Annotated in this window: 49 protein-coding genes (1 of these 49 cut by a window edge); 21 read left to right on the top strand and 28 right to left on the bottom strand. The window is 73.0% G+C overall.

The features are described 5' to 3' along the window. Positions 1-1,125, top strand: a 1,125-nt coding sequence (locus tag ACTWLT_RS26415) for a polysaccharide biosynthesis C-terminal domain-containing protein (RefSeq protein WP_445320661.1), incomplete at its 5' end; no start/stop codon positions are given. Between the two features lie 58 nt (positions 1,126-1,183). Continuing rightward, positions 1,184-2,308 carry a non-hydrolyzing UDP-N-acetylglucosamine 2-epimerase gene (gene wecB / locus ACTWLT_RS26420; protein ID WP_445320662.1) on the top strand — a complete coding sequence of 375 codons (1,125 nt, stop codon included), beginning with the start codon at positions 1,184-1,186 and terminating at the stop codon, positions 2,306-2,308. 75 nt (positions 2,309-2,383) lie between these two features. Here the strand turns inward: wecB and ACTWLT_RS26425 are convergent, their stop codons facing one another. The 4 genes from ACTWLT_RS26425 to ACTWLT_RS26440 all read right to left on the bottom strand — a co-directional run bounded on the left by ACTWLT_RS26425 (position 2,384) and on the right by ACTWLT_RS26440 (position 6,906). After that, the gene (locus ACTWLT_RS26425) at positions 2,384-4,255 is read right to left on the bottom strand and encodes a polysaccharide biosynthesis protein (protein WP_445320663.1); all 1,872 of its coding nucleotides are present in this window, start codon (positions 4,253-4,255) and stop codon (positions 2,384-2,386) included. A gap of 146 nt (positions 4,256-4,401) precedes the next feature. After that, positions 4,402-5,046: an acetyltransferase gene (locus tag ACTWLT_RS26430; protein ID WP_445320664.1), complete on the bottom strand. Its 645-nt coding sequence runs from the start codon at positions 5,044-5,046 to the stop codon at positions 4,402-4,404. Then, positions 5,043-6,191 (bottom strand): DegT/DnrJ/EryC1/StrS family aminotransferase, encoded by a 1,149-nt coding sequence (locus tag ACTWLT_RS26435; RefSeq protein ID WP_445320665.1) that lies wholly within the window; start codon positions 6,189-6,191, stop codon positions 5,043-5,045. The genes ACTWLT_RS26430 and ACTWLT_RS26435 overlap by 4 nt, the downstream gene beginning before the upstream one ends. Positions 6,192-6,213: 22 nt before the next feature. Next, entirely contained in the window at positions 6,214-6,906 is a 693-nt protein-coding gene (locus tag ACTWLT_RS26440) for a sugar transferase (protein ID WP_445320666.1), read from the bottom strand. 244 nt (positions 6,907-7,150) lie between these two features. On the opposite strand from ACTWLT_RS26440, the gene ACTWLT_RS26445 reads away from it, so the two are divergent. Then, positions 7,151-8,098 (top strand): DUF389 domain-containing protein, encoded by a 948-nt coding sequence (locus ACTWLT_RS26445; RefSeq protein WP_445320667.1) that lies wholly within the window; start codon positions 7,151-7,153, stop codon positions 8,096-8,098. Here the strand turns inward: ACTWLT_RS26445 and ACTWLT_RS26450 are convergent. Together ACTWLT_RS26450 and ACTWLT_RS26455 are read right to left on the bottom strand one after the other, a co-directional pair. Further along, entirely contained in the window at positions 8,028-8,495 is a 468-nt protein-coding gene (locus ACTWLT_RS26450; RefSeq protein ID WP_445320668.1) for a hypothetical protein, read from the bottom strand. The two genes, ACTWLT_RS26445 and ACTWLT_RS26450, sit on opposite strands and share 71 nt — an antisense overlap. Before the next feature lie 238 nt (positions 8,496-8,733). Continuing rightward, positions 8,734-11,208, bottom strand: coding sequence for a Tex family protein (locus tag ACTWLT_RS26455; RefSeq protein WP_445320669.1), 2,475 nt, complete (start codon positions 11,206-11,208; stop codon positions 8,734-8,736). 125 nt (positions 11,209-11,333) lie between these two features. On the opposite strand from ACTWLT_RS26455, the gene ACTWLT_RS26460 reads away from it, so the two are divergent. Continuing rightward, entirely contained in the window at positions 11,334-12,845 is a 1,512-nt protein-coding gene (locus ACTWLT_RS26460) for a deoxyguanosinetriphosphate triphosphohydrolase family protein (RefSeq protein ID WP_445320670.1), read from the top strand. A gap of 15 nt (positions 12,846-12,860) precedes the next feature. On the opposite strand, the gene ACTWLT_RS26465 is transcribed toward ACTWLT_RS26460, so the two are convergent. The 7 genes from ACTWLT_RS26465 to ACTWLT_RS26495 form a co-directional block, all read right to left on the bottom strand. Beyond that, complete coding sequence (locus tag ACTWLT_RS26465) at positions 12,861-14,000, bottom strand: MBL fold metallo-hydrolase (RefSeq protein ID WP_445320671.1); 1,140 nt, start codon at positions 13,998-14,000, stop codon at positions 12,861-12,863. A 113-nt stretch (positions 14,001-14,113) separates the two neighbouring features. Next, positions 14,114-15,142, bottom strand: a complete 1,029-nt coding sequence (locus ACTWLT_RS26470; RefSeq protein WP_445320672.1) for a serine hydrolase — start codon at positions 15,140-15,142, stop codon at positions 14,114-14,116. Positions 15,143-15,227: 85 nt separating this feature from the next. Next, the gene (locus ACTWLT_RS26475) at positions 15,228-16,157 is read right to left on the bottom strand and encodes an SDR family NAD(P)-dependent oxidoreductase (RefSeq protein ID WP_445320673.1); all 930 of its coding nucleotides are present in this window, start codon (positions 16,155-16,157) and stop codon (positions 15,228-15,230) included. Beyond that, positions 16,154-17,338 (bottom strand): zinc-dependent alcohol dehydrogenase, encoded by a 1,185-nt coding sequence (locus ACTWLT_RS26480; RefSeq protein ID WP_445320674.1) that lies wholly within the window; start codon positions 17,336-17,338, stop codon positions 16,154-16,156. Before ACTWLT_RS26480 ends, ACTWLT_RS26475 begins: the two co-directional genes overlap by 4 nt. A 205-nt stretch (positions 17,339-17,543) precedes the next feature. Further along, complete coding sequence (locus ACTWLT_RS26485) at positions 17,544-18,305, bottom strand: succinate dehydrogenase/fumarate reductase iron-sulfur subunit (protein ID WP_252419772.1); 762 nt, start codon at positions 18,303-18,305, stop codon at positions 17,544-17,546. Then, entirely contained in the window at positions 18,302-20,239 is a 1,938-nt protein-coding gene (locus ACTWLT_RS26490; RefSeq protein ID WP_445320675.1) for a fumarate reductase/succinate dehydrogenase flavoprotein subunit, read from the bottom strand. Before ACTWLT_RS26490 ends, ACTWLT_RS26485 begins: the two co-directional genes overlap by 4 nt. Before the next feature lies 1 nt (position 20,240). Continuing rightward, positions 20,241-20,924, bottom strand: coding sequence for a succinate dehydrogenase cytochrome b subunit (locus ACTWLT_RS26495; protein WP_308209603.1), 684 nt, complete (start codon positions 20,922-20,924; stop codon positions 20,241-20,243). Positions 20,925-21,007: 83 nt separating this feature from the next. Here ACTWLT_RS26495 and ACTWLT_RS26500 point away from each other — a divergent pair, with 83 nt between their 5' ends. Then, positions 21,008-21,937 (top strand): LysR family transcriptional regulator, encoded by a 930-nt coding sequence (locus tag ACTWLT_RS26500; protein WP_445320676.1) that lies wholly within the window; start codon positions 21,008-21,010, stop codon positions 21,935-21,937. A 6-nt stretch (positions 21,938-21,943) separates the two neighbouring features. Here the strand turns inward: ACTWLT_RS26500 and hrpA are convergent, their stop codons facing one another. Next, complete coding sequence (gene hrpA / locus ACTWLT_RS26505; RefSeq protein WP_445320677.1) at positions 21,944-26,008, bottom strand: ATP-dependent RNA helicase HrpA; 4,065 nt, start codon at positions 26,006-26,008, stop codon at positions 21,944-21,946. A gap of 120 nt (positions 26,009-26,128) precedes the next feature. Between hrpA and ACTWLT_RS26510 the strand changes: the two genes are divergently transcribed. Continuing rightward, the gene (locus ACTWLT_RS26510) at positions 26,129-26,590 is read left to right on the top strand and encodes a cytidine/deoxycytidylate deaminase family protein (protein WP_445320678.1); all 462 of its coding nucleotides are present in this window, start codon (positions 26,129-26,131) and stop codon (positions 26,588-26,590) included. 14 nt (positions 26,591-26,604) lie between these two features. Here the strand turns inward: ACTWLT_RS26510 and ACTWLT_RS26515 are convergent, their stop codons facing one another. Further along, the gene (locus ACTWLT_RS26515; RefSeq protein ID WP_445320679.1) at positions 26,605-26,964 is read right to left on the bottom strand and encodes a YciI family protein; all 360 of its coding nucleotides are present in this window, start codon (positions 26,962-26,964) and stop codon (positions 26,605-26,607) included. Positions 26,965-27,105: 141 nt separating this feature from the next. On the opposite strand from ACTWLT_RS26515, the gene ACTWLT_RS26520 reads away from it, so the two are divergent. The 4 genes from ACTWLT_RS26520 to ACTWLT_RS26535 are packed head-to-tail and all read left to right on the top strand — an operon-like array spanning position 27,106 to position 31,136. After that, complete coding sequence (locus ACTWLT_RS26520) at positions 27,106-28,152, top strand: FecCD family ABC transporter permease (RefSeq protein WP_445320680.1); 1,047 nt, start codon at positions 27,106-27,108, stop codon at positions 28,150-28,152. Then, positions 28,149-29,237 carry a FecCD family ABC transporter permease gene (locus tag ACTWLT_RS26525; protein ID WP_445320681.1) on the top strand — a complete coding sequence of 363 codons (1,089 nt, stop codon included), beginning with the start codon at positions 28,149-28,151 and terminating at the stop codon, positions 29,235-29,237. Before ACTWLT_RS26520 ends, ACTWLT_RS26525 begins: the two co-directional genes overlap by 4 nt. A 34-nt stretch (positions 29,238-29,271) precedes the next feature. Next, positions 29,272-30,189: an ABC transporter ATP-binding protein gene (locus ACTWLT_RS26530; RefSeq protein WP_445320682.1), complete on the top strand. Its 918-nt coding sequence runs from the start codon at positions 29,272-29,274 to the stop codon at positions 30,187-30,189. Further along, positions 30,189-31,136 carry an ABC transporter substrate-binding protein gene (locus ACTWLT_RS26535; protein ID WP_445320683.1) on the top strand — a complete coding sequence of 316 codons (948 nt, stop codon included), beginning with the start codon at positions 30,189-30,191 and terminating at the stop codon, positions 31,134-31,136. The genes ACTWLT_RS26530 and ACTWLT_RS26535 overlap by 1 nt, the downstream gene beginning before the upstream one ends. A 119-nt stretch (positions 31,137-31,255) precedes the next feature. Here ACTWLT_RS26535 and ACTWLT_RS26540 read toward each other — a convergent pair whose 3' ends face one another. The 4 genes from ACTWLT_RS26540 to trmB form a co-directional block, all read right to left on the bottom strand. After that, on the bottom strand, positions 31,256-32,164 hold the full coding sequence (locus ACTWLT_RS26540; protein ID WP_445320684.1) for a putative endonuclease domain-containing protein: 909 nt from the start codon (positions 32,162-32,164) through the stop codon (positions 31,256-31,258). Between the two features lie 222 nt (positions 32,165-32,386). After that, positions 32,387-33,031 (bottom strand): hypothetical protein, encoded by a 645-nt coding sequence (locus ACTWLT_RS26545; protein ID WP_445320685.1) that lies wholly within the window; start codon positions 33,029-33,031, stop codon positions 32,387-32,389. 155 nt (positions 33,032-33,186) lie between these two features. Then, on the bottom strand, positions 33,187-35,700 hold the full coding sequence (locus tag ACTWLT_RS26550) for a DEAD/DEAH box helicase (RefSeq protein ID WP_252419784.1): 2,514 nt from the start codon (positions 35,698-35,700) through the stop codon (positions 33,187-33,189). A 79-nt stretch (positions 35,701-35,779) separates the two neighbouring features. Further along, the gene (gene trmB, locus ACTWLT_RS26555; RefSeq protein WP_445320686.1) at positions 35,780-36,409 is read right to left on the bottom strand and encodes a tRNA (guanosine(46)-N7)-methyltransferase TrmB; all 630 of its coding nucleotides are present in this window, start codon (positions 36,407-36,409) and stop codon (positions 35,780-35,782) included. 208 nt (positions 36,410-36,617) lie between these two features. Here trmB and ACTWLT_RS26560 point away from each other — a divergent pair, with 208 nt between their 5' ends. Next, positions 36,618-37,277, top strand: coding sequence for a hypothetical protein (locus ACTWLT_RS26560; RefSeq protein WP_445320720.1), 660 nt, complete (start codon positions 36,618-36,620; stop codon positions 37,275-37,277). Positions 37,278-37,284: 7 nt separating this feature from the next. Then, positions 37,285-38,010: a class F sortase gene (locus tag ACTWLT_RS26565; RefSeq protein ID WP_445320687.1), complete on the top strand. Its 726-nt coding sequence runs from the start codon at positions 37,285-37,287 to the stop codon at positions 38,008-38,010. A gap of 29 nt (positions 38,011-38,039) precedes the next feature. Here ACTWLT_RS26565 and ACTWLT_RS26570 read toward each other — a convergent pair whose 3' ends face one another. Genes ACTWLT_RS26570 through ACTWLT_RS26580 form a run of 3 tightly spaced genes read right to left on the bottom strand, consistent with a single transcriptional unit; the run spans position 38,040 to position 40,146 of the window. Beyond that, positions 38,040-38,363, bottom strand: coding sequence for an antibiotic biosynthesis monooxygenase family protein (locus tag ACTWLT_RS26570; protein WP_445320688.1), 324 nt, complete (start codon positions 38,361-38,363; stop codon positions 38,040-38,042). 27 nt (positions 38,364-38,390) lie between these two features. Continuing rightward, complete coding sequence (locus ACTWLT_RS26575) at positions 38,391-39,188, bottom strand: exodeoxyribonuclease III (protein ID WP_252419787.1); 798 nt, start codon at positions 39,186-39,188, stop codon at positions 38,391-38,393. A 37-nt stretch (positions 39,189-39,225) separates the two neighbouring features. After that, on the bottom strand, positions 39,226-40,146 hold the full coding sequence (locus ACTWLT_RS26580) for a proteasome assembly chaperone family protein (protein WP_252419788.1): 921 nt from the start codon (positions 40,144-40,146) through the stop codon (positions 39,226-39,228). A gap of 421 nt (positions 40,147-40,567) precedes the next feature. Here ACTWLT_RS26580 and ACTWLT_RS26585 point away from each other — a divergent pair, with 421 nt between their 5' ends. From ACTWLT_RS26585 to ACTWLT_RS26595, 3 genes are all read left to right on the top strand, one after another. After that, complete coding sequence (locus tag ACTWLT_RS26585; RefSeq protein ID WP_445320689.1) at positions 40,568-41,419, top strand: peptidase M23; 852 nt, start codon at positions 40,568-40,570, stop codon at positions 41,417-41,419. Between the two features lie 106 nt (positions 41,420-41,525). Then, on the top strand, positions 41,526-41,672 hold the full coding sequence (locus tag ACTWLT_RS26590) for a hypothetical protein (protein ID WP_203122442.1): 147 nt from the start codon (positions 41,526-41,528) through the stop codon (positions 41,670-41,672). A 49-nt stretch (positions 41,673-41,721) separates the two neighbouring features. Beyond that, positions 41,722-42,480, top strand: coding sequence for an EcsC family protein (locus ACTWLT_RS26595; RefSeq protein ID WP_445320690.1), 759 nt, complete (start codon positions 41,722-41,724; stop codon positions 42,478-42,480). A gap of 21 nt (positions 42,481-42,501) precedes the next feature. Here ACTWLT_RS26595 and ACTWLT_RS26600 read toward each other — a convergent pair whose 3' ends face one another. Together ACTWLT_RS26600 and ACTWLT_RS26605 are read right to left on the bottom strand one after the other, a co-directional pair. After that, a complete protein-coding gene (locus ACTWLT_RS26600) occupies positions 42,502-43,353 on the bottom strand; it encodes a GDSL-type esterase/lipase family protein (protein WP_445320691.1) in 852 nt (283 codons plus the stop codon). 92 nt (positions 43,354-43,445) lie between these two features. Beyond that, positions 43,446-44,084, bottom strand: a complete 639-nt coding sequence (locus tag ACTWLT_RS26605) for an antibiotic biosynthesis monooxygenase (protein WP_445320721.1) — start codon at positions 44,082-44,084, stop codon at positions 43,446-43,448. Positions 44,085-44,226: 142 nt separating this feature from the next. Here ACTWLT_RS26605 and ACTWLT_RS26610 point away from each other — a divergent pair, with 142 nt between their 5' ends. Genes ACTWLT_RS26610 through ACTWLT_RS26630 form a run of 5 tightly spaced genes read left to right on the top strand, consistent with a single transcriptional unit; the run spans position 44,227 to position 48,797 of the window. Continuing rightward, positions 44,227-44,490, top strand: coding sequence for a DUF6343 family protein (locus tag ACTWLT_RS26610; protein ID WP_252419792.1), 264 nt, complete (start codon positions 44,227-44,229; stop codon positions 44,488-44,490). Positions 44,491-44,502: 12 nt separating this feature from the next. Beyond that, positions 44,503-45,918 carry an NADP-dependent succinic semialdehyde dehydrogenase gene (locus ACTWLT_RS26615; RefSeq protein WP_445320692.1) on the top strand — a complete coding sequence of 472 codons (1,416 nt, stop codon included), beginning with the start codon at positions 44,503-44,505 and terminating at the stop codon, positions 45,916-45,918. Positions 45,919-45,968: 50 nt separating this feature from the next. Next, positions 45,969-46,934, top strand: coding sequence for a TIGR03885 family FMN-dependent LLM class oxidoreductase (locus tag ACTWLT_RS26620; RefSeq protein ID WP_252419794.1), 966 nt, complete (start codon positions 45,969-45,971; stop codon positions 46,932-46,934). Positions 46,935-46,971: 37 nt separating this feature from the next. Beyond that, positions 46,972-48,543 (top strand): Na+/H+ antiporter, encoded by a 1,572-nt coding sequence (locus tag ACTWLT_RS26625; protein WP_252419795.1) that lies wholly within the window; start codon positions 46,972-46,974, stop codon positions 48,541-48,543. Beyond that, positions 48,540-48,797 (top strand): UBP-type zinc finger domain-containing protein, encoded by a 258-nt coding sequence (locus tag ACTWLT_RS26630; RefSeq protein WP_445320693.1) that lies wholly within the window; start codon positions 48,540-48,542, stop codon positions 48,795-48,797. The genes ACTWLT_RS26625 and ACTWLT_RS26630 overlap by 4 nt, the downstream gene beginning before the upstream one ends. Before the next feature lie 50 nt (positions 48,798-48,847). On the opposite strand, the gene ACTWLT_RS26635 is transcribed toward ACTWLT_RS26630, so the two are convergent. The 3 genes from ACTWLT_RS26635 to ACTWLT_RS26645 all read right to left on the bottom strand — a co-directional run bounded on the left by ACTWLT_RS26635 (position 48,848) and on the right by ACTWLT_RS26645 (position 53,452). Next, entirely contained in the window at positions 48,848-49,381 is a 534-nt protein-coding gene (locus ACTWLT_RS26635; protein ID WP_252419797.1) for a GNAT family N-acetyltransferase, read from the bottom strand. A 13-nt stretch (positions 49,382-49,394) separates the two neighbouring features. Continuing rightward, positions 49,395-50,612 carry an MFS transporter gene (locus ACTWLT_RS26640; RefSeq protein WP_445320694.1) on the bottom strand — a complete coding sequence of 406 codons (1,218 nt, stop codon included), beginning with the start codon at positions 50,610-50,612 and terminating at the stop codon, positions 49,395-49,397. A gap of 230 nt (positions 50,613-50,842) precedes the next feature. Next, positions 50,843-53,452 (bottom strand): glycoside hydrolase family 9 protein, encoded by a 2,610-nt coding sequence (locus ACTWLT_RS26645; RefSeq protein ID WP_445320695.1) that lies wholly within the window; start codon positions 53,450-53,452, stop codon positions 50,843-50,845. Between the two features lie 271 nt (positions 53,453-53,723). Between ACTWLT_RS26645 and ACTWLT_RS26650 the strand changes: the two genes are divergently transcribed. After that, a complete protein-coding gene (locus ACTWLT_RS26650) occupies positions 53,724-54,449 on the top strand; it encodes a PP2C family protein-serine/threonine phosphatase (RefSeq protein ID WP_252419799.1) in 726 nt (241 codons plus the stop codon). 6 nt (positions 54,450-54,455) lie between these two features. Here the strand turns inward: ACTWLT_RS26650 and hrpB are convergent, their stop codons facing one another. Further along, on the bottom strand, positions 54,456-56,695 hold the 3' portion of the coding sequence (gene hrpB / locus ACTWLT_RS26655; RefSeq protein WP_445320722.1) for an ATP-dependent helicase HrpB. It continues 334 nt past the right edge of the window; the window shows 2,240 of its 2,574 coding nt (coding positions 335-2,574); its start codon lies beyond the right edge, outside the window — the gene reads right to left on this strand; the stop codon is at positions 54,456-54,458.

Here is a 56,695-nt window from a genome sequence, read left to right on the forward strand (position 1 = left end):
ATGAACCTCGCGATCACCGGCGCCGACGGTTTCCTCGGTTGGCACACACGCGTCCTGGCCCGGGCGCTCGGCTGGCCGGAGCCGACCGTTCTCACCCGGGCCGACCTGGCTGATCCCGAGGCGGTCGCCGCGAAGGCGGCCGGCGTCGACCGGGTGTTGCACCTCGCCGGCGTCAACCGCGGCGACCCGGTCGAGGTGGCGACCGGCAACGTCGAGATCGCCGCCTCCCTCGCCCGCGGCCTGAAGCGGTGCGCCGCGCCGCCCCGGACAGTCGTCTTCGCCAACTCGGTCCAGGCCGGCAACGGCACCCCGTACGGCGATGCCAAGGCGGTCGCGGCGCAGACCCTCGCCAGCACCGGGCTGAACGTCGTCGATGTCAAACTGCCGAACCTCTACGGCGAGCACGGGCGGCCCTTCTACAACTCGGTGGTGGCGACGTTCTGCCGGTTGCTCGCCGACGGCGGTCGGCCGGAGGTGCGCGAGGACCGGGAGCTGCGTCTGGTGCACGTCACCGATGCCGCCGCCCACCTGCTGGGGGTGTCCACCGAGGGCAGTTGGGACGCCACCATGCCGGAGCTGCGGACCGGGGTACGCGAGGTGGCCGACCGGCTCACCGCGTACGCCGCGCTCTACCGGGCTGGCGAGATCCCGGCGCTGCCCGACCGGCACGCGGTGCGCCTGTTCAACTCCTACCGTTCACACTGCTTCCCGGCGCACTACCCGCTGCCGCTGCCGCGGCACGCCGACGCCCGCGGCGAGCTGACCGAGGTGGTCAAGTCGTACGGCGGGCAGGGACAGACCTTCTGTTCCACGTCCCACCCCGGCATCACCCGGGGCGAGCACTTCCACCTGGCCAAGGTGGAACGCTTCGCGGTCGTCCGGGGCAGCGCCGAGATCAGCCTTCGCCGGGTCGGCCACGACGAGGTGGTCCGCTTCCCGGTCGACGGCGACTCGCCCGTGGTGGTGGACATGCCGACCATGTGGGCCCACAAGATCGTGAACACCGGCCCCGGCGAGCTGCTGACCCTCTTCTGGACCAACGAACTCTTCGATCCGCAGCGGCCTGACACGTACGCCGAGCCGGTCGAGAGCCCACTGCGCGAGCCGGTGGAGTCGGCGGCATGACCGTCGTCAACCGGACCGAGGACATGATGCCCACGCTGACTGCGGGACGGAGTTGACGATGACCCGGATCATGACGGTGGTCGGTACCCGGCCGGAGATCATTCGGTTGTCCCGGGTGCTGGCCAGGCTCGACGAGACGGTCGACCACGTGCTGGTGCACACCGGGCAGAACTGGGACCCGACCCTGTCCGACGTCTTCTTCACCGAGCTGCGGCTGCGCCAGCCGGACCGGTTCCTGGAGGTCGACACCTCCTCGCTCGGTCGGGTTCTCGGCGGCGTGCTGGTCGGCATGGAGCAGGCGATCGCCGAACTGCGGCCGGACGCGCTGCTCGTGCTGGGCGACACCAACAGCTGTATCGCCGCGCTGATGGCGCGGCGGATGCGGGTGCCGGTCTACCACATGGAGGCCGGGAACCGCTGCTTCGACCTGAACGTGCCGGAGGAGACCAACCGGCGGCTCGTCGACCACGTGGCGGACTTCAACCTGGTCTACACCGAACACGCCCGGCGCAACCTGCTCGCCGAGGGCCTGCACCCGCGCCGGATCCTGCACACCGGCTCGCCGATGCGGGAGGTGCTGGAGCACTACCGGGCGCCGATCGCCAGCTCGACCATCCTGCGCCGGTTGGAGCTGGACCGGGGCGGGTACTTCCTGGTCAGCGCGCACCGGGAGGAGAACGTGGACCGGCCCGACCGGCTCCGCCGACTGCTGGACTGCCTGGTCGCGGTGCGCGACCGGTGGGGCCTGCCCGTGCTGGTCTCCACCCACCCGCGGACCCGTAAACGGCTGGAGACGCTCGCCCCGGACGCCACCGCGTTGGACGGCATCGCCTTCCACGAGCCGTTCGGCCTGCTCGACTACGTGCACCTGCAGACGAAGGCGTACTGCACGCTGTCGGACAGCGGGACGATCAGCGAGGAGTCCGCCATCCTCGGCTTCCCCGCGGTGACCCTGCGCGAGTCGATCGAACGCCCGGAGGCGCTCGACGCCGGCGGCATCATCATGACCGGCCTCGACCCGCAGGGCGTGGTCGAGGCGGTCGAGGTGACCGTGGCCCAGGTCGCCGCGCAGGGGGTGCCCTGCCCGGCCGACTACCAGGTGCCGGACACCTCCCGGAGGGTGGTCGACTTCATCCTCTCCACCGTCCGCCGGCATCACGACTGGGCCGGCATTCGCCGCTGACAGCGAGCCAACAGGGCCGGGACCGCGAAGCGCGGTCCCGGCCCTGTTCGGTTCGTCCGACCCGCAGGTGGTCGGTCAGCGCGACTGCAGCGGTACGCCCAGCGGGCCGCCCACCGGGTCGGTCGGCTGGGTGCAGAGCAGCGCGAGGTGTTCGACGACCTTCGCCGCGTCGTCGTACGGGTCGAGCCCGCTCACCTCCATGGGGTCGAGCGCCGGCACGGCCACGTGGGACACCAGAGGGTGGAACGGCCGGGTGTCGACCTCGCCGGTCCCGAGCAGGTCCTCGTGGAGCTTCTCGCCGGGCCGCAGGCCGGTGTAGACGATCGGCACGGAACTGGACGCCTGGTCGGCCATCTGACGAGCGAGGTCGACGATCCGGACCGGCTCGCCCATGTCGAGCACCAGCGCCTCCCCGTCCCGGCCGATCTCGGCGGCCTGGAGCACCAGGTGGACGGCCTCCTGGAGGGTCATCAGGTAGCGGCTGACGTCCGGGTGGGTGACGGTCAACGGCTTCCCGGTCTCGATCTGCCTCTGGAACGCCGTCACCACCGAGCCGCGGCTGCTCAGCACGTTGCCGAACCGGACGCTGAGGAACGTCCCCGGGAACCGGGATGCGGCGTGCGCGGTCAACCGTTCGGTGATCCGCTTCGAGTAGCCGAGGACGCTGATCGGGTCCGCGGCCTTGTCGGTGGAGATGTTGACGAACTTCGCCACGTCCTGGCAGGCGTCCAGCACCGAGAGTGTGCCCCAGACGTTGGTCTTGATCGCCTCGCCCGGGTGCCGTTGCAGCAGCGTCAGGTGCTTGAGCGCCGCCGCGTGGAAGATGATCTCCGGGCGGCGTTCCCGGATGATCCGTCGGATCCCCTCGTCGTCCCGGAGGTCGGCGAGGATCAGCTCGGGGCCGTCCAGCATGGCCCGCCCGGCGAGCGACATCTGGAGGCTGTGCAGGGCCGACTCGTCGCGGTCCAGCATCATCAGCTCACCGGGGTTGACTTTCATCACCTGCCGGCAGAGTTCGGAGCCGATGGACCCTCCGGCACCGGTGACCAGGATCCGCCGCCCGGTCAGGCTGTTGCTGCTCAGCGGCAGGTCACCGATCACCTGGCGTCGGCCGAGCAGGTCGCTGACCTGTACGTCCCGGACGTCGGTGACGGTGATCCGGTGGTCGACCAGGTCCCGCACCGGGGGCAGCACCTTGAAGACCGCGCCGGCGTCGAGGGTCGCCTCGCGGATCTGGCGGATCAGCGCGGCGTCGGCGTTGGCCACCGAGAAGATGACGGTGGTGGCGCCGGTACGCCGGACGGAGGCGGCCACGTCGTGCCGTCCGCCCAGCACGCGCACCCGGCCGATGCGCAGGTCGCGCTTGTCCGGGTCGTCATCCAGCGCGCCGACCGGCAGGTACCGCCCGCGCGGGTCGCCGAGCATGGCGCGGAGCAGCCCCTGCCCGGCGTCACCCATCCCGAACAGCAGCACCGGCGTGGACGACCGGACGTCCGGACGCATGGCGAGGTCGCGCCGGTGCCGGTACGCGAACCGGGCACCCAGCATGAACAGCAGGGCGAGCGCGCCGCCGACCAGCGGGGTGCTCGCCGGGACCGGTCGGTCCTCTGACGGCAGCAGGCCGAGCAGCACGATGGCGGCCGTCGTGATGGTGGTGCCGGCGACGCCCTGGACCTCCTGGAGGCTGCCCAGCGGGTGCCGTCCGGAGTAGAGCCGGCGCAACGCCGCCACGGCCACGTGCACGACCGCCGCGACGATGCCGACGGCCGCCGCCCGGCCCAGTTGGCCCGGGGGAAGCTCGAACTCGAACCGGGTCCACGCGGCCGCGACGAACCCGCCGATCCAGGCGGTGGTGTCGGTGGCGAGGAATCCGACGGTACGTCGGCGGGCCCTCGCCCGTCGCGTCCGCCGGTCCGCGTCCTGCCTGTTCTCGGTGTCCTGCGGCATGTGCTGGCTCCCCTGTCCCGTCCCGACTGCTTCCGCCGACGCGGCAGGAAGGAGTACTAGGCTCTTTGTCCTTGTTACATGGCAAAGCAGCACCGGTGGGCGTTTTTGGGCTTAAGCGGTGATTAAGCTGTCTGTCCCGGCTGCTCTCAGCGGGCCGGAACACCCTTGACGGTCATCTGATCGGGCACATCCCGGACGACGCAGGCCCCGGCACCGACCGTGCTGTCCCGCCCGACCCGTAGGCCCTGCAGCACCGCCGCGGTGGTCCCGATCAGCACGCCCTCGGCCAGGTGACAGTCACCGGACACCGCGGCCAGCGGGTTGACGGAGACGAAGTCGGCGAGGCTGCTGTCATGCCCGACGGTGGCGTTCTGGTTGAGGTGCACGTGCCGGCCGATGGTGACGTTCGTGGTGACCCGGGCACCCGGAAAGGCGACGAATCCCGGCCCGTGCTCGGTGTCCGGCCCGATGGTGGCGTCCGGGTGGACGAGGCTCGCGGCGGGGATGCCGTACCCGTCGATCCGCCTTTCGACGGCTCGGCGGACCCGGGGGTCTCCGATACCGATGACGTACCGGGTGCCGGGGGGCGCGTCGCGCAACCAGGCCACGTCCCCGAGGTACGGCACGTCGAGCCGCTGCAGCCGCTTCAGGTTCTCCTCGGAGGCGCGGTCGTCGACGACGCCCAGCAGCTCCCAGGCCGGCCCACCGGCGGCCTCGTTCACCGCCCGGGCAATCGTGAGCACCTCCCGGCCGTGCCCGCCGCAGCCGACCACCACCAGTCCCGTGGTCACGCCGCGGACCCTCCCGTCCGGGCCGTCAGGAACTCGTCGATCGCGGCGAACACCCGGGCGATCTGCGGCTCGGTCAGGGCACTCCCACTGGGCAGGGTGAGCCCGTCGGCGAAGAGCCGCTCCGCCGCGCCGGTGAGCAGGCTCTCCGCGCCGACGTGCATGGGTTGCAGGTGCATCGGCTTCCACACCGGTCGGGTCTCGATGTCGCGCTCGGCCAAATGGGCCGCCAGGTCGTCCGCACGCCAACCGCACCGCTCCCGGTCCACGGTGATGACGGTGAGCCAGCAGTTCGACTCGGTGTCCTCCGCGCCGAGCAACTCGACGCCCGGCACCGGGGCGAAGAGCTTGGCGTAGTGGTCGCGCAGTTGACGGCGTCGCTTGATCATCCCGTCCAGCCGGAGCAACTGGGCCCGGCCGAGCGCCGCCAGGAGGTTGCTGAGCCGGTAGTTGTAACCGGTCTCTCGGTGCTCGTAGTGCCGCGCCGGTTCGCGGGCCTGTGTGGAGAGGTGGCGAGCGCGGTCGAGGAGCGCGGTGTCGTCGGACACCAGCATTCCGCCACCGGACGTTGTCATGATCTTGTTGCCGTTGAAGGAGAGGACACCGACCTGCCCGAAGGAGCCGGCCGCCTGCCCCCGGTGGCTGGCGCCGAGGGCCTCCGCGGCGTCCTCCACCAGCGGGACGCCGGCCTCGGCGCAGACCGGGACCAGGGCCTCGTAGTCGGCGCAGCTGCCGAACATGTCCACCGGCACGACCGCGCCGACCCGCTCCCCGCGGGATCGCAGCCGACCCAGCAGGTCGGCGACGAGGTCGACGTCGACGTTGCCGGTCCGGGGGTCGCAGTCGACGAAGACCGCTCGTGCGCCGATGTACCGGACCGCGTTCGCGGTCGCCACGAACGTGAGCGTGGGCACGACGACCACGTCGCCGGGCCGCACCCCGACACCGAGCAGAGCCAGGTGCAGCGCGGCGGTGCCGGAACTGACCGCGACGGCTCCGCCGGTGCCGACCCGCTCGGCGATGTCGCGTTCGAACCCCCGCAGATCCGGGCCGGCCGGCGCCACCCAACCCGAGCGCAGGGCCGCGATCAGGTACGACTCCTCGAGCGGCCCGACGTCGGGTGGGGACAGGTGGATGGTCTGGCTCATCGGCCGGCTCCCTGGTGGATCGTCATGCCGGTGTCCGGTCCCGCTGCGGCGGGGCCGGGCGTCGCTGCGTACCGAGGAATTCCGGGGCGGTGGCGGACCCGGCCGCGTTGATGCCCTCGCGGCGCAGCACGGTGCGCGCGGTCGTGACCAGGATCGACAGGTCGAGCCGGAGGTTCCGGCTGTCCACGTACCGGACGTCGAGGTCGAGCTTCTCCTCCCAGCTCAGGCTGTTGCGCCCGCGTACCTGTGCCAGGCCGGTGATGCCGGGCCGCACCTCGTGCCGGCGCGCCTGGTCGGGGGAGTAGCGATCGAGGTATTCCGGCAGCAGCGGGCGCGGGCCCACCAGGCTCATGTCGCCGCGCAGCACGTTCCAGAGCGTGGGCAGCTCGTCCAGGCTGGTGGCGCGCAGCCAGCGCCCCAGCGGGGTGAGCCGGTCGCCGTCGCCGACCAGGCCGCGGCCGTGGTTGGGCGGTCGCATGGTGCGGAACTTGACCACCTCGAAGGGGCGGCCGTGCAGGCCGGCGCGGCACTGGCGGAACAGCACCGGACGGCCGAGGCCCACCATGACCAGGACCGCCACCACCACCAGCACCGGCGTGACCAGCACCAGCAGCACCGCCGCGAGGACCGCGTCGAAGATGCGCTTGCCGGGTGCGGGTCGGGGCAGCAGCAGGGGGTGTTCGGGGGCGTTCGCGAGACCACCAGGCACCGGCACCGTTCCGACCTCCGAGAAGAAGCGACGCAATAACTACTTAAAGGGTTTTACCAGCTCAAGACGGGCGGCAGCTCCGAATGCCGACAGTCAGGCTGCTTCGCCCCGATCAACCCCGAAAAGCCGCGGAGGGACACGGCCTCACCGCGCGCCCTCCTGCCGTGGGTGCCCGCTCCGGTCGAGCGGTAGAGTCGCGACCGGCCGGTCGGGCGAGGGGAGAACTGGCCGGTCGGGCGAGGGGGAGACCGTGCTGCACCTGAGGGTGATCGCTCCGCCGGACCAGTCGGCGGCGGTGGCCGACCTGCTGGCCGCCGAGCCGGGGGTGACCCACCTGGTGGTGCTGCCCGGCGTCGCCCGGCAGCCCCGCGGCGACCTCATCCAGTGCGACGTGGTCCGGGAGAGCGCCGACAGGGTTCTGCAGGGCCTGCAACAGCTCGGTGTGGAGGCGCACGGCGGAATCGCCGCCGACGACGTCGAGTTGACCATCTCCGCGGCGGCCGACCGCGCGGCGGAGGAGGCGCCCGGCAGCGGCGCCGACGCGGTGGTCTGGGACGAGATCGCGGCGAAGACCGGCGAGCAGACCGAACTCTCCGGCACCTATCTGGTGCTGATCATCGTCGCCACCATGATCGCCGGCATCGGCGTCCTACTGGACCAGCCGATCCTCATCGTCGGGGCGATGGTGGTCGGTCCGGAGTTCGGCCCCCTCGCCGCGCTCTGCGTGGCGCTGCTGCGCCGGCGACTCGGCGTGATCGGGCGGTCCGTGCAGGCCCTCGCGGTCGGCTTCCTGGCCGCGATGATGGCAACCGTGCTGAGCACCTGGGCGCTGACCGCCGTAGGGCTGGTCAGTAAGGAGATGCTGCTCGCCGAGCGCCCGCTCACCGACTTCATCTGGCGGCCCGACGCGCTGTCCTGGGTGGTCGGCCTGCTCGCCGGGGTGGCCGGCATGCTGTCGCTGACCTCGAAGAAGTCGGGCAGCCTCGTCGGGGTGCTGATCTCGGTGACCACGGTGCCGGCCGCCGCCAACGTGGCGGTGGCCGCCGCCTACGGGGTGTGGCACGAGGCGGCCGGGTCGGCCCTCCAGTTGGTGATCAACCTGTGCGCGATCGTCGTGGCCGGGCTGCTCACCCTCGTGGTGCAGCAGGTCGGGTGGTGGAATCTCGCCCGCCGGTCCCGTCCTCCAAGAGCCGGGTGAGCAGGGTCCGCAACGGGATCGACTCGCCGTCGCGGCCGCCCGCCCCGACGACCAGCGGCGCCGGGCTGGGCTGCGGGTCCGCTCCGAACAACCGGGCACGGAGGCCGCCCCGCACGGTCAGCAGGTGGAACCGGCCCGCAACGTCCACGGCCCGTTCTCCGGCCCGGTCGACGTACCAGCCGGTCAGCCCGGTCCGGTAACGTCCGCGCCCGTCGTAGCCCCGGGCGGTCAGCCGGGTGGTGGGCAGCCCCCGTCGGGTCGCCTCGGCCACGAACCAGGCCACCAGCTCCGCCGCCTTGGCCTGCTCGGCGGCCCGCCGCCGCGCGTCCGCGTCGGCGTGCGCCCGCACCGCCTGCCGCTGCCGCTCCCGCCACTCCTGGCCGTCCCGCTCACTCACGACGCCGACGGTACGCCCGCGCGTGCGACCGGGCTCAGTCGAGTACGCCAGCAGGGTGCGCCGGGCGATGGCGGGGATCCCTCGGACGCCTCAACCCCCGTGTCAGGCTGCCCCGGATCTGGACCGCCACCTGGCTCCGCCGACCGGACCGGCGGCCACAGGGGCGAGAAGAGCCCCGGCGCTCGGGATGCCGCCCGTGCGGAGCGGCATCCCGAGCGAAGTCCCGCAAGGCGGGCGGTCAGGCCAGACCGGCGCGGCGCAGGGCGTCCGCCATCGCGTCGTTGGCCGGTGCCGGCGCGCCGTTGCCCCGGCCCTGTCGCTGCTGCCCGCCGCCCGCACCCTGGCCGCCACGACCGCCCTGTCCGCCCTGTCCGCCACGACCGCCACGACCGCCCTGACCGCCGCGCTGGTCCTGTGCGCCGCGTCCGCTCTGGGATCCGCGCTGAGCCGGGCCGCCGCGTCCGTCCTGGCCGGCCCGGTCGCCGCGGGCGCCCTGTCCGTCCCGCGCAGCGGCCGGTGCCGCCGCCGGCTCGTCCTCCAGGCGCAGGGTCAGCGAGATCCGCTTGCGGGGCACGTCGACGTCCAGCACCCGGACCCGGACCACGTCGCCGGACTTCACCACCTCGCGCGGGTCCTTCACGAAGGTCCGGGACATCGCCGAGACGTGCACCAGGCCGTCCTGGTGCACGCCGACGTCGACGAACGCGCCGAACGCGGCCACGTTGGTGACGACGCCCTCCAGCACCATGCCGGGCGTCAGGTCACCGATCTTCTCCACTCCCTCCACGAAGGTGGCGGTGCGGAACTCGGGCCGAGGGTCACGCCCCGGCTTCTCCAACTCGGCGAGGATGTCGGTGACGGTGGGCAGGCCGAACCGGTCGTCGACGAAGTCGGTCGCCCGCAGCCCGCGCAGGATGCTGCTCTGACCGATCACGGAGCGCAGGTCCTGGCCGGTGCTGGCGAGGATCCGGCGCACCACCGGGTACGCCTCGGGGTGCACGCTGGAGGAGTCCAGCGGGTCGTCGCCGCCGGGGATACGCAGGAAGCCCGCGCACTGCTCGAACGCCTTGGGGCCGAGCCGTGCCACCTTCTTCAGCTCCGTACGCGACCGGAACGGCCCGTTGGCGTCCCGGTGCAGCACGATGTTCTCGGCCAACCCGGCGCCGATCCCGGAGACCCGGGTCAGCAGCGGCGCGGAGGCGGTGTTGACGTCCACCCCGACGGCGTTGACGCAATCCTCCACCACCGCGTCCAGCGACCGGGACAGCTTCACCTCGGACAGGTCGTGCTGGTACTGGCCGACCCCGATCGACCTCGGATCGATCTTCACCAGCTCGGCGAGGGGGTCCTGGAGACGGCGGGCGATGGAGACGGCGCCGCGCAGCGACACGTCCATCCCCGGCAGCTCCTGCGAGGCGTACGCGGAGGCGGAGTAGACCGACGCGCCGGCCTCGGAGACCACCACCTTGGTCAGGTTGAGCTGCGGGTAGCGCTTGATCAGGTCGCCGGCCAGCTTGTCGGTCTCGCGGGAGGCCGTGCCATTGCCGATCGCCACCAGCTCGACGCCGTGCGTCCCGGCCAGCCGGGCGAGGGTCTCGATCGAGGCGTCCCACTGCCGGCGCGGCTCGTGTGGATAGATCGTGTCGGTGGCCAGCACCTTGCCGGTGGCGTCCACCACGGCCACCTTGACGCCGGTACGCAGGCCCGGGTCCAGCCCCATCGTGGGCCGGGTGCCGGCGGGCGCGGCCAGCAGCAGGTCACGCAGGTTCATGGCGAAGACGCGCACCGCCTCCTCCTCGGCCGCCTGCCACAGCCGCAGCCGCAGGTCCGCCCCGAGGTGGATGAGGATCCGCGTGCGCCAGGCCCAACGGACCGTGTCGGTTAGCCAGCGGTCGGCCGGTCGGCCGGCGTCGGACACCCCGAACCGGCCGGCGATGGCCGCCTCGTACCGGGTCGGGCCGGTCGGCGCGGCGTCCGCCTCACCGGCCTCCTCCGACTCCATCGTCAGGTCGAGCACGCCCTCCTTCTCGCCCCGGAACATGGCCAGGATCCGGTGCGAGGGCAGCTTCGGGTACGGCTCGGAGAAGTCGAAGTAGTCGGCGAACTTCGCGCCGGCCGTCTCCTGGCCGTCGCGTACCCGGGAGACCAGCCGGCCCCGCGACCACATCTGCTCGCGCAGCGTGCCGATCAGGTCGGCGTCCTCGGCGAAGGTCTCGATGAGGATGGCCCGGGCGCCCTCCAGCGCGGCGGCGGCGTCGGCGACGCCCTTCTCCTCATCGACGAACCCGGCGGCGGTGCCTCGCGGGTCCTGGGTGGGGTCGGCCAGCAGCGTCTCGGCCAGCGGCGCGAGCCCGGCCTCGCGGGCGATCTGCGCCCGGGTCCGCCGCTTCGGCTTGTACGGGAGGTAGATGTCCTCCAGCCGGGACTTCGAGTCGGCGGCCATGATCTGCGCTTCGAGGGCCTCGTCCAGCTTGCCCTGGCCGCGGATCGACTCCAGCACGGCGGCCCGCCGCTCGTCCAGTTCCCGCAGGTAGCGCAGTCGCTCCTCCAGGGTGCGCAGCTGGGTGTCGTCGAGCAGGCCGGTGGCCTCCTTGCGGTAACGGGCGATGAACGGCACGGTGGCGCCGCCGTCGAGCAGCTCCACGGCCGCCCGCACCTGACGCTCGGCCACGCCGAGCTCGTCGGCGATCCGCTGATGAACAGACTGGGTCACGATCTCGATCCGCCTTCGGAAGTGGGTACCGCCCTGCATTGTGCCGGGCGGCCCGGGGCGCTGTCGCCGCGCCCGGCCGGGCGACCCGGCGGCGCACCCGCCGGGCCTGCGCTAGCGTGGCGATCATGGAAACAGCTGCGGAGCCGCGCGCCCGGCGGCTCTTCGGCGGCAGCGCCCGGGCCCTCGGTGACCTCACCGGCAACCCGTTCCGCGCCGACCGGGACCGCATCGTCGGCTCGCCGTTCTTCGCCCGCCTCGGCGGTGTCACCCAGGTGATCAGCCCGGTGGGCTCCGGCCTGCTGGTGCACAACCGGCTCACCCACAGCCTGAAGGTCGCGCAGGTGGCCCGTGCGGTCGCCGAGCGGCTGACGGCCGACGAGCGGTGGCGCGAGCTGCTGGACAAGCTCGGCGGTTGCGACCCGGACGTGGTGGAGGCCGCGGCGCTCGCCCACGACCTCGGCCACCCGCCGTTCGGGCATCTGGGGGAGCGGGTGCTGGACCGGCTGGCCCGGCAGCGACTCGGCCTCACCGACGGCTTCGAGGGCAACGCCCAGTCGTACCGGATCGTCACCAGCACCGAGATCCGGGGCGCGGCCACCACCGGGCTGGACCTGACCGCCGCGGTCCGCGCGGCGATGCTGAAGTACCCGTGGACCCGGCTGGACCACCCCGACCCGCACCCGCGCACGATGGACCCGCCACCGCGTGGGGCCACCCCGCCGCCGGACGACCCGGAGAGCGGCTCGTCGAAGTTCGGCGCGTACCGGACCGAACTCGACGACCTGCGCCAGGCCCGGGAGCCGTTCGCCGGCCGCATCCCGGACTGGCAGCAGACCGTGGAGGCGTCCGTGATGGACACCGCCGACGACATCGCGTACGCCATCCACGACGTGGAGGACTTCTACCGGGTCGGTGTGCTCCAGCAGGGCGCGGTCTCCGCCGAGCTGATGGCCTGGCAGCGGGAGAGTGGGCACTTCCGGGCGATCACCGACGGGGCGCTGGTCACGGCGGCCCGGCGGCCCGGCGCGGCCATCGAGCGGCTGCGCCGGCAACTGCACCGCAAGGACGCCTGGATCGCCGACGACGACGCGTTCGCCGCCGCCGTCGAGCACGTCCGGGAGGAACTGGTCGACGGGCTGCTGGCGATGCCGTTCGACGGCTCGATCGAGGCCGAGCAGTACGTGGCGAGGTTCTCCGCCCGCTGGTCCACCCGCTTCGTCGAGGCGATCACGGTCACCGACGAGCCGTCGGTGCGCTCGGGCCACGTGCTGCTCGGCTGTGCCCAGTGGCACGAGGTGCAGGTGCTCAAGTTCGTCCACCACCGGTTCGTGCTGGCCCGCCCGGATCTCGCCCTGCACCAGCGCGGCCAGGCCCGGCTGCTGGGCACGCTGGTGGAGGCGCTGTGGGAGTGGCTGCTCGACCCGGAGGAGGAGTCCCGGCTGCCCCGGCGGCTGCACGACCTGGTCGAGTTGGCCGAGGCGGAGCTGCACCCGCGTACCCCGGATCGGATCGGCCGGGCTCGGGGACGGGCCATCGTGGACTTCGTGGCCCAGCTCACCGACGGTCAGGCGGTGGCCATGTTGGACGCGCTCTCCGGCCGCTCCGGCGCGCTCTGGACGGACGCCTTCGTGCTCTGAGCGGGCGAATCCCGGTCAGGCGACGGCCTGCCACCAGCCGTCCACGGCCGGCGGGTCGTCGACCACGACCCGTTCACCCGGGCGGGGCACCGCCAGCCGGACGTCGCGGGCCTTCGCCTCGGCCCACAGGCGGTTCACCGGCTCGGCCCAGTCGTGCAGGGCCAGGTTGAACGTGGCCCAGTGCACCGGGATGAACAGCCCGCCACGCAGGTCGAGGTGGGCGTTGACCGCCTCCTCGGGGAACATGTGGATGCTCGGCCACGCCCGGTCGTACGCGCCGATCTGCATCAGCGTGACGTCGAACGGCCCGTGCTCGGCTCCAATGGCGGCGTAACCGTCGAAGTAGCCGGAGTCGCCGGTGTAGAAGACCTTGCGTCGGGCACCGGCGACCACCCAGGAACTCCAGAGCGTGCCGTCGCGGCGCAGCCCCCGGCCGGAGAAGTGCTGTGCGGCGGTGGCGGTGATCTCCAGCCCGGCGACCCGGTGTGACTCGGCCCAGTCCAGCTCGATGATCCGGTCGGCGGGTACGCCCCACCGGTCCAGGTGCGCGCCCACCCCGAGCGGCACCAGGAACGGTGCGGACTGCCCGACCAGCAGCGCCCGGACCGTCGCCATGTCCAGGTGGTCGTAGTGGTCGTGGGAGATCAGGATGGCGTCCAACGGCGGCAGCTCGTCCAGGCGCACCGGTGGCTCGTGCAGCCGGCGGGGACCGACCAGGCCGGACGGCGAGCAGCGCTCGCTCCAGACCGGGTCGAGCAGCACCCGCCGACCCTCGATCTCGATCAGCGCCGAGGCGTGGCCGTACCAGACGATGGTGAGCTCGTCGGTGGCGTCGGCCTGCGGTGCGCTGGGGCGCAGCAGCGGCACCGCGGTGCTGGGACGCCGCTTCTGCTTACCGAAGATCAGCTCCCACAGCAGGTTGCGGCCCGGGTCGGCGACCATGGTGCGGGTGCCGGCCTGGTTGTGGAAGGTGCCGTCGCGGAACTGGGGCGAGCGGGCGGCCCGTTCGGCGCGGGCTCCGGTGAGCCGGCCGCCGAGTGCCGCCGGCACGTCCCGGGCCACCCAGGCCAGGCCGGCGAGCGCGGCGAGCCCCGCCGCGCCGCGCATCCGTCGCCCGAGCGACCGTTCGACGTCCGTGCGTTCCGCTGGTGCCATCGCCGTCCCTCCGCCGTGTCCCGCACTACACGGTAGTCACCCGCGACGGCTCGCGCCCCGGCGGTCGCCCCACCGGATCGGTCGCCGCCTCGACGACCGATCCGGGATCGGGCTCAGCCGCCGTTGCTGGGTTGCCGTGGCGCCACCCGGTACGCCGTTCCAGCGCCGGTGAGCCGGTCCACGGCCTTCAGGAACCGGGGGCCCATGGCGGCCCGGGCCTGCACCGCCGGGTGGGTGGCGCCGAAGTCGTCGGCGTCGGCCTGCCCGTCGGCGAAGAGCGCGTAGGTGAGCACCGCGGCGCCGGACCGGTCGAAGATGATCCCTGCCTCGTGCCGGGCGTCGGCGAACCAGCCGGCCTTCGTGGCGATCCGGGCCCGCTCCTCGGAGGACATGGTGCGCCGGATGCCGTCGGTGAACGCCACCGGGGCGCGCAGCAGCCCGAGGAGGAACGCCGTCGAGGTGGGGGAGAGCAGGGTGCCGGCGACCAGGGCGCGCAGCAGGTCGTGCGTCTCCCGGGGCGTGCTGGTGCCGAGGAAGAACCGGTTCGGGTTGGCGACCGGCTCGACCTGGGTGTTCGGGAAGCCCTTGGCTACCAGGATGGCGTTCAGCTCGGCGGCCGGGCAGACCGACCCGCACAGCCGTACCGCCGTGTCGTCGGAGACGGTCAGCAGCGTGGCAAGCACGTGCCCGAGGGTGACGCTGCTCGGGTACGCGCCGTCGAGGCTGAAGATGCCGTCGCCGCCCGGCACCACGATCGCCGCCGTCACCTCGACCCGCTGGTCCAGGGTGAGCAGCCCGCGGTCGATCTTGTCCAGCACGGCCGTGGCGACCGCGATCTTGTTGACGCTGTACGCCTCGATCCGCCGGTCCGCCTCGTCCGTCACCGCCACCACCGGCGGGCCGGCCGGGTCAGCCACGCTGATGTACGCCTGCCAGTTGCCGCCGGCCTCGGTGCTGTATCGGGTGTAGGTGGCGGCGACCTGGTCGGCAGGCTGGGCCGGGGTGCTGGGGTAGGTGCCAGGGGCCGGTCGGGAGCCCGGGCGTTCGGCGGCGCTCGCCGGGCCGGCGGCGCCGAGCACCGTGCCGGCCGTGGCCACCGTGCCCAGCCCGAGTGCCGTCCTGCGGTTCAGTCGGATGGTCAATCGTCTCCCCCATCGTGGTGCGCCGGAGCGCTTGCCGGACCACCACCCTAGGCGAGTTGATCGATGCAAGATGCCCCCCGCCCGCTCACCCGAGCCGCCGGCGCAGCACGGCGCCGGCGGGCCCGGGCAGGCTGCGGGCGAGTTGCCGCAGGTCGGGGAGGTATCCCCCGCGCACCGCCTCGCCGGCGGGGTTCGGGGCGAAGACCGTGCCGTCGTGCGCGGCGACCGACTGGCCGCTCAGGCCGGCCAGCCGCATCAGCGGCCCGACGAGGACGTCGTAGAGGCCCGGCACCACGGTGAAGCCGACGCGCATCACCGCGTTCAGTCGACCCACGGAGATCTCGCGGCGCGGCCGGTCCACGCAGTCCACGATGGCCCGGGCCACCCGCTGCGGCCCACTGATCGGCGGTGGGGGCCGGCCGATCCGGCCCAGGTAGTTGGCCGCCTGCTGGTACACCGGAGTGTCGACGCTGCCGGGGTTGACCAGGCACAGCCGGATTCCCGGGCTGTCGCGCAGCTCCTGCTGCACCGCCCGGGCCAACCCCCGCAAACCCCACTTGCTGGCCACGTAGGCGCTCATGTACGGCGCGGTGATGTACCCGAGCACCGAGTTGGTGAGGATCAGGGTGCCGGCACCGGTGGCCCGGAAGTGTCGCAACGCCACCCGTGCCGCGCCGGCGGCAGCCAGCAGATCGGTCCGCACCACCTGGTCGAAGACCCGCTCGGGCAACTCGTCGAAACGACCGTAGGCCATCACCGCGGCGGTGTGCACCCAGACGTCGATGCGGCCGAACCGGTCGACGGCCGCGTCCGCGAGTGCGTCCAGCGCCCCCGGGTCGGTGACGTCGGTCGGCACGGTCAGCACGTCGACGTCACGGCACTCCGCGCGTACCTCGGCCAGGGTTTCCGCGGCGCGGGCGGCGAGGACGAGGCGGTCGCCGCGCTCGGCGAACGCCCGGGCCGTCGCCCGACCGATCCCGCTGGTCGCGCCGACGATCACCACCACCCGGCTCACGGTTCGAGCACGACCTTGATGCAGCCGTCCTCCTTCTTCTGGAACATCTCGTACGCCTGCGGCGCCCGAGCCAGCGGCACCCGGTGGGTCCGTAGGTCCTCCACGCCCAGCGGGTCGTTGTCGCCGGACAGCAGCGGCAGGATGTCGTCGGTCCACCGGCGCACGTGGCACTGCCCCATCCGCAGTTGGATGCCCCGGTCGAACATCTCCATCAGCGGCATCGGGTCCGCCTCACCGCCGTAGACGCCGGACAGCGAGACGGTCCCGCCACGGCGGACCGCCTTGATCGCGGCGTGCAGGACGGAGAGCCGGTCCATGCCGACCCGGTCGGTCATCGTCTGGGCCAGCTTGTCCGGCAGCAGTCCGACGGCGGCGTGCGCCAGTTTGCCGACCGGCGAGCCGTGCGCCTCCATGCCGACGGCGTCGATCACCGCGTCCGGACCGCGCCCGTCGACCAGGTCGATGAGGGCGCCCGGTACGTCGTCCAGCTCGCGGACGTCGAGCACCTCGATGCCGTGCCGGCGGGCCATCTCCAGCCGCTCGGGCACCAGGTCCAGACCGATCACCCGGCCGGCGCCGAGGTGCCGGCCGATCCGGGCGCAGAACTGGCCCACCGGGCCCAACCCGAACACGGCCAGGGTGCCGCCGGGCGGGGTGTCGGCGTACTTCACCGCCTGCCAGGCGGTCGGGAGGATGTCGGAGAGGTAGAGGTAGCGCTCGTCGGCGCCGGTCTGCGGGATGGTGATCGGGCCGAACTGGGCCTGCGGGACACGCAGGTACTCGGCCTGCCCGCCGGGGACCGAGCCGTAGAGGGAGGTGTAGCCGAACAGGGCCGCGCCCTTGCCCTCGCTGCTGACCTGGGTGGTCTCGCACTGGGCGTAGAGCTGGCGCTGGCACATCCAGCAGCTGCCGCAGGAGATGTTGAACGGCACCACCACCCGGTCGCCGGGCTTGAGCCGGGTCACCCCCGACCCGACCTCCTGGACGATGCCCATCGGCTCGTGACCGAGGACGTCGCCAGGCTTCAGGTACGGCCCCAGCACCTCGTACAGGTGCAGGTCGGAGCCGCAGATCGCGGTAGACGTGATCTTCACGATCGCGTCGGTCGGCTCCTCGATGCGAGGATCCGGCACCTCCTCGACCCGTACGTCCCGCTTGCCCTGCCAGGTCAACGCCTTCATGTCTGACTTCCTCCCTCTCTCCCTGCCTGACTGCTACCCGGGGAAGGGGAGTTGAACCGGCGGCGAGTGTCCTCCCCGACGTGGCGGCCGGAGTCGGAGGTGCTCGTGCGGCTCGGCATGTGTGAGACCAGACGCCGACCGCCGCACCCCCGGCAGGAGGTACGGCGGTCGGCGCGGGCCGTGGCGGGCGGACCCGCCGCCCGGCTCAGGAGCCGGGGGTGTCGCCGCGGGTGGCGGTCGCCCGGAGGTAGTCGCGGTTGAGCCGGCCGATGGTGTTCAGCGGGATGCCCTTCGGGCAGGCCGGGGTGCACTCGCCGGCGTTGGTGCAGCCGCCGAAGCCGGCCTCGTCGTGCGCGTCGACCATGCCGATCACCCGGGTGTACCGCTCCGGCTGGCCCTGCGGCAGCAGCGAGAGCTGGGTGAGCTTGGCGGCGGTGAAGAGCATGCCGGAGCCGTTCGGGCAGGCCGCCACGCACGCGCCGCAGCCGATGCAGGCCGCCGACTCGAAGGCGGCGTCCGCGTTGGCCTTGGCCACCGGGGTGGAGTGCGCCTCGGGCGCGCTGCCGGTCGGCGCGGTGATGTAGCCACCGGCGGCAATGATCTTGTCGAAGGCGCCCCGGTTGACCACCAGGTCCTTGATGACCGGGAAGGCGCTGGCCCGCCACGGCTCGATGTCGATCGTCTCGCCGTCGGTGAACTGCCGCATGTGCAGCTGGCACGCGGTGGTGCCGCGTTGCGGCCCGTGCGCGTCACCGTTGATCATCAGACCGCACATGCCGCAGATGCCCTCGCGGCAGTCGTGGTCGAACGCCACCGGGTCCTCGCCGGCGAGGATCAGCCGCTCGTTGAGCACGTCGAGCATCTCCAGGAACGACATGTCCGGAGACACGTCGTCGACCGGGTAGGTCACCATCCGACCCTTGTCCTCAGGGCCCTTCTGGCGCCAGATGCGCAGGGTCAGGTTCACTTGTAGCTCCGCTGCGTGGGGTGGACGTATTCGAACTTCAGGTCTTCCTTGTGCAGCACCGACGGCTCACCGGTGGCGGTGAACTCCCAGGCCGCCACGTACGCGAACCGGTCGTCGTCGCGCTGCGCCTCACCGTCGGGCGTCTGGTGCTCGGCCCGGAAGTGCCCGCCGCACGACTCCTCGCGGTGCAGGGCGTCGATGCACATCAGCTCCGCCAGCTCGAAGAAGTCGGCCACCCGGCCGGCCTTCTCCAGCGACTGGTTGAGCCCCTCGCCCTCGCCGGCAACCTTGACCCGCTGCCAGAACTGGTCACGCAGGGCACGGATCTCGTCGATCGCCTTGCGCAGCCCGGCGTCGCTGCGCTCCATGCCGCAGTGCTCCCACATGATCTGGCCCAGCTCCCGGTGGAACGAGTCCACGGTCCGGTCGCCGTTGACCGCCAGCAGCCGCCGGATCCGGTCCTCGACGTCGGCGCGGGCCTCGATCGCCGCCGGGTGGGTGGCGTCGACCTTGTCCAGCGGACCCGAGGCCAGGTAGTTGGCGATGGTGGTGGGCAGCACGAAGTAGCCGTCGGCCAGGCCCTGCATCAGCGCCGAGGCGCCGAGCCGGTTCGCGCCGTGGTCGGAGAAGTTCGCCTCGCCGATCACGAACAGGCCGGGGATGGTCGACTGGAGGTCGTAGTCGACCCACAGGCCGCCCATCGTGTAGTGCACGGCGGGGTAGATCCGCATCGGCACCTCGTACGGGTCCTCGCCGGTGATCCGCTCGTACATCTCGAAGAGGTTGCCGTACTTGGCCTCGATGGCCTTGCGGCCCAGCCGGTCGATCGCGTCGGCGAAGTCGAGGTAGACGCCGAGCTTGGTCGGGCCGACGCCCCGGCCCTCGTCGCAGACGTTCTTCGCGGCGCGGGAGGCGATGTCCCGGGGGACCAGGTTGCCGAAGGAGGGGTAGATGCGCTCCAGGTAGTAGTCCCGCTCGTCCTCGGGAATGTCCCGGGGGTTGCGGTCGTCGCCCTTGGTCTTCGGCACCCACACCCGGCCGTCGTTGCGCAGCGACTCGCTCATCAGGGTCAGCTTCGACTGGTGGTCGCCGGAGACCGGGATGCAGGTCGGGTGGATCTGCGTGTAGCAGGGGTTGGCGAAGTACGCGCCCTTGCGGTGCGCCCGCCAGGTGGCGGTGACGTTGCAGCCCTTGGCGTTGGTGGAGAGGTAGAAGACGTTGCCGTAGCCGCCGGAGGCGAGCACCACGGCGTCGGCCATCTCGGTGCTGATCTCGCCGGTGACCAGGTCCCGGACGACGATGCCGCGGGCCTTGCCGTCGACGACGACCAGCTCCAGCATCTCGTGCCGGGCGTTCATCTCGACGTTGCCGAGGCCGATCTGCCGCTCCAGGGCCTGGTACGCGCCGAGCAGCAGCTGCTGGCCCGTCTGGCCCCGGGCGTAGAAGGTGCGCTGCACCTGGGCGCCGCCGAAGGAGCGGGTGTCCAGCAGGCCGCCGTACTCGCGGGCGAAGGGCACGCCCTGGGCGACGCACTGGTCGATGATGTTGACCGAGACCTCGGCCAGCCGGTGCACGTTCGACTCCCGCGAGCGGAAGTCACCGCCCTTGACGGTGTCGTAGAAGAGCCGGTGTACCGAGTCGCCGTCGTTGCGGTAGTTCTTCGCGGCGTTGATGCCGCCCTGCGCCGCGATCGAGTGCGCCCGGCGCGGGCTGTCCTGGTAGCAGTAGGACTTGACGTGGTAGCCCTGCTCGGCCAGGGTCGCCGCGGCCGAGCCGCCGGCGAGGCCGGTGCCGACCACGATCACGGTCATCTTCCGCCGGTTGGCGGGGTTGACCAGCTTGGCTTCGAAGCGCCGCGTGTCCCAGCGCTTCTCGATGGGGCCGTCGGGAGCCCTGGTGTCGGCGATCGGGTCGCCCTCGGTGAAGAGTTCCATGTCAGGACACCAATCCGGTGAGTACGGCGAACGGGACCACCAGGTATCCGGCGCAGAGCGCCACGGCGAAGACCAGCGCGGCGGCGCGCGCCCGGCGCTCACCGCGCGGGGTCTGCTGACCGAGGCTGCGGAACGCGCTGAAGGCGCCGTGCCGCAGGTGGAAGCCCACCGTGACGATGGCGAGGGTGTAGAAGAGCGTGACGTACCAGCGCTCCGGCGCGAAGTCGGCGACGACGTTGCCGTACGGCTTGCTGGCGTCACCGACCGGGTTCAGCGTGCCGGTGGTCAGGTCCAGGATGTGGTAGATCACGAACAGCAGGATGATCACCCCGCCCCAGCGCATCGTGCGGGCCGCGTAGCTGCCGTTGATCTTCTTGCGGTGGGCGTACTTCACCGGGCGGGCCGCGCGGGCGCGCCTGGCCAGGACGGTCGCGGCCACGATGTGCGCGACGACGGCCACCACCAGCACGGTGCGCAGGATCCACAGGAACCAGACGCCGGGCAGCAGCGGCTTGCCGATGTCGCGCAGCCAGTGCGCGTAGTGGTCGAACGACGTCGCGCCCGTGAACACCTTCAGGTTTCCGAGCATGTGCGCGATCAGGAACAGGGCCAGCAGGATGCCCGTCACCGCCATGACGGCCTTGAGGCCGACGTTCGAGCGGATGGGCGACCGAGTTTTCGTGATTACCACACGACCGACGCTAGGAGCACTTGATTCAGTCGTCCAATGCATCGAAGTCGTAGTCTTGATAGCCATAAGCTATGTAGATGCAGCTCCATCAGCTCCGGTACTTCGTCGCGGTGGCCGAAGTACGACATTTCACCCAAGCTGCCGACATCGTGGGGATAACCCAGCCCTCACTCAGTAAGCAAATTCACGCTCTGGAGACCGACCTCGGGGCGCCCCTGTTCGAACGGGTACGGGGCAACATCGCCCTCACCGCGGCCGGGGAGGTGCTGCTGCCGCTGGCCACCCGGATCCTCGCCGACGTGGACACCGCGACCCGGGAGGTCCAGGAACTGGTCGGGCTGCGCCGCGGTCGGGTCCGGCTCGGCGCCACCCCGAGCCTGGCCACCTCGCTCGCCCCACCCGTGCTGCGCCGGTTCCGCGACGCCCACCCCACCGTCGACCTCAAGGTCGAGGAGGGCGGATCCCAGGACCTGGTGCGCGACCTGCTGCGCGGCGACCTCGACCTGGCCCTGATCATCATGCCGGCCCAGGGCGCCGACCCCGGGCTGCGCGTCGACCCGATCCTGCGGGAGAGCCTCGTGGTGGCCTCGGTGGCGGAGGTGCCGACCGCCTCGGCAACCGGCGAACTGCGCATCACCGACCTGCGCGACCAGCCGATGGTGATGTTCCGCGAGGGCTACGACCTGCGCGACGCCACCATCCAGGCGTGCCGGGAGGCCGGCTTCGAACCGACCTTCGCGGTGGACGGCGGCGAGATGGACGCGGTGCTCAGCTTCGTCGAGGCGGGGCTCGGCGTCGCGCTGGTGCCCGGCATCGTCCTGGCCCGCCGACCCGGCGTACGGATCACCCCGCTGGCGCCACCGGGGGTGCGGCGGACCATCGCGGTCGCCCGCCGGCGCGACGTCGTGCCGACCCACGCCGGCCGGGAGCTTCGCCGGATCCTGCTCGACTACATCCAGACGGCGATCGACCGCGACGACCTCCCGCCGGGCGTGGACCCGCTCTGAGCGCCGTCAGCGGCCCTCGGCGTCGTCCATCGCCCGGTAGATCCGCTGCTCCGAGACCGGGTACGGGGTGCCCAGCGCCTGGGCGAAGACGTTCACCCTCAACTCCTCGATCATCCAGCGGATCTGCCGGACGGCCGTCTCCTGCCGCCGGGCCGGCGGCAGCGCGGCGAGCAGGTCGGCGTACTCCTTCTGCACCGCCGCGATCCGGTCCTGCTGCTGGCGGTCCCGCTGCGGGTTGCCCCCGAGCCGGTCCAGCCGGCGCTCGATGGCGGTGAGGTAGCGCAGCAGGTCGGGCAGCCGCGCGTACCCGGCCTCGGTGATGAAGCCGGCGTGCACCAGTCCGGCGAGCTGGTTACGGATGTCGGCCAGCGCGGCCACCACGGCGAGGTTCCGGGTGGCGCCGAGCCGCTGCTCGACGGCGTACGCGGCGGCGAGCACCTTGCGCACCCGGTCCATCACCTCGACCACGGTGTCGACCAGGTCGGCGCGAACCTTCTCGCGCAGCGCCGCGAACCCCTCGGCGTCCCAGGCCGGCCCGCCGGCCTCGCCGATCAGCCGGTCGATGGCCGCCCCGGCCGCGTCCTCTATCAGCTGCTGTACGCCGCCGTGCGGGTTGCGGCTCAGCGCCAGCTTCGCCTCGTTGCTCAACCGGCCCTGCAGGAACCGCGCGGGGGACGGCACGGTGAGCCGCAGCAGCCGTCGGGTGCCGGCCCAGTGCGCCGCCTCCGCCTCGGCCGGGGTGTCGAAGACCCTCACGCCGACCGTGGTGCCCTCGTCGACTAGCGCCGGGTACGCGGTCACCGCGTAGCCGGCGCGGACCTGCTCGATGGTGCGAGGAAGATCGCCGATGCTCCACTCACGGAGGCCCGTCCGGGCGACCTCCGGTGCGGCGGCCGCCACCACCTGGCGTACCTCCTGGCGGAGTTGGCGTTGCAGGGCCGTCAGATCCTTGCCCTCGGCGACGGGCTTCTCGTCGTCGCCCAGCACCCGGAAGGTGACCCGCAGGTGCGCCGGGAGTTTCCCCGGTTCCCAGGCGTCGCGGGGCACGGTGACCCCGGTCATCCGGCGCAGCTGCCGGGTGAGCGCGTCCAGCAGCGGTTCCTCGCCCGGCGTGATCGCCGCGAGGGCGGCCCGGGCGTAGTCCGGCACCGGGACGAAGTTGCGCCGGATCGCCTTGGGCAGCGAGCGGATCAGCGCGATCACCGTCTCCTCGCGCAGCCCCGGCACCTGCCAGTCGAAGCTCTCCGCCGGCACCTGGTTGAGCAGTGGCAGCGGGATGTCCACGGTGACGCCGTCGGTCGGCGTGCCGGGCTCGAACCGGTAGGTCAGCGGCAGGGTCACCCCGTCGGCCCGCCACTCGTCCGGGTAGTCGGCCTCGTCCACCCCCGCCCGTCCGTCGTTGACCAGCAGGTCGCGGGTGAAGGTCAGCAGGTCGGGCTGGTCCCGGCGGGTCTTCTTCCACCAGGAGTCGAAGTGCCGGCCGGAGACCACGTCGGCCGGGATCCGCTGGTCGTAGAAGCCGAAGATGGTCTCGTCGTCGACCAGGATGTCCCGGCGCCGGGCCCGGCTCTCCAGCTCCTCGATCTCGGCCAGCAGCCGCTTGTTGTCGGCCCAGAACTGGTGGTGGGTCTGCCAGTCGCCCTCCACGAGGGCGTGCCGGATGAACAGCTCCCGGCTCAACGCCGGGTCGATACGCCCGAAGTTGACCTTGCGGGAGGTGACCAGCGGGACGCCGTACAGGGTGACCTTCTCGTAGGCCATCACCGCGGCCTGCTTCTTCTCCCAGTGCGGCTCGCTGTAGCTGCGCTTGACCAGGTGCTGCGCGAGCGGTTCGACCCACTCCGGCTCGACCCGGCCGGCGATCCGGCCCCACAGCCGGGAGGTCTCCACCAGCTCGGCGGCCATCACCCAGCGCGGCGGCTTCTTGAACAGCGCCGAGCCGGGGAAGAGCGCGAACTTCGCGCCCCGGGCACCCAGGTACTCGTGCTTCTGCGCGTCCTTCAGGCCGATGTGCGACAGCAGGCCGGGCAGCAGCGACTGGTGCACCTTCGGGGTGTCGATCTCCTCCGGCAGGTCCGCGCCACCCCGGCGGCCCCGGCCGGCGTCCGCGTCGTCCGAGGTGTCGCGCGCCGGCCGCCCGCCCCGCCGGTCGCCCTCCTGCGGGGTACGCAGCACCTGCCGCAGTTGGCTGACGATGTCCTGCCACTCGCGGATCCGCAGGTAGTTCAGGTACTCCGCCTTGCACATCCGGCGGAACGCGCTGGAGGAGAGTTCCCGCTGCTGTTCGCGCAGGTAACGCCACAGGTTGAGGTAGGCGACGAAGTCCGACTCCTTGTCGGCGAACCGGGCGTGCGCCTGGTCGGCCTGGGCCTGCTTCTCCGCCGGCCGCTCGCGCGGGTCCTGGATGGAGAGCGCGGCGGCGACCACCAGCACCTCGGTGGCGCAACCGTTGCGTTCGCCCTCGACCACCATCCGGGCCAGTCGCGGGTCGACCGGCAACTGGGCCAGCCGCCGGCCGAGCGCGGTGAGCCGCTTCGCCGGGTCGGCCTCGGTCGGGTCCAAGGCGCCCAGCTCGTGCAGCAGGTTGACGCCGTCGGTGATGTTGCGCTTGTCCGGCGGGTCGATGAAGGGGAACGCGGCGAGGTCGCCGAGCCCGATGGCGGTCATCTGGAGGATGACCGACGCCAGGTTGGTGCGCAGGATCTCCGGGTCGGTGAACTCCGGCCGGGACAGGAAGTCCTGCTCGTCGTAGAGGCGGATGCAGATGCCGTCCGAGGTGCGGCCGCAGCGCCCCTTGCGCTGGTTGGCCGACGCCTGGCTGACGGGCTCGATCGGCAGCCGCTGCACCTTGAGGCGGCTGGAGTAGCGGGAGATCCGGGCGGTGCCCGGGTCCACCACGTACTTGATGCCGGGCACGGTCAGTGAGGTCTCGGCGACGTTGGTGGCGAGCACCACCCGCCGCGAGGAGTGCGCGGCGAAGACCCGGTGCTGCTCGGCGGAGGACAGCCGGGCGTACAGCGGCAGGATCTCGGTGCCGAGCAGCGACCGCTTCTTCTGCACCAGCTTGCCCAGCGCGTCGGCGGTGTCCCGGATCTCCCGTTCCCCGCTGAGGAAGACGAGGATGTCGCCGGGGCCCTCGGCGGCCAGCTCCTCGACGGCGTCGCCGATCGCCTGGATCTGGTCGCGGACGTTCTCCTCGTCGCCGTCGCCGTCCTCCTCGCCCTCGGCGAGCTCGACCAACGGCCGGTAGCGCACCTCCACCGGATAGGTCCGCCCCGACACCTCCACCACCGGCGCCGGTACGCCCTGCGGCTCGTCGGCGGTGGGCGGCCCGGCGAAGTGCCGCGCGAAGCGGTCGGTCTCGATGGTCGCCGACGTGATGATCACCTTGAGGTCGGGTCGGCGGGGCAGCAGCTCCCGCAGGTACCCGAGGATGAAGTCGATGTTGAGGCTGCGCTCGTGCGCCTCGTCGATGATCAACGTGTCGTACTGGCGCAGCATCCGGTCGGTCTGCAACTCGGCCAGCAGGATGCCGTCGGTCATCAGCTTGACGAGGCTGCGCTCGCTGACCTGGTCGGTGAAGCGGACCTTGTAGCCGACCACGTCACCCAGTTCGGTGCCCAGCTCCTCGGCGATCCGGTCGGCCACCGTCCGGGCGGCCAGCCGCCGGGGCTGGGTGTGCCCGATCAGCCCGTGCACCCCGCGGCCCAGCTCGAGACAGATCTTGGGGATCTGGGTGGTCTTTCCGGAGCCGGTCTCGCCGGCGACGATCACCACCTGGTGATCACGGATGGCGGCGGCGATGTCGTCCTTGCGCTCACTGACCGGCAACCCCACCGGGTACGTGATGACGGGTACGGCTGCCCGCCGGGCGGCGATGCGCTGCTCGGCCCGGGTCAGGTCGGCGGTGATCTCGGCCAGCGCCGCCTCCCGGCGCTGCGGATCGCGCAGCTTGCGGGCACCGTCCAGTCGCCGCTGGAGCCGGCGCTGGTCGCGGAACATCAGAGGGGAGAGGCGGCGGTGCAGCTCGCGAACCGGGTCGGTCGCGGCGGAGGCGGCTGGATTCTGCATGTCGTGCCCAAGGATAGGCAGCCCGGCGGCGCACCGCCGCCGGGTTACCGCGCGGGCGGTCCTTCGACGGCTGCACAGCGGTCTAGAGTTGGCGGCCGACGTCGAGCGCTGGGGGGCCGGATGGAGCTGCGGGACACCGACCGGGCGCTGGTGCAGGCCGCCACGGCCGTGGCCAAGCTGCGCTGCCGCAGCGCGAACCACGGCGCGGCGGCGGCCGCCCGGACGGCCGACGGGCGGGTCTTCACCGGCGTCGACGTCCGCCACGTCACCGGCGACGTGTGCGCGGAGATCGTCACGGTCGGCACCGCCGCCACCCAGGGCGTGACCGAGCTGGAGACCATCGTCGTCGTGGGGGACCGGGGGCGCGAGGTCGTTCCGCCCTGCGGGCGGTGCCGGCAGGTGCTGCGCGACTATCTCCCGGCCCTGCGCGTGATCGTCGGTCCGGTGGACGCCCTGCGCATCGCCGAGATCGGCGAGCTGCCGCCGGAGACGGACGCCCGAGCCGACCAGCGGGACGACCCGGGCGCATCCCTGGTTGCGGGTGTGGTGCCGGTGGCGCGGACGGCTGACCGCGCCGGCTGACCCGCCGGGGCCGCTCAGTCGCCGGCCGCCGCCTCCAGCATCGACCGGGGCACCGGCACGCCCTCGAACCGCAGGATGCCCTCCGGGAGCATCCAGCTCATCACCTGCACGGCCAGCCGGCCGGCCCGCACCGCCGGATCGTTGTGGTACAGCTCGCGGGCCGTCTCCGGGTCCACCGAGAGCACGACGAAGCCGCGCAGCCGCTCGTCGTCGGGGTTCAGGAACGGGCCGCCCGCGAGCACGTGGCCCTGCTCCACCAGACCCGCCTGGTGGGCCAGGTGGGCGTCCTGCAACCGGTCGACCGCGTCCTGCGGCAGCTCGGGGGCGTCCGCCGGCCGGACCAGGAGTACGACCGTGTGCTGGTCGAATCGCATGTCCCCACCCTAGGCGCGCGTGCCCCTCGGCGCGGGCGTCCGCCCTGGTCAGCCGCCCCCGGATCGATGAGCGCCAGTTAGGCGACCCTCAGCACGTCGGCTAAGGTAAGGCGAACCTAAGCGCGAACGTGCAGGAGACTCGTGACCACCCTCGTCGCCCGGCCGACCCCGGCCCGCAACCGGACCGGCACCCGCACCGGCCGCCGGGTGGCAGTCACCGTCGCATCCGCGCTCGTGCTGCTGCTCACCGTGCTGGCCAGCTTCGCGCTGGGCAGCCGGCAATTCGGCATCGACCAGGTCTGGCACGCCCTCGTCGCTCCGGACGGCGGCGACGCCACCACCATCGTCCGCGAGTTGCGCATGCCGCGCACCGCGCTCGGCCTCGCTGTCGGCCTCGCGCTCGCCGTGGCCGGTGTGCTGTTCCAGGCGCTCACCCGCAACCCCCTGGCCGAACCGCGCATCCTCGGCATCAGCGCCGGCGCGTCGTTCGGCGTGGTGCTGGCCATCTCCGTCTTCGGCGTCGGCACGCTCGCCGGGTACGTCTGGTTCGGCATCGCCGGAGCGCTGCTCGCCGGGCTGCTGGTCTTCGCCATCGCCGCCCGGACCCGGGAGGGCGCCAGCCCGGTCACCCTCGCGCTGGTCGGCGCGGCGCTCGACGCCAGCCTCGCCTCCGGGGTGTACGCGCTGCTCAGCATCGACGCCCGCACCTTCGAGGAGTACCGGTTCTGGGTGGTCGGCGGGCTGGCCGGCCGGGACCTGTCGGTCGCCGCGCAGGTGCTGCCCTTCGTCCTCGCCGGGCTGGTGCTCGCCGCCCTGGTGGCCCGAGGCCTGGACGCGCTGGCCCTCGGCGACGACGTGGCCCGCGGCCTCGGCAACCGGGTCGGCCTGGTCCGCCTCGGTGGCGGCCTCGCCGCCGTGCTGCTCACCGGTGCCGCGGTGGCGGCCGCCGGGCCGGTCGCCTTCGTCGGGCTGGCCGTGCCGCACCTGGCCCGCGCCCTGGTCGGCGTCGACCACCGGTGGACCCTCACCGTCTCCGCCCTGCTCGGGCCGGCGCTGCTGCTCGGCGCCGACGTCGTCGGCCGGCTCGTCGCCCCGCCCGGCGAGATACCGGCCGGGATCATCACCGCCCTGATCGGCGCACCGCTGCTGGCCGTCCTGGTCCGCCGCGCCCGGGTGGTGACCGCGTGAGGACCATCGACCCCTCGACCATCCACGCCGACGTGTCGACCCGTACCGCCGGTGCCCGGCTGCCCGGGCGGTCGCTGCTGCGGATCGGCCCGGTCAGCCTCCAGGTCCGCCGCCGCGCGGTGCTGGTGGCCGCCGCGCTGACCGTGCTGCTCCTGCTGGCCGTGGTGCTCAGCCTCTCCCTGGGCACGCCCTACGTCGCCCCGGCCGACGTGCTGCGCGCGCTCTCCGGCGCCGGCACCCCGTACGACCTTGTCGTCTTCGACCTGCGGTTGCCCCGGATCGTGCTGGCCGCGGTGGCCGGAGCGGCGTTCGGGGTGGCCGGCACGCTCATCCAGAGCGTCGCGCGCAACCCCCTGGCCAGTCCCGACGTCATCGGCATCACCCAGGGCGCCGGGCTCGCCGCGACCGTGGCGTTGACCACCGGGATGGGCGCCGTACTCGTGGCCCCCACCGCGCTGGTGGGCGGCCTGCTCGCCGCCGTGCTCCTGTTCGCCCTCGGCGCCCGGCACGGGCTGGCCGCGCAGCGGTTCGTGCTCGCCGGAGTGGCGGTCGCCTTCGCCTTCCGGGCGCTGACCGAGGTGGTCATGCTCAGCGCCGACCCGATCGACGGGCTGCGGGCGCAGATCTGGCTGATCGGCACCCTGGCCGGCAAGGGCTGGACCGAGGCCGCCTGGATCGCCGGCACCCTCCTGGTGCTGTTGCCGGTGCTGGCCTGGGCCGGCTGGGCTCTGAACAGCACCGCCCTGGACGACGACACCGCCCGCGGGGTCGGGCTGCGCCCGGTGGCCCGCCGGATCGGCCTCGCCGGCACCGGCGTACTCGTCGCCGCCATGGTCACCGCCCAGGTCGGTGCGGTCGACTTCGTGGCGCTGGTCGCCCCCCAGGTGGCCCGGCGGCTGGTCCGGGCCGAACGACCGCCGCTGGTCTGCGCCGCGCTGCTCGGCGCGCTGCTGCTGGTGCTCGCCGACCTGGCCGGCCGGCGGCTGATCGCGCCCACCCAACTCCCGGCCGGCGTGCTGACCGCCGCGATCGGCGGGCCGTACCTGATCTTCCTGCTGCTGCGCGGACGGCGGCGGTCCTCGTGACCGGCACCCGCCCCGGCCCTGTGAAGGAGTCGTGATGCTCTCCACCCGCGACCTGGTCGCCGGCTACGACGAGCGGACCGTGCTCGACGGGCTCGACCTGGACCTGCCCGCCGACGCGTTCACCGTGATCGTCGGGCCGAACGCGTGCGGCAAGTCCACCCTGCTGCGGACCATGGCCCGGCTGCTCACCCCCCGCCGCGGCACCGTGCTGCTCGACGGCAGCGCCATCCGCGACCTGCCGACCCGCGAGGTCGCCCGCCGGCTCGGCGTACTGCCGCAGAGCCCGCTGGTGCCCGAGGGCGTCACCGTGGCCGACCTGGTCGGGCGCGGACGGCAGCCGTACCAGCGGTGGTGGCGGCAGTGGTCGGCCGAGGACGGCGCGGCGGTCGACCACGCGATGGCCCTGGCCGACGTGGCCGGCCTGGCCGACCGGCCGGTGGACAGCCTCTCCGGCGGCCAGCGGCAGCGGGTGTGGATCGCCATGACGCTGGCCCAGGACACCGAGGCTCTCCTGCTGGACGAGCCGACCACCTTCCTCGACCTCGCCCACCAGGTGGAGGTGCTGGACCTGCTGCACCGGCTGCGCGTCGAGCGGGGCCGCACCGTGGTGGCCGTGCTGCACGACCTGAACCAGGCCGCCCGCTACGCCGATCACCTGGTCGCGATGCGCGACGGTGCCGTGGTGGCCGCCGGGCCACCCCGGGAGATCCTCACCGCGGACCTGGTCCGCGACGTCTTCGGGCTGGCCTGCGTGGTCGTGCCCTGCCCGGTGACCGGAGCACCGCTGGTGGTGCCCGCCCACACCGGCGGCACCGCCCTCCGCGGCTCCGCCACCCCGTCCGCCGCCGCGGACGACTCCGATCCGTCGGGTGCCTCCGTGCCCGACGCCCGACCCGCCAGCGGCGATGCGGCCACCCCGCTCGCCGGCTCGTACCCCTCGAAAGGACTCTGATGCGTCGTCTCGTCGCCGCCCTCACCGCGGCCGTCGCCCTCGGCGTCGGACTCACCGCCTGCGGTGAGAGCGACCCGGTCGCCGGCTCCACCACCGGGGAGACCCGGGAGATCACCCACGCCATGGGCACCACCAAGGTCCCCGCCGAACCCAAGCGCGTCGTCGTCCTCGACACCGACAAGATCGACACGGCGCTCTCGCTGGGCGTCACGCCGGTCGGCGCGGCCACCGCCGGTGAGGCCAGGAGCTGGCCGACGTACTTCGGTGCCGAGAAGCTCACCGGCATCAAGGAGGTCGGGGTGCTCACCGAGCCCGACCTGGAGGCGATCAACGCACTGAAGCCGGACCTCATCCTCGGCAGCAAGTTCCGCCAGGAGAAGTTCTACGACGAGCTGGCCGCCATCGCGCCCACCGTGTTCACCGACAAGGTCGGCATCACGTGGAAGGAGAACTTCCTCCTCGACGGCAAGGCGCTCGGCCACGAGCAGCAGGCCAAGGACCTGCTCGCCGCGTACGAGAAGCGGGCCAAGGACTTCGGGGCGACGCTCGGCGACGCCGCCGCCCGCAAGGTGTCGATCGTCCGGTTCATGCCCGGCGCCATCCGCGTCTACGGCCCGGACTCGTTCTCCGGCATCGTCATCGGCGACACCGGCCTGGGTCGCCCCGAGCGGCAGATGCTCGCCGCCAAGGAGGACAAGCGCTTCGACCAGGTCAGCCCCGAGCGGATCAACGAGGTCGACGGCGACGTCATCTTCGTGACCGCGTACGGCGACAAGGCCGCCGCCGAGCAGGCCAAGATGACCGGCGGCACGCTGTGGAAGGGCCTCGGCGCGGTCAAGGCCGGCAAGGCGTACCCCGTCGCCGACGAGGTCTGGATGACCGGCATCGGCGTCGGCGCCGCCAACAAGATCCTCGACGACCTCCAGAAGTACATCCCCGCCGCCTGACCCACCCGGCGCGCCTCCGGGCGCCCGCGCCAGCCCGTATGGCCCCAAGATCACGCACGATCCAGGAAGTAGTGGCCTTCCCCGACAGGGGAGGCCACTACTTCTGTGTTTGAGCACGATCATCGTGTCCAGGGGGAGCGGGACCGTGCGCGCAGGGCGGCCCTGACCTCGGCGAGGAAGCCGTCGAAGTCCTCCCGGAGCCGCTTGGCGGTTGCGTGCAGGACGATCCACTCGCCGCCGAGCAGTCGGTTGAGCCGCCGGCGGTCCCGGTGGAACTGCTCCGGATCGTCGTGCCAGAGCCCGTCATACTCCACCGCCACCTTGAACTGCGGCCAGGCCAGGTCCAGCCGGGCCACGAACCGGCCCTGGTCGGTGACGATCCACTGCGTCTGCGGGCGGGGCAGCCCGGCGAGCACCAGCCGCACGCGGGTGCGGGACTCCTGTGGTGACTCCGCGCCCGCGTCGGCCAGGTCGATCGCGCGCAGCAGCGACCGCCAGCCCCGCCGACCCACCCGGCTCAGCGCGTATTCCCGCAACGTCGGCACGTCGGTGAGCCGGCTGGACAGCAGGGCGTCGATGACGACCACCGCCTCGACCACCTGGAGCCACCGAGCGAGGTCCCAGCAGGTCCGCGCGGGGCTCGTCACCGTGACCCCCGCCCAGTCCACCGTGTCGCCGGGGTCGATCTCACCGTGGTGGACCCGAAGGCCGGCGGTGGGCCCGATCCGGGTTTCCCGGGGCACCAGCACGTCGAGCGGCTCGCTCTGGCCTGGTGTCGCGCAGCCGAACAGGGCCGCTGCGGCACGCCCGGCGATAGCCGCGCCGGGCGGGATCAGCCAACGTCCGACGGCGGCGCACCTGATCCGGTGGGTGACTCTGACCCGGGTGTCGGCGTAGACGTCCCGGAAGAGCGGCCGCCACGCGGAGCTGCGGAGGTCGTTGCGGGTCAGCAGGCCTCGTGAAACGGCGACCGAGCCGCGGAAGATCCGACCGCGCAACTGCGGCGGCCGGCGAGGAGCTTTCGGCATGGCATCCAGGCTGACCGATCGCGCTGCCCCACGGCGCCCCTGTGGACAACCGCGAACTCGGCGTCGGCGTCTGAACCTCCGGCAGCCCGTGGTCTCGTCCGAACATGGATGTAGTGGCCTCCCCAGGGACGGGAGGCCACTACATCCAGGATTGAGCGTGATCTTGTCGGACGGACCGCAGCGGGCGGCCTTGCGGCAGGCCGCGGGCGAACGGGTTGGTCGTCAGGCGGCGGTGGACCAGATGGCGCGGAAGGCGGCGGCTTCGCCGGCCAGCCAGCGTTCGATCTGCTCGGGCTTGGCATCGGTGGGCATGCGGTGGCTCTGGCCGCGCCGGACGTCGACCAGGACCGGCTCGGCGTGCGGCAGCACCGCGTCCATGTGACGGGCCATCAGGTGCAGGGTGGCGAGCACCGACTCCTCACTCGGCGGGGTCTCGTCGAAGTGCAACCGGATCGCCTCGGCGCGGCCGTCGGCGTGCCGTACGCCGAAATGCGGGTTGATCTTGACCGGTAGGTCGCCCAGCATGGCCAGGGCGTCGCGGGTCTGGGCCAGGTCGAGGGCGGCCGGGTCGCCGAGCGAGTGCAGCCAGGCCGTGGCGCCGGGCACCAGCGCCTGGTAGAGCGGGCGCCAGCGTGGCTTGACCACGTCGACCACGCCGGCGAGGTGGGTGCCGCCGGTGTGGAAGGCGATGTCGGCCTTGAGCGCCTTGACGAACTGGCCGTGCGGGTTGAAGCCGGAGCGGCTGGCGCGCTGCTTGCGCAGCCCGCCCACGAAGGTCGCCTTGGTGGGGCCGTTGCGGTCGACGTAGCGGGTGAAGCCGAGCAGCGTGGCGTAGGGGGTGAGGGGCGTGGAGGCGGGCGCGGTCACGGGCGTCCTCCCGGGTCGTAATCTTGCAGGTCAGGAACTCGATTAGTACATACATTCTAATCGACGGGTCTGACATCGCCCAGTGAAACCGGGGCTGCGGAAGACGCGACAAAGGGGGCCACCCGCGACGGGCGACCCCCTTCGGTGAGAACGCGTCAGAGCTGGCCGACGTCGGTGATCCGGACGACGGCCGCGCCCACCTCGTCCGAGGCGGCCAGGTCGACCTCGGCGCTGATGCCCCAGTCGTGGTCCCCGTCGGGGTCGTCGAAGATCTGCCGGACGGTCCACCGCTCCCGACCCTGCTCGATCATGAGCAGCGCCGGCCCGCGGGCGTCCGGTCCGACGCCGATCGAGTCGTACGCCTCGAAGTACGGCTTCAGCGCGTCGGACCACGCGTCGTAGTCCCAGCCGTCCGCGGCGTCCAACTCGGCGAGCAGATCCCAGCGGCGCAGGGCGGCCAACTCGACCCGACGGAACAGCGCGTTGCGTACCAGCACCCGGAACGCACGGGCGTTGCGGGTCACCGCCGGTGGCCGGTCGGTCAGGTTGGCGTGCGCCTGGGCCACCTCGGCCACGTCGGACGGGTTGCGCAGCCGCTCCCACTCGTCGATGAGGCTGGAGTCGACCTGGCGGACCAGCTCGCCCAGCCACTCGATGAGGTCGATCAGCTCCTCGGTCTTGGCGTCCTCGGGCACGGTCTGCCGCAGCGTCTTGTACGCGTCGGCCAGGTAGCGCAGGACGAGGCCCTCCGAGCGGGTCAGCCCGTAGAACTGCACGTACTCGGTGAAGGTCATGGCCCGCTCGTACATGTCGCGGACGACGGCCTTGGGGGAGAGCTGGTGGTCGGCGACCCAGGGGTGCCCCTGGCGGTACATCTCGTACGCGGCCTCCAGCAGCTCGGCCAGGGGCTTCGGGTGGGTCACCTCGTCGAGCAGTTCGAGGCGGGCCTCGTACTCGATGCCCTCGGCCTTCATCGCGGCGACCGCCTCGCCGCGTGCCTTGAACTGCTGCGCGGACAGGATCTGCCGGGGATCGTCGAGGATCGACTCGATCACCGAGAGGACGTCCAGGGCGTACGACGGGGACTCGGCGTCGAGCAGCTCGATGGTGGCCAGGGCGAGGGGGGAGAGCGGCTGGTTGAGCGCGAAGTCGAGCTGGAGGTCGACGGTGAGTCGGATCCGCCGGCCGGTCTCGTCCGGCTCGGGCAGCTCCTCGACGACCCCACCGGCCCGCAGCGCCCGGTAGATGGCGATCGCCCGGCGGATGTGCCGGCGCTGCGCGGCCGGCTCCTCGTGGTTGTCGGTGAGCAGGTGCCGCATCGCGGTGAACGCGTCCCCGGGCCGACCGATGACGTTGAGCAGCATCGAGTGGCTGACCTGGAAGCTGGAGGTCAGCGGCTCCGGCTCGGCGTCGACCAGCCGGTCGAAGGTGGGCTGACCCCAACCGATCGAACCCTCCGGCGGCTTCTTGCGGACCACCTTGCGCCGCTTCTTCGGGTCGTCGCCGGCCTTCGCGAGGGCCTTCTCGTTGTCGATGACGTGTTCGGGAGCCTGCACCACGACCCGGCCGATGGTGTCGTAACCGGCCCGGCCGGCCCGCCCGGCGATCTGGTGGAACTCCCGGTTCTTCAGCAGACGGGTGCGGACCCCGTCGTACTTGGACAGGCCGGTGAACAGCACGGTGCGGATCGGCACGTTGATGCCCACGCCGAGGGTGTCGGTGCCGCAGATGACCTTGAGCAGGCCGGCCTGTGCGAGAGTCTCCACCAGCCGGCGGTACTTGGGCAGCATGCCGGCGTGGTGGACGCCGATACCGTGCCGGACCAGCCGGGACAGGGTCTTGCCGAAGCCCGAGGTGAACCGGAAGCCGCCGATCGCCTCGGCGATCATGTCCTTCTCGGCGCGGGTGCAGACGTTGACGCTCATCAGCGCCTGGGCGCGTTCCAGTGCGGCGGCCTGGGTGAAATGCACGACGTACACCGGGGCCTGCTTGGTCTCCAGCAGCTCTTCGAGCGTCTCGTGCAGCGGCGTCATCGCGTACGAGAAGATCAGCGGGACCGGCCGCTCGGCCGAGCGGACGACGGCGGTCGGCCGCCCGGTGCGCCGGGTCAGGTCGTCGACGAACCGGGTGGTGTCTCCCAGGGTGGCGGACATCAGGATGAACTGGGCCTGCGGCAGCTCGATGATCGGCACCTGCCAGGCCCAGCCCCGGTCGGGCTCGGCGTAGAAGTGGAACTCGTCCATGATCACCTGGCCGACGTCGGCCCGGGCGCCCTCGCGCAGCGCCAGGTTGGCCAGGATCTCCGCCGTGCAGCAGATGATCGGGGCGTCGGCGTTGACGCTGGCGTCGCCGGTCAACATGCCGACGTTCTCGGCGCCGAAGACCTCGCAGAGGGCGAAGAACTTCTCCGACACCAACGCCTTGATGGGCGCGGTGTAGAAGGTCGTCCGGCTGTCGGCCAGTGCCGCGAAGTGCGCGGCGACCGCCACCAGGCTCTTGCCCGAGCCGGTGGGCGTGTTCATGATCAGGTTGGCGCCGGAGACGATCTCGATGACCGCCTCCTCCTGGTGGGGATAGAGGTCGAGGCCGCGCTCCTTCGCCCAGCCGGCGAACGCGTCGAAGAGGGTGTCGGGGTCGGCGCTTGTCGGCAGCGCGGCGGTGAGCGTCATATCCCGTCCATGGTGCCTGGATCATGACCCTTCGCGCCAACCGGTGGGCGGCCGGGGTGCCCACCGCGGCCGGAAGGGCCTACCGGCGGCGGTAGATCAGGTCGGCCACCGGGCGTCCGGCCGTGAGCGCCCGCCGTTCGAACTTGGTCACCGGGCGGTGCGCCGGACGTGGTGCGAACCCGCCGTACGCGTCCACCAGCCCCGGGTCCGCGTCCAGGGTCTCCCGCATCGCCTCGGCGTACTCGGCCCAGTCGGTCGCGCAGTGCACCGTGCCGCCCGGGGCCAGCCGGGAGCGCAGCAGCGCCACGTGCGCCGGCTGGATGATCCGCCGCTTGTGGTGGCGGGCCTTCGGCCACGGGTCCGGAAAGAAGACGTGCACGGCGTCGAGCGAAGCCTCCGGCAGGCCGCTGACCAGGTCCAACGCGTCGCCGAGGGCCACCCGGACGTTGCCCAGGCCACCGCGGTCCACCAGGTCGAGCAGGTTCGCGATTCCGGGCGTGTGCACCTCGACCGCCAGATAATCTCGATCCGGGTCGGCGGCGGCCATCGCGGCGGTGCTGTCGCCCATGCCGAAGCCGATCTCCAGCACCACCGGAGCCCGGCGGCCGAACAGGTCGGCCAGGTCGACCGGGGGGACGGGCCGGTCGGGCACGTCCAGGCCGTACGTGGACCAGAGCCGGTCCAGCGCGTCGGTCTGCCGGCCGCTCATTCGGCCCCTTCGGGGGTGGAAGGTGCGGATCGTCCGGCTCGCGGGCGGGACGGCGGGGTCATGGTCGATGGTGGTCACAGCGACCCGAGCGTACGCGACGTCGTCGGCGGATCGGATGTGATGTGCGACCGGGAATGAGAGGATCCACCTGGTACGGCAGGTCGGGTGGTCCGCCGCCCGGCTAGGCCGCACGGCGTCGAGAGGGGGCATCGTGACAGTGACCCGCGGCGGCGTGACCCTGTCGGTGGTGACCGTGCTCGCCGGCCCCCTGCTGGCCGCCGCCCCCGCGCACGCCGCTCTCGTGCCCACCGGTCCGGTGGCCACCCCTTCCGTGCTCGCCGCGCCGGGCCCGTCCGCGCCCGTCGCCCTCGTGCTCGCCGCGCCGACGCCCGGGTCCCAGCCGGGAGGCCCGCCGGGCGGTGCACCGCAGCCCGCCCCGGTGGACGTCTTCGTCGAGGTGAGCCCCAGCACGGTGCAGCCCGGCTACCTGGTCGGCATCCGCGCCAGCTGCCGCGACAACTCGATCGGCGCCACCGTGGTCTCCGACGCCTTCGGCGCCGTCGGGGTGCAGCCGCAGCGTGGGGTGCTCACGGCCGCCCCGATGGTCCGAGACCGCACCCGTCCCGGCAACTACCGGGTCAAGCTGGAGTGCCGCGACGGCGAGACCGCCTCGACCATGCTGCAGGTGGTCAAGAAGGTCCCGGTCCATCCCAGTCGCGGGCCGGCCACCGGTTTCGGCGGCGCTGCCGGCGGGATCACCGGCAAGCTGCTGCTGCCCGGTGGCGCGGCGCTGACCATCACCGGGCTGATCCTCGCCGTGGTGGCCCTGCGCCGGCCGCGTACCGTCCGTGGCGTCGCCCGCCACTGAGGCCGCCATGGAAATCTTCCGCCCCTCACCGCCGCCGGCCGGGCACCCGTCCGCCGAGCACCCGCCGGTGGCGTCCCGGCCGCCGACCGCCGTCGCACCCCGGCGCAGCCGCCCGGCGGGCCGCAGCCCGTGGTCGGTGCCCGTGGCCGTGGTGCTCGTGCTGGCCGGGGTCTTCGCGACCGGGGCGGGGCTGGGTCGCTCGGTGGGCCCGCTCGACTGGGTCGGGACGGGCGCTGACCGGGCCCCCCGCAGCGAGTCGGTCGGGCTGTCGGCCAGCCGTCCGGTGCGCCTCTCGGTACCGGCGATCAAGGTCGCCGCACCCGTGGCGCCGGTCGGGCAGGCCCGGGACGGTTCGATCGCCGTACCGCCGCTGGAGCGGCACAACGAGACGGGCTGGTACGACCGGGGTCCCACGCCCGGCGAGCCCGGCCCGGCGGTGATCGTCGGGCACGTCGACACCAAGAGCGGCCCGTCGGTCTTCTACGACCTGGGCAAGCTGCACCCCGGCGACCTGATCGAGGTGGCCCGGGCGGACAAGTCGGTGGTGGTGTTCCGGGTCGACACGGTCGAGCACTTCCCGAAGGACCAGTTGCCCGCCGACCGGATCTACGGCCACGACGGGCCGCCGGGTCTACGACTGATCACCTGCGGTGGCCAGTTCATCGGCGGCCGCACCGGCTACGCCGACAACGTGATCGCCTTCGCCACCTACCAGAGCTCCCGCCCCGCCTGACCATCCGGCCGGCCCGGGATCCGGCGTGGCTAGGGCTGTGGGGTGGGGACGTGCAGGGCGACCTCGAACTCCAGCAGGCTGGCGCCGCTGGCGACCGGGGGCCGCTGCTGCCCGCCCGGCGCGGTGGCGTGTGCGGCGCGGGACGGACCGGCGGCCCACGCCTGGTACGCCTCCTCGGTCTCCCAGCGTGTGTAGACGAAGTAGCGGGTCTCGCCGGCCACCGGCCGGAGCAGCTCGAAGCCGAGGAAGCCGGGGGAGTTCTCCACCGTCCCGGCTCGGGCGGCGAACCGCTTCTCCAGCTCCGCACCGGCGCCCGGCGGGACCTCGATCGCGTTGATCTTCACGACTGCCATCTGCCCACCCTAGCCACGCCGCCGGGCTCAGAACGCCTCGACCACCGGTACCAGGTCGGCGTCGACCACGATCGGGGCGTGGTCGGACGGGCCTTTGCCCTTGCGGGCCTCCCGGTCGACGTACGCGGAGCGGACCGCGCGGGTGAACGGCGCCGAGGCGTACACCAGGTCGATCCGCATGCCCTTGTTCTGGTGGAACATCCCCGCCCGGTAGTCCCAGTAGGTGAAGGGGTGCGGCCCCTTCATCGGGGTCGGCACCACGTCGCTGAGCCCCAGATCGCGCAGCGCCGCGAGGGCCGCCCGCTCGGCCGGGGTGACGTGCGTCGAGTGGGTGAAGACCGCCGGGTCCCACACGTCGGCGTCGGTCGGGGCGACGTTGAAGTCCCCACAGACGGCCAGCGGGAGCCCACCGGCCAGCTCCGCGTCCAACGCGTCGCGCAGCGCCGCGAACCAGGCCAACTTGTACGCGTAGTGCGGGTCGTCCGGTGTGCGGCCGTTGGGCACGTACACCGACCAGACCCGCACCCCGTCGCAGGTGGCGGAGATGGCCCGGGCCTCCGGCTCGGGGAAGCCGGGCTCACCGGCGAACCCGACCCGGACGTCGGCCAGGCCGACCCGGGACAGGATGGCCACCCCGTTCCACCGGCCGTCGCTGTGGCTGGCCACGGTGTAGCCCAGCTCGCCCACCTCGGCCACCGGGAAGGCGCCGTCCGGGCACTTGGTCTCCTGCAGGCAGACCACGTCCGGCCCGGTGCTGGCCAGCCACTCCAGCAGCCGGGGCAGCCGGGCCTTCACCGAGTTCACGTTCCAGGTCGCCAGGCGCATGTCCCCAGCCTGCCGCATCCGCGGCCGGGACGCCCGGTCAGCTGCCCGGGGTGTCGCCGGGACGGGTCTGTTCGGCCAGGAACCGTTCCAGCTCGGCGCCGAGTTCGTCGGCGGTGGGCAGCGGGCCGGCGTCCGGGGCGAGCAGGTTCTTCTCGCCGCGACCCCGGGCGAACGCGTCGTACTGCTCCTCCAGGGCCTGGACGAGGGCGGCGGCGTCCTCGGTCTGGGCGACCTGCCGGTCGATCTCCACCCGGACCACCTCGGCCGACGAGCGCAGCCCGTCGCCGGGCAGCAGCAGCCCCGTGCTCCGGGACACCGAGGTGAGCAGCACCTCGGCGGCGGCCGGGTACTCGGTCTGTGCCACGTAGTGCGGCACGTGGGCGGCGAAGCCGAGCGCGTCGCGGCCCTGCTCGCCGAGGCGGAACTCGAGCAGGTGGCCGACGCTGCCGGGCACCTGGACCCGCTGCAGCCAGGGCTCGTATCCGGCGATCAGCTCGGGTCGCGTGGCGTGCGCGGTCACCCCGGTCGGCCGGGTGTGCGGCACCGCCATCGGGATCGAGTTGAGGCCCACGGTGAGGCGGACGTCCAGCCGGGCGGCGAGCCCGGCGACGGCGGCCACGAACCGCTCCCACTGCAGATCCGGCTCGGGGCCGGTGAGCAGCAGGAACGGGGTCTCGTCGTCGTCGTGCAGCAGGTGCAGCTCCAACTGGGGGGCGTCGACGCTCTCCCAGTGGTCCTCGACGAACGTCATGACGGGCCGTCGCGAGCGGTAGTCGAACAGCTGGTCCACGTCGAAGGTGGCGATCGGCCGACTCTCCAGCGAGGTGAGCAACTGCTCGCGGGCCAGCCGGCTGGCGTTGCCGGCGTCCACGAACCCGGTGAGGGCCTGGATCATGACCGGTTGCCCGAGGTCGGGCAGATCATCGGTGAGCTGGTAGAGCTCGTGTGGGTCGAGCACCGGTGCGGACCTCCCTGAAATGTGCCTACGGGATGCCGACACGACGGACGGCACCCGGTTCGGGCAACGTACCCGCCATCCTGGTGCATTCCTGCGGCGGGCGATTCGTCGCCCGGCCGATGGGCACGACAGGACCAATCACCCGATTACCCCGCCCGGGTCGGCATCGTGGGCCGATCGGGGGAGGGCGGTTCGGCCCAAAGGCCGAGTTTGTCGATCATGTCGGCACGCGGGGCCGGATGTCCGCCCGTGTCGCCACCCGTGCCGGCCTGCGTGCCGCGCCGGCTTCATCCGGTACGCGAGGTCCGTTCCCCGGGCAGTTCGACCCGCCCCGGTCGTCCACCGGGACACCCCGTTTCTGTGGCGATCGCCACGTGATCACCGTGCGTGATCGGGGTTTCCATCTGCCTAGCCTCGGCTGATGCGTGACGACGGCACCCTCGACGACCCGAACGCCCCGAGCAGCCCCACTACCGATATGGAGGATGGCACCTCAGCCGAACGGACAACCGCCGCGAGCCGGCTCCGGGCGTACGCCAGGGACCTGACCGGTCGACGCCGGGCCCAGGTGGCTCTGGCCACCGGCGTGGTCTGCTGCCTCGGCCTGGCCGCCGTCGCACAGGTTCGTGACGACTCCGCCGGCGCGGCTGGCCGGGTCGATCCGCTCGCCAGCAGCTCCGAGCTGCTCCAGCGAGCCGAGCAGCAGCGGGCCTCCCGCGGCCTCGACCGTGTCGCCGCCCCCAGCACCCCCTCCGCCGCCGCGACCTCCAGCGACCCGGACACCAGCTCGCGCACCCGCAAGGCCGCGCCCGCGCGCCCGACCGACCCGGCGCCGGTCGCCGGGCTGGACGATGACCAGATGGAGAACGCCGAGGCGATCGTCCGCACCGGCCGCGAGATGGGCGTGCCCCGCCGTGGCCTGGTGATCGCGGTGGCCACCGCCATGCAGGAGAGCAACCTGTACAACGTCGCCAGCGGCGTGCTGCCCGAGTCGCAGGACCACCCGCACCAGGGTGTCGGCTGGGACCACGACTCCGTCGGGCTGTTCCAGCAGCGTTCCAGCAGCGGCTGGGGCCCGGTCGGGCGGCTGATGGACCCCGAGTTCGCCACCCGGCAGTTCCTCACCGCTCTCGAGCAGGTGCCCGGCTGGCAGCACATGCGGCTCACCGACGCCGCCCAGGCGGTGCAGGTCTCGGCGTACCCCGAGCACTACCAGCAGCACGAATGGCGCGCCACCAGGGTCGTCGAAGCCATCGTGCCGAGCGGGCGGTAACCTACCGCCCACTGTGGACTGTCGGGGTTGAGCCTGTCGCGTCCCGGGTACATCCGTTGCGGGTTCGGGGTACACATGACAGCAGGACCACCGACAGGAGGACGTTATGTCACTGATGCAGCGGATCAGCGCTTTTCTGAAATCACCGAAGGGGCAGCAACTGGTCGACCGGGGCCGGCGCGAGATGGCCAAGCCCGGCAACCAGCAGAAGCTCAAGGGGTTGGCGGCCCGGTTCTCCAACCGACGCCGCTGAGCGCTGCGCCGGCCGTCCTGCCCGCCGTACCGACCCCTGGGGAGACCCGGTGACCGACACCCCACCCGTCGGCGGCTCGCCCGCCGTGCCCACCCCCCACCCGTCCGCCGACCTGCCGACCGGGCCGGTGGACGCGCCCGAGGGCCCGCCGGCCCGGCTCTGGGACCGGATGCGCGACGACCCGCAGTACGCCCCGGAGCACCTCGCCCTGGAGGCGGTGCGCAGGCTCGGGCCGGAGGCCGCACAGTGGGCCGTCCGCGCCCGGGCCGATCAGCCCGGTGTCTCGGCCGACGCCCTCGCCGACCAGGCCACCCGTAAGTTCGTCAACCTGGCCCGCCTCTCCGGTGCGGTGTCGGGCGCGGCGGGGCTACCCGGCGCCGTGCTCGACGTGGGCGTGCTGGCCTGGACCCAGGCGCGGATGGTGCTGCACATCGCCGCCGCGTACGACGTCGACCCGCTGCACAACGACCGCGCCACCGACCTGCTGGTGCTCCAGCGGGTGCACAAGGTCGCCGAGAGCGCCCGGCTGGCGCTCGGGGTGGCCGCCGGCCGGGAACGCGCCGACGCGCTCTTCGGCCTGGGTGGGCGCCAACGCCCGCTCGGCCAGGTCATGCTGAAGCTCGGTGTCCGGCTGGCGCAGATGGCCGGTGTCCGGGCGGCCAAGCGGATGGTTGCCAAGATCGTGCCCGGTGCCGCGATCGTGCTCGGCACCTGGGCCAACTCGTCGGCCACCAAGGATCTGGCGGGGCGCTCCCGGGCGCTCTACCGGCCCCGCGGCACGACCGTGCCGGAGCCCCGCCGCTCCTGATCCCGGGCGCGAGCGGGGCGCTCAGTCGGCGAGGCCGGAGGAGCGCCAGGTCACCTCGGCGAGCCGACCCTGCCCGCTGACATTGGGGTGGAACCAGTCCAGCGGGTTGAGCATGTCGAGGCTGAACCGGACCTTGTGCACCGCTCCGCCGTCGTGCCGGCAACGCGAGCCGTACGCCCGGCACGCGGCCACCAACTGCGTGTTGTACGCGTCGATCCGGTCCCGGACGGCGGCCCGGCGAGCCCGGTCGGCCGGCGCGGTGGAGGTCGCCTCGGCCAGCAGGGCCGGGCAGATGCCCCGCTTCCAGGCGCGCACCGCCCGCGAGTCGCCGTGCCCGACCTCCCAGAGCCGGTACAGGTCCGGAATGCTCACCACCAGCACCCGGGCCTTCGGTCGGCCGGTCCGCAGCACGCGCAGGCCCCGGTCGACGTCGGCCCGGAACTGCGCCACCGGCGTCATCGCGTCCACCCCGCCCCGGCAGGCGTCGTTGGCGCCGATCAGCACGGTGACGTAGTCGGCGCGGTCGCGTACCGCTGCCTTGGCCTGGCCCTCCAGCGCGTCGGCGCGCGCCCCCGGCCGGGCGTGGTTGTACCGCCGGTCGCGGATCGCGGAGTCCTGGTCGAGCAGCCGCCGGTAGTGGCTCCGCACCCGCAGGCCGTCGCCGGTCGACCAGGAGTTGCGTTCGCAGGAGGTCAGCACCAGGCAGGAGGCGAAGCCGGTGCTGATCGAGTCGCCGAGCGCGGCGATGCCGCCCGGCCCGCCGGGCTGTCCGCCGCTCGTGGTGGGGCGGGGTGTCGCCGAGGTGCCGCCCTCGCAGGCCAGCGCGACCAGCGCGGCGAGACAGGCCAGGGCGGCGACCCAGCGTCGAGGCATGACATCCCCCGTCTCGCAGCACAGAGCGACAGCGCGGTAACTCTATGCGTAGGACGTGGTTTTGCCCAGGCTCGACGGACCACTTGTCACGCTCATTCGTGCATGCCGCCCGGACGCCCGGCGGGACGGTTCGACGATCGCCGCCTCTGCGCGGGCCGTGGCTCGCCGTGCAGCCACCAGTGCAGCGCCCGGGTGATCCGGGGCAGCACCAGGTAGGTCATCAGCGGGGTCAGGCAGAGCGTCATCAGCACCACCCGGGCCGCCAGCGGCACGTCGGCGAGAAATCGGCTGGTCAGCAGGGTGGCGGTGAGGCTCAGCGGAAAGAACGCCAGCCAGATGGTCACCGCCTGCTTCCATCTCGGCGGCGACGCCGGTGGGATCGGCTCGACCGGGTCCACCCAGTGCTCCAACGGCGGGTCGAACCAGCCCTCGATCCCGGTGCGCCGCTCGACCCGGGTGTGCTCGACGATGCCCTGCGCCGAGCTGAGCCACCAGTGTCGCTGCGGCGACTCCTCCCACCGGTGCAGCGTCTCGGCGTCGGCGAAGCGGTAGAGCATGTGCCACTCCGGCGAGCCCGGGCCGCTCTGCACCCAGCCCGCGCCGAGGAAGCCCGGGAACGCCTCGGCCAGCGCGGTGCCCGCCCGCATCCAGGCCACCATCTCGCTGGCCCGGGCCGGATCGGCGCGCCGGGCGATGGCGACGGTAACCGGCACGGCCTCGGTCATGCTCATGGACATGGACATGCGCCCATCCTGCGGGTGGCGGGGCTTCCGTGGCGAACGGATGTAAGCGAGCCCACCGCCGACGCTCGGCGTGACCGACCGCGACGCCCCGGGCCGGTTAAGGCCGGCGATCGGGGGTAGGTCGGGGGGTATGACGAGATCGCAGCCCCGCCGTGCCCGCGGCACGGTCGGCCACGCGAACAGCGCGCTGAACCTCAGGCTCACCCTCGCCGGCTTCGGGTTGGTGATCATGGTGCTCTTCGCGGTGCTGGCGTTCTGGGCCGGCATCGCCTGGCTCGGCGTGCTCTGCGCGATCTTCGCCGTGGTCGCCGTCGTCGACCTGGTCGTCATCCAGCGCCGCCGTGCCGCCCGCCGCCGCGAGGAGCCGGGCGTCAAGCACTCGCTGTTCGAGTGACAGGAGGACGAGATGCCCATCGCCACCACCAACCCCGCCACCGGCCAGGTGCTCAAGACCTACGAGGCGATGTCCACCGAGCAGCTCGACGACGCCATCGAGCGCACCGACCTCGCGTACCAGCAGCTCCGCGGGACCACCGTCGAGCAGCGCGCCGGGTGGATGAACGCCGCCGCCGACCTGCTGGAGGGCGACCGGGACGAGATCGCCCGGATCATGACCACGGAGATGGGCAAGACGTACGTCGCGGCGCAGGCCGAGGTGACCAAGTGCGCCTCCGCCTGCCGGTTCTACGCCGACCGGGCGCCGTCGTTCCTCGCCGACGAGCCGGCCGACGCCACCGCCGTCAAGGCGACCCGGGCGTTCGTCCGCTACCAGCCGATCGGCGTGGTGCTCGCGGTGATGCCGTGGAACTTCCCGCTCTGGCAGGTGATCCGCTTCGCCGCACCGGCGCTGATGGCCGGCAACACCGGCCTGCTCAAGCACGCCTCGAACGTGCCGCAGACCGCGCTGCTGCTGGAGGACGTGTTCCGTCGGGCCGGCTTCCCCGAGGGGGCGTTCACCGCCCTGCTGGTCGGCTCGGACGCCGTCGACCGGATCCTCAGCGACCCCCGGGTACGCGCCGCCACGCTCACCGGCAGCGAGCGCGCCGGCCGCTCCATCGCCCAGTCCGCCGGCCGGGAGCTGAAGAAGACCGTGCTGGAGCTCGGCGGCAGCGACCCGTTCGTCGTGATGCCCTCGGCCGACCTGGACCGGGCCGCCGAGGTGGCCACCACCGCGCGCTGCCAGAACAACGGCCAGTCCTGCATCGCCGCCAAGCGGTTCATCGTGCACACCGACGTGTTCGACGCCTTCGCCGAGAAGTTCGCCGCCAACATGGCGGCGCTGCGGGTCGGCGACCCGATGGACACCGACACCGACGTGGGTCCACTGGCCAGCGAGGGTGGTCGCGACGAGGTGCACGCCCAGGTGCGCGACGCGGTGGACAACGGCGCGACCGTGCTCTGCGGCGGTGAGCCGCCGGCGGGTGAGGGCTGGTTCTACCCGCCGACGGTGGTCACCGACCTCACCCCGCAGATGCGGATGTGGCGCGAGGAGGTCTTCGGGCCGGTCGCCGGCCTGTACCGGGTGTCGTCGTACTCCGAGGCGATCGAGGTGGCCAACGGCACCGCGTTCGGGCTCGGTTCGAACGCCTGGACCCGGGACGCGGCCGAGCAGGAGCGCTTCGCCACCGACCTGGACGCCGGAAACGTCTTCATCAACGGCATGACCACCTCCTTCCCGGAGCTGCCGTTCGGCGGTGTGAAGAACTCCGGCTACGGCCGGGAGCTGTCCGCGCTGGGCATGCGGGAGTTCTGCAACACCAAGACGGTCTGGGTGGGCGACGGCGCGGCCGCCTCGGCCGGTGCCGGGGCGCACGCCGAGTAGCGACGAAAGGGCGGTTCAGCCGGGCGCCGTCGTGGGTAGGAAGTGCACCCATGACGGCGTTCGGCTTTCACGCGTCCCACGAGCAGATCCACCCTCGCGCCCTGCTGGAGGCGGTGATCCACGCCGAGCGGGCCGGCTTCGACGCGGCCATGTGCTCCGACCACTTCTCCCCGTGGAGCACCCGGCAGGGCGAGTCCGGCTTCGCCTGGTCGTGGCTCGGCGCCGCCCTGCAGGCCACCGGCATGTCGTTCGGCGTGGTCAACGCACCCGGCCAGCGCTACCACCCGGCGATCATCGCGCAGGCGATCGGCACGCTCGGCGCGATGTACCCCGGCCGGTTCTGGGCCGCGCTCGGCACCGGCGAGGCCAGCAACGAGCACATCACCGGCGACCCGTGGCCGCGCAAGGACGTGCGCGCGGCCCGGCTGCGCGAGTGCGTGGACGTGATCCGGGCGCTGCTGGCCGGCGAGGAGGTCAGCCACGACGGCCTGGTCCGGGTGGACCGGGCCCGGCTGTGGACGCGCCCCGAGGAACCACCGGCCCTGGTCGGCGCCGCGGTCAGCGTGGCCACCGCCCGGTGGTGCGCCGAGTGGGCGGACGGGCTGATCACCGTGAACGCCCCGGTGGCGCACCTGCGCGAGATGATCGACGCGTACCGGGACGCCGGCGGGCGCGGGCCGCTGCACCTGCAGGTGCACGTCAGCTGGGCGCCCGAGCAGGCGCAGGCCGAGGCGATCGCGTACGACCAGTGGCGCAGCAACGTCTTCGCCCCGCCGGTCTGCTGGGACCTGGAGACCGTCGAGCACTTCGACGAGGTCTCGGCAGACGTGCCGGCGCAGCGGGTCGCCGAGGTGGTGAACATCTCGGCCGACCTGGGCCGGCACGTCGGCTGGCTGGAGGAGTACCTGGAGCTGGGCTTCGACCAGATCGCCCTGCACCACGTCGGGCAGGAGCAGCGCGGGTTCCTCGACGCGTTCGGCTCGGAGGTGCTGCCGAAGCTGCGGACGGCCGGGTGATCGGGGACGCGTCCCCGGCCCCCTAGGCTCCTACCCCATGGAAAGCCTGTTTCCGGTCGTCGTCTTCCTGGCGGTCGCCACCCTGGGCGCTGCGCTGGCGCGCCGGCTCGGCCTGTTAGCGCCGATCCTGCTCGTCGTACTCGGCCTGGCGTTCTCCTTCGTGCCGGGATTCCCGCACGTCCGGCTCGACCCGGAGCTGGTGCTGGTCGGCATCCTGCCGCCGCTGCTCTACGTCGCGGCTCTGGAGACGTCGGTGCCGGCGTTCAAGAACAACATCCGGCCGATCCTGCTGCTCGCCGTGGGTCTGGTGCTGTTCACCGCGTTCGTGGTCGGCTTCGTCCTGCACCTGCTGCTGCCACAGGTGCCGTTCGCGATCTGCCTGGCCCTCGGCGCGGTGGTCGCGCCGCCCGACGCGGTGGCCGCCACGGCGGTCGCCCGGCGCGTCGGCCTGCCCCGCCGGGTGGTCACCATCCTGGAGGGGGAGAGCCTGATCAACGACGCGACCGCTCTGGTGCTGCTGCGGGTCGCGACGCTGGCCACCATCGGCTCGGCGGTCGGCACCGCCGAGGTCGCCGTCGAGGTGCTGCGGGCCACCGGCGGCGGCATCCTGATCGGCGCGCTCGGCGCGCTGGTCTTCGGCTTCCTGCACCGGCGGATCAACGATCCGCTGCTGGACAACGCGCTGTCGTTGATCATCCCGTTCGCCGTGGTGTTCGCCGCCGAGGAGGTGCACTCCTCCGGTGTGGTCGCGGTGGTGGTCACCGGGCTGGCGCTCGGCCACAAGCTGCCCCAGCTGCTGTCGGCGGCCTCCCGGTTGCAGATCGGCGCGTTCTGGAGGCTGGCCCGGTTCCTGCTGGAGGGGTTGGTCTTCCTGCTGGTCGGCCTCCAACTGCGGGAGGTCGTGCGGGACCTCGACGAGCCGATCGGGTCGCTGACGCTGATCACCCTCGCGGTGCTCGCCACGGTCTTCCTCACCCGGTTCGTCTGGCTCTTCCCGGCCACCTACCTGGCCCGGCTGGTGCCCCAGGTCCGCCGTCGGGACCCGGCGCCGTCGCTGAAGTTCCCGATCGTCATCGGCTGGGCCGGGATGCGTGGCGTGGTGACGCTGGCCGCCGCGCTGGCCCTCCCGCTGACCCTGGCCGACGACGCGCCGTACCCCCGGGCGCTGTTCATCTGGCTCGCCTTCGCGGTGATCGTGGTCACCCTGGTCGGCCAGGGAGCAACGCTTCCGCTGGTCGCCCGCAAGCTGAAGCTGCCGCAGGACGACCCGGTGCAGGACGCGCTGTCGGCCGCCGGGGTGCAGCAGCAGGCCAGCAGGGCCGCCCGGGAGCGCCTGGACGAGCTGGCCGACAGCGCACCCGACGCGGTGGTGGACCGGCTGCGCCGGGCGCTGGACGACCGCACCAACCTGGCCTGGGAACGGCTCGGTGGCGCCGAACGCGAGACCCCGTCCCAGGCGTACGGTCGGCTCCGACAAGAGATGATCGACGCCGAGCGGGACGTGTTCCGGGCTGCCCGGGACGCCGGTCGGATTCCCGAGGAGGTGCTGGTGCGGGCCTATCGTGACCTGGACCTGGAAGAGTCGTTGCTGCGGGAGGTCGAGAAGTGAGCTGTCAGCACCTTGCCGAGGCCGGTGCCGTGGAGCCGGGCACCACCGAGGAGTGCCCGGACTGCGTCGCCATCGGCAACGACGACTGGGTGCACCTGCGGGCCTGCCTGACCTGCGGGCACGTCGGCTGCTGCGACTCGTCGCCGTACCAGCACGCGACGAAGCACTTCGAGTCCACCGACCACCCCGTCATCCGTTCGGTGCAGCCCGGCGAGACCTGGCGCTGGTGCTACGTCGACGAGGAGATCGGCTGACGGGCCCGACGACTGGAGACGGCCCCCGGCGTCAGCGTCGGGGCGAGCAGTCAGCCGAGCCGACGGATGAGCAACTGCCCGGGCCACGGGTCGCGTCCCGGTCGCGTGACCGTGAACGAGTCGGTGGCGGTGAAGCCGCAGCCCTCGTAGAAGCGGACCAGCGCCCGGTCATCGCCGCCGTAGCAGTCCACCCGCAGCAGGCCCAGCCCGCGCGCCCGGGCCAGGTCCGCTGCGTGCTCCAGCAGCCGCGCCCCGAGCCCTCGGCCGGTGTGCGCCCGGTCGGTGACCAGCAGCCGCACGTACAACTCCGGCTCGGTCGGCGGGGGTACGTCGTCGGTGGCGGCCCCGACCACCAGCGCGCCGACCGGCCTGTCGCCGAGCATCGCCAGGTGCAGGCCGCCGCCCGACGCCCAGTCGTCGGCCTGGGCGATCCGGCGCGGATCGGTCGACGCCGGCTCGGTGCCCCACTGGCCGGTCCGGCCGCGCGCCGCCAGCCACGCGGTCGCGCCGTCGAGCAGCCGCAGCACGGCCGCGGCATCGGCGGGACCACCGGGACGAATGGTGACGCTCTGCTGGTCGGTCATGCCCACCATGCTGCTACACCTCCGGGCGGTTGACCAACGCCCACCGGGTCAGCGCAGGGCTGGCCAGGCCGACCACGGCGAAGAGCCCGCCGACGACCAGCCAGCCGGGAATCCCACCGTGGAGGACCACCCGCGTCAGCAGAGCCGGGGCGACGGCACGGGCCAGGCCGGCGAGCATTCCGTCCGCTCCCTGGTAGGCGCCGACCGCGTCCGGCGGAGCGAGATCGTAGGCGAGCCCCGCCCCGGCGGTACTGTGCCACAGGTCGCCGACGGTGTAGACGACGGTGGCGACCAGCAGGAGCGCGACCGCCGCGGTGGTGGGCAGGCTGGCGGTGGCCGCGTACAGCAGCATCGCGGCGGCCAGCACCAGGCCCGCCCGGCGCATCTGCCGGGCCGCCGGGGCCGCGGTATCCGCGCCCCGGCTCAGCCGTACCGCCAGCAGCACGGTGAGCAGTGTGTTGGTCAGCAGCACCGCCGACACGACGGGCGGGGGCGCCCCGATCAGGGTCACCGCCCAGAGTGGCACCACCAGCGTGAGCACCGTCTGGTGCAGGAGGAGCACCGCCGACGCACCGCTCACCGCGAGGAAACGACCGTCACGCAGCGGCCGCCGCCGGGGGAGGGGAGCGGCCGTCGGGGGACGCAAGCTCGGTGGAAGGGCCGGCAGCCGCAGCAGCAGCGCCGCCGACACCAGATAGGTTGCCGCGTTGCCGGCCACCAGGACCTGGTAGGCGAGGTGCGTGTCGGCGGCCAGCACGAACCCGGCCAGCCCCGCCCCGACCGCGATGCCCAGGTTCGCCACCGCGCGCAGCGTGGCGAAGGCGTGCACCCGCCCCTGCGAGCCGGCGACGGCGGCGACCAGCGCGGCGCGGACCGCGAGGTTGCCGGAGGCCAGCAGCAGGTCGAGCACCGCGACGACCAGGAACACCGGGAACGAGTCGACCAGCAGGTACGTTGCGGCAACCGCCGCCTGGAGCACCTGCAGGACGGCTCGCAGCGTACGGGGGTCGCGCCGGTCAGCCAGGCCGCCGAGCGGAACGCTGGCGGTCAGCCCGACCAGCCCTGCGACGCTGAGCCCGGTGCCCACCTGGACGGCGGAGAGCCCCACTTCCCGGGTGAGGTAGAGAGCCCCGCCGGTCAGCCACAGTCCCGAGCCGACGGTGTTCGCCAGCGTGGCGAGGGAGAGGGTGCGTAGCCGCCCCGGCGGCGGCAGCGGCGACACGCCCCGCATCAGCGCGCGGCGGGCACGGCCGCGGAGACGTCGACGAGCCGCTCACCCTCGATGTCCTGATCGACCGCGTCCCCGTTGACAGCCATGATGCCGACGGTAGGCGGGCCGGGCGACACTGGCGGTCCCGAACGACGCGAGGCCCGGCACACCCGCCCCTGGCCCGGTCCACGTGATCCGGCGGGCTGGTGGCCGCCCCCCAGGGGGAGCGGCCACCGGCCGTACCGGTCAGGTCAGGCCAGTGAGCAGGCCCCGCCGTTGACGGTGACCAGGCCCGGGTTGGGGTTCGCGCCGCCCCCGGTTGTCGCGTTGAAGCCGAACGTCACCGTCCCGCCAGGAGCGATCTTGGCGTTGTACGACTCGTTGCGCGCGGTCACCGTCGCGCCGGACTGGGTGACCTTCGCCAGCCACGCCTCGCGTACCCGCTGGTCCCCGGTGAACGCGAACCGCACGCTCCAGCCGTTGATGGCCGTGGCGCCGGTGTTGCGCACGGTCACCTGCGCGGTGAACCCGGTGCCGCCCTGCCATGCGCCGTAGTTGGTGTAGCTCACCGCGCAGGTGCTGGCCGGCACCGCGCCGGCGTCACCCTGGTCGGCCAGGAACGAGGAGATCCAGGCCAGCGCGGAGTTCCAGTTGATGGCGACCTCGTTGGTCGCGTACGAGTTGATGTCGTCGACGTAGCAGAACATCGGCTTGCAGCCGGCGAGCAGTTGGGCCGCGAACGGGTCCTGGAGGGCCGCGTTCGGGCCACCGGCGAGGGAGCCGGCCGGAGGGCGCGGCAGGTTCGGGTCGAGTTGGTGGCCGAAGATGCGGCTGTGCTGGTTCTGCGCCGCGTGCTCGCCCCACCCGGTGACGTAGGAGATGTTCAGGGCGTTGCGACCGAGGATGTAGTCCATCGCCTGCACGGCACCGTCGCGGTAGACGGGGTTGCGGGTCAGGTCGAAGGCGGTGGCCAGCACGACCGCGTTGTTGATGACGTTGCTGTTGCCGCCCCAGAAGTAGCTGTTGGCGTCACCGGGCATCGGCAGCCCGTACGCCTGCCGGCGCAGCTCGGCGAGGTACGCGTCGGCGGCGGTGGTGACGGAGGCGCGGACCCGGGCCAGATCGGCGGCGGGCAGCCCGTTCGGCACGGTGGCCAGGTCGAGGCGGCCGAGCGCGGCGACGCTCTGCCAGCCGAAGCCCCGCGGGTCGAACACGTCGCCGGTGTGGTGCGGCGAGGCGGTCAGGTCGGTCAGGTAGGTCTGCGCGCCGGTTGTCAGGTACAGCTCGGCCGCCGCCCAGTAGAACTCGTCGGTCACGTTGGTGTCGTCGTACGCGCCGCCGCCGGTGCTGTCGGCCGGGCTGGCGTACACCGCGGGGTGGGCCTTGGCCGCGGCGTAGGCCGTCTTCGCGGCGGTGGCGCAGCGGCCGGCGAACGCCGCGTCGTAGGGGGCGAAGAGCCGCGCGCACTGGGCGGCGGTGGCGGCCAGGTTGAGCGTGGCCGCGGTCGACGGCGGGTGCAGCTCGCGCGGCTGCGGGTCGTCGTGCGGGGCGAGCGGCAGCCCGGTCCAGTTCCGATCGTGGATCTTGTGGTGGACCATTCCGGCGAGCGGCTTACCGGCCGGCACCTGCATGCGCAGCAGGAACTCCAGCTCCCAGCGGGCCTCGTCGAGGATGTCCGGCACGCCGTTGCCGCGTTCCGGGACCCGCAGGGTGCTGTCACCCAGCGCGGCACCGCCGTCGGCGGTGGCCGCCGTTCTGGTCCGCTCGAAGGTGTTGAGCAGTTGGTAGGTGGCGATGCCGCCGTTGACGACGTACTTGCCGTGGTCGCCGGCGTCGTACCAGCCGCCGCGCACGTCCAGCGAGTAGTCGCAGACGCCCGGCTGGCAGGGCACGGTGGTGTCGCCCTGGTTGGGTGCGACGCCGAGGTGGCCGGCGGGCCGGGCGTACTCGTCACCGATCAGGTCCCCGTCGATGGCGATGCCGCTGCGCTGGGCGTAGAAGAACTGCAGCGAGTCGGAGCGCAGCTGGTCGTAGAGGGTGCCGGAGATGTCGAACGGGTGGCTGGTCTCGCCGTCCACGGTCAGGGTCAGCCCGCTGCCCGGGGTGCGGTAGCTGGAGAAGTCGAGCGTCTGCACGTTCTGCCCGGAGGCGGCGTCCACGCCGCGCGCGGTGGTGGTGCCGCTGGCGAGGACCGCGCCGCCGGCCGAGCGCAGCTGCCAGGGCAGCGGCTCGGTGGCCGTGGTGACCACGGTGGCGTTCTTCGGCCCGCCGGGCAGGTAGCCGACCTGGTTGACCCGTACCCGTGGCCCGGTGTCCGGCTCGTACGGCTCGGGTGGCTCGCCGCCGCGCAGCGAGACGTCGTCCAGGCAGACGGTCTGCGACTCGGCGGCGCCACCGACCTGGAAGATCAGTTGGGCGGCGGGATTGTCGTCGGGGACGGTGAAGGTCTGCTCGACTCGCTGCGCGGTGCCGGTGGCGGTGGCGTCCACGGCGGCGTAGGTCGTGTAGGGGGCGCTGCCGAGTTGCAGGACGGCCTTGACGGCGGCACCCGGGGTGGCGGAGACGGTGAAGCCGAGGGTGTATTCGGCGCCGGCGATCAGGGGGACGCCGTCCTGGCCGATGCCGGCGTCCCACGGGTTGGCCAGCCCGCCCGGGACGGTGGTGCAGAGCCTGCCGTCGGTCACCGCGAGGGCGCCGGTGCCGAAGGAGAACCAGGGGCTCACACCGGCGCTGAAGTCGCCGTTGTCGATCTGCTCGGGGGCGTCCGGTGGCGGTTCGGCATGGGCCGCGCCGGCGCCCGCGCCGGTGAGGGCCAGTGCGGTCGCCGCGGCCAGCAGGAGGCGGCGTCGGGATGGCGTCACGGGGAGTCCTTCCGGGACGAGAAAGTGGGGACGGGTGGTGGTGGAAGCTGGGAGCGCTCCCAGGTGTCGGCTCGATGTTTCCAGCGACGGTGCCGCCTGTCAATCGATCCGCCTGGATGGCTTTCGGGGCGCTACGAGGGCCGCGGGTCGCAACGAGGACGGAACCCGCGCCCGCGACGCGCCGGTGCGGCACGTGAGATTGACCGCGCCACGCCCCGTCGTCCTGATCTCCTAGAGACAACTGCGCCCTTCGCCTGGCAGGCTGCCTCCCATGACCCTGAAGCTGCGTTCCGTGGGAACGAGCGACCGTGGGCTGATCCGCAGTGGAAACCAGGACGCCCTGCACGCCGGGACCTGGCTCGTCGCCGTCGCCGACGGCATGGGCGGGATGGCGGCCGGTGACCTGGCCAGCGCGCTCACCATCGACGCGGTCGCACCGCTGGACGTGGAGACCCCAGAGGACGCCCTGGTGGCCGCGCTCCAGGGCGGCATCGCCCTGGCCACCGCACGGATCCGGCAAGCCGTCGCCGAGGATCCCGAGCGCCAGGGCATGGGCACCACGTTGACCGCCCTGCTCTTCTCCCGTACGGGCAGTTGCCTGGCCCTCGCGCACGTCGGCGACTCCCGGGCCTACCTGTTCCGCGAGGGCGTGCTCAAACAGGTCACCCGGGACGACACCTTCGTCCAGATGCTGGTGGACCAGGGTGTGATCACCGCCGACCAGGCGAGCAGCCACCCGCGCCGCGCGGTGGTCACCCAGGCGCTCCAGGGCGACGACGTCTCCCCGTCGTACGCGACGATGGTGCCCCGGGTCGGTGACCGGTGGTTGCTGTGCAGCGACGGGCTCTCCAACGTGGTCCGCCCGGACACCCTCGCCGAGGTGCTCACCGGCTACCCGGACCGCGCCGCCTGCGCCGGCAAGCTGATCGACCTGGCGCTGCACGCCGGTGGTCCGGACAACGTCACCGTGGTGGTGGCCGACGTGGTGGAGGAGTAACCGGCCTCAGCGCCGGCGAGGCGTGGCGCGTCGGGTGGGTGTCGCGGTGGCCGGGTCCTCCGGCCACGGGTGCCGGGGATAGCGGCCGCGCAGCTCGCCGCGGACCTGCGGGTAGCCGGTCCGCCAGAACGACGCCAGGTCGGCGGTGACCGCCACCGGTCGCCCGGCGGGGGAGAGCAGGTGCAGCAGCACCGGCACCCGACCGGCGCCGATGCGTGGGGCCGCCGGCCAGCCGAACGTCTCCTGGAGCTTCACGGCCAGCACCGGCGCCGCCGGGTCGCTGTAGTCCACGCGGATCCGTGAACCGCTGGGCACCTCGATCCGCTCCGGCGCCAACTCGTCGAGCTGGGCGGCCTGCTTCCAGGGCAGCAGCCGGCGCAGCGCGGAGGCGACGTCCACCCGGGCCAGGTCGGCGCGGCGCCGGGCGCCGGCCAGCTCCGGCCCGAGCCACGTCGGCGCGGTCGCGAGCAGCGCCTCGTCGCTGACGTCCGGCCAGTCGGCACCGAGATGGTGCCGGCCGAACGCCAGCCGCTCCCGCAGGGCCCGGGCCGCCGGCGTCCAGGACAGCAGGCCCAGCCCTTCCTGGCGTAGACCGGTCAGCAGCGCCTCGGCCACCTCCGCCCGCTCCGGGCGGTCCAGCCGGCGCTCCTGCAGCTCGATGGCGCCCAGCCGGGTCACCTCCCGTGCCACCACGTCCCCGCCGGACCAGCCGACCTCCCGGCGCGTGGACAGCAGCGGCCCGGCAGCCTCCCGGGCCGTCGCCTCGTCCACCGGCGTCGCCCGGCGGATCCGGGCCGACGGCGCGCCGGGGGTGCGGTCCGCGACGGCCACCGCCAGCCAGTCCGCCCCGGCCAGCCCCGACCCCGCCGCCAGCTCCGCGGCGGTCCCACCGGTCATCAGGTACGCGGATCCGCCCGGCCGCCGGACCCGCGCCAGCCGTTCCGGATACGCCAGTCCCACCAGCAGCCCGGCGGCCAGGTCGTCGGTGAGCCCTCCGGAGCCGGTACGCCCGCCACCTCCCGGACCGCCGGATCGGCCAATCCGGTCGTCGTCGGCGCGGCCCCCGGGGGTGGAGCCGGCGGGCAGCGCGGCGCGCAGCCGGCGCACCTCGGCACGCCAGCGGGCGGTCGCTCCCGGGTCGACACCGGTGCGCAACCGGCGCCAGCCGGCGACCAGGTCGTCGCCCGGGCCGGCCGCGCTCTCCTCGGCGAGCAGGGCGACCACCTCGGCCGCGCGGTCGGCGCCGACCCGACCGGCGCCGTCGAGCAGCGCCCGCGCCAGCCGGGGATGCGCACCGGCGGCGGCGATGGCCCGTCCCCGCCCGGTGATCCGGCCGTCGGTGTCGACCGCGCCCAGGGTGGTCAGCGTGTCCCGGGCCACCGCCATCGCCGCCGCCGGTGGCGGGTCGGGCAGCGCGAGCCCGACGCCGTCCGGCTGCCCCCAGGCGGCCAGCTCCAGAGCGAAGCCGGTCAGGTCGGCGGTGGCGATCTCCGGCTCCGGCCGGGCGGGCAGGCGCTCGTGGGTCGCCGCGGACCAGCAGCGGTAGACGGAACCGGGGGCCTCCCGGCCGGCCCGACCGGCCCGCTGGGTGGCGGCGGCTCGGGAGACCGGCACGGTGATCAGCGCACCCAGACCGCGGGCCAGGTCGACGCGGGGCACCCGGGACAGTCCGGCGTCCACCACCACCCGTACGCCGGGGACGGTCAGGCTGGTCTCGGCCAGCGCGGTGGCCAGCACCACCCGGCGACGGTCGGCCGGGCGCAGGGCGGCGTCCTGCTCGGCGCCGCGCTGCCGGCCGTGCAGGGGGAGCAGTGCGACGCTGTCCCGCAGGTCGGCCAGCCGGCCGCTGACCGCCGCGATCTCGCCGGCCCCGGGCAGGAAGACCAGCACGTCTCCGTCGTGCTCGCGCAACGCCCGCCGGACGGTGGCCGCCACGTGGTCGAGCAGGGCCCGGTCCACCGGCCCGGCCCCGGGCGGGGCGACCGGCCGGGGTGGCGGCGCCCAGATCCGCCGCACCGGGTGCAGCGCGGACTCGGCCCGTACGACCGGAGCCGGGGCGGGCCCGCCGAGCAGCGCGGCGAAGCGGTCGGTGTCCGGAGTGGCGGACATCGCCAGCAGCCACAGGTCCGGCCGGAGGGTGGCCCGCGCCTCCACCGTGAAGGCCAGGGCGAGGTCGGCGTCGAGTTGCCGCTCGTGGCACTCGTCCAGCAGCACGGCGCCGGTGCCGGGCAGCTCCGGGTCGTGGT

This window comes from Micromonospora yongxingensis, assembly GCF_052601155.1.

Coding starts and splice junctions, on each gene's coding strand:
- ACTWLT_RS26500 (WP_445320676.1), top strand. CDS start 21,008: ATGCAGCTCCATCAGCTCCGGTACTTCGTCGCGGTGGCCGAAGTACGA.
- ACTWLT_RS26610 (WP_252419792.1), top strand. CDS start 44,227: ATGACGAGATCGCAGCCCCGCCGTGCCCGCGGCACGGTCGGCCACGCG.
- ACTWLT_RS26585 (WP_445320689.1), top strand. CDS start 40,568: ATGCGTGACGACGGCACCCTCGACGACCCGAACGCCCCGAGCAGCCCC.
- ACTWLT_RS26590 (WP_203122442.1), top strand. CDS start 41,526: ATGTCACTGATGCAGCGGATCAGCGCTTTTCTGAAATCACCGAAGGGG.
- ACTWLT_RS26535 (WP_445320683.1), top strand. CDS start 30,189: ATGCGTCGTCTCGTCGCCGCCCTCACCGCGGCCGTCGCCCTCGGCGTC.
- ACTWLT_RS26435 (WP_445320665.1), bottom strand. CDS start 6,191: ATGAGCCAGACCATCCACCTGTCCCCACCCGACGTCGGGCCGCTCGAG.
- hrpA (WP_445320677.1), bottom strand. CDS start 26,008: ATGCAGAATCCAGCCGCCTCCGCCGCGACCGACCCGGTTCGCGAGCTG.
- ACTWLT_RS26465 (WP_445320671.1), bottom strand. CDS start 14,000: ATGGCACCAGCGGAACGCACGGACGTCGAACGGTCGCTCGGGCGACGG.
- ACTWLT_RS26570 (WP_445320688.1), bottom strand. CDS start 38,363: ATGGCAGTCGTGAAGATCAACGCGATCGAGGTCCCGCCGGGCGCCGGT.
- ACTWLT_RS26565 (WP_445320687.1), top strand. CDS start 37,285: ATGGAAATCTTCCGCCCCTCACCGCCGCCGGCCGGGCACCCGTCCGCC.
- ACTWLT_RS26600 (WP_445320691.1), bottom strand. CDS start 43,353: ATGCCTCGACGCTGGGTCGCCGCCCTGGCCTGTCTCGCCGCGCTGGTC.
- ACTWLT_RS26620 (WP_252419794.1), top strand. CDS start 45,969: ATGACGGCGTTCGGCTTTCACGCGTCCCACGAGCAGATCCACCCTCGC.
- wecB (WP_445320662.1), top strand. CDS start 1,184: ATGACCCGGATCATGACGGTGGTCGGTACCCGGCCGGAGATCATTCGG.
- ACTWLT_RS26605 (WP_445320721.1), bottom strand. CDS start 44,084: ATGAGCATGACCGAGGCCGTGCCGGTTACCGTCGCCATCGCCCGGCGC.
- ACTWLT_RS26635 (WP_252419797.1), bottom strand. CDS start 49,381: ATGACCGACCAGCAGAGCGTCACCATTCGTCCCGGTGGTCCCGCCGAT.
- ACTWLT_RS26625 (WP_252419795.1), top strand. CDS start 46,972: ATGGAAAGCCTGTTTCCGGTCGTCGTCTTCCTGGCGGTCGCCACCCTG.
- ACTWLT_RS26425 (WP_445320663.1), bottom strand. CDS start 4,255: ATGCCGCAGGACACCGAGAACAGGCAGGACGCGGACCGGCGGACGCGA.
- ACTWLT_RS26510 (WP_445320678.1), top strand. CDS start 26,129: ATGGAGCTGCGGGACACCGACCGGGCGCTGGTGCAGGCCGCCACGGCC.
- ACTWLT_RS26530 (WP_445320682.1), top strand. CDS start 29,272: ATGCTCTCCACCCGCGACCTGGTCGCCGGCTACGACGAGCGGACCGTG.
- ACTWLT_RS26640 (WP_445320694.1), bottom strand. CDS start 50,612: ATGCGGGGCGTGTCGCCGCTGCCGCCGCCGGGGCGGCTACGCACCCTC.
- ACTWLT_RS26615 (WP_445320692.1), top strand. CDS start 44,503: ATGCCCATCGCCACCACCAACCCCGCCACCGGCCAGGTGCTCAAGACC.
- ACTWLT_RS26460 (WP_445320670.1), top strand. CDS start 11,334: ATGGAAACAGCTGCGGAGCCGCGCGCCCGGCGGCTCTTCGGCGGCAGC.
- ACTWLT_RS26490 (WP_445320675.1), bottom strand. CDS start 20,239: ATGGAACTCTTCACCGAGGGCGACCCGATCGCCGACACCAGGGCTCCC.
- ACTWLT_RS26650 (WP_252419799.1), top strand. CDS start 53,724: ATGACCCTGAAGCTGCGTTCCGTGGGAACGAGCGACCGTGGGCTGATC.
- ACTWLT_RS26515 (WP_445320679.1), bottom strand. CDS start 26,964: ATGCGATTCGACCAGCACACGGTCGTACTCCTGGTCCGGCCGGCGGAC.
- ACTWLT_RS26550 (WP_252419784.1), bottom strand. CDS start 35,700: ATGACGCTCACCGCCGCGCTGCCGACAAGCGCCGACCCCGACACCCTC.
- ACTWLT_RS26540 (WP_445320684.1), bottom strand. CDS start 32,164: ATGCCGAAAGCTCCTCGCCGGCCGCCGCAGTTGCGCGGTCGGATCTTC.
- trmB (WP_445320686.1), bottom strand. CDS start 36,409: ATGAGCGGCCGGCAGACCGACGCGCTGGACCGGCTCTGGTCCACGTAC.
- ACTWLT_RS26575 (WP_252419787.1), bottom strand. CDS start 39,188: ATGCGCCTGGCGACCTGGAACGTGAACTCGGTGAAGGCCCGGCTGCCC.
- ACTWLT_RS26480 (WP_445320674.1), bottom strand. CDS start 17,338: ATGAAGGCGTTGACCTGGCAGGGCAAGCGGGACGTACGGGTCGAGGAG.